Genomic DNA, 55,189 nt, shown 5'->3' with positions numbered 1-55,189 from the left:
GGGTGGCGGCGGTTCGGGCGCAGCAGCGGCAGCCGCGCGGCGTGCGTGACCTGGTAGAGCATCTGGCGGCGCAGCCGTTGCGCCGTACCGGCTTCGAGGTAGGTGCAGAGGTGGAGCACACGCTCCAGCGTGGCGTTGCCGAGCGGGGTGAGCAGCCAGTGGTCGTCGCAAGCCATGTTGCCCACGCACACCAGCGCCGGATGTTGATGCGAGAACCACACCAGCGCTTCGTCGTCTTCCGGCGGCATTTCAACCACGCGTGCCAGGCCTGCGGTGGGCGACTGTTCCAGCGCGAGCAGGCCGAGGTCGCCAATCAGTTGCTCCAGGCCGCGGGGGTCGGGGTCCTGTTCCAGCCGCTGCAGGCGCTTGGCCACGTGCGCCGGCGTGAGTTCGTCCAGGCGGGCATGCAACAACTCACGCGCCTGCCGCTGTCCGGCGGGCTGCTCCAGCGACGGCCCCGAGAGCGGCAGCAGCTGCAACACGTGCGACAGCCAGAAGGGCAGCGGCGCGGCTTCCGAGGTGAGGCTGTCGACCAGCTGGACCACCAGCTTCACGGGGTCGCGTGGCACCACGCAGGTCCAGGCCGACACCAGGGCATGGGCCACGCGGTCGTGGCTGGCGTAGTGCACGCGCAGTGCGTGCGACATGCGCTCGATCACCGTCTCTTCCACCGTGTGATGCTGCGCCTGCGCCATGTGCAGGATCTGCACGAAGGACTCGTGGAACCGTGCCGCCAGCTGGGTGTCCGCGTCGTCGATGGCGATCAGTTGCAACTCGTCCAGTGCCTGCAGCAGGAGCCCCTGCGCCTGACTGGGCGTGATGTCGTGACGCGCCGCGGCGCGGATCTCCGTGCGCAGCAGTGGCTGGGCGGGTGCGGCGCTGCGAAGGGCTTGAATACGTTGGATGGGGGTGGCAGTGGAGCGCATGGGGGGTCGCAGAAGAAATGGAAGGGACGTCCATCGTCTTTCAGCGCATGCGCGGTGTGAATCCGCTCGCCAGCCCAGGGCAGCGCCCTATTTGCCCAACTGAACCAGCGCCGCCTGCAACCCCGACAGACCACCCACGCGCTGGTCGTTGATGAAGATCTGCGGCATCTGCCGCACCGAGGGCCCGCACCTCTCGTAGAACGCGAGGCGCTCGGTCTCGTCATCGATCTTGATCTCTTCAAACCCGAGCGAGCGGGACTTGAGCAGCATCTTGGCCGACTCACATTGTGGGCAGGCGGACTTGGAGTAAACGGTGATTTTGGGTTGCATGGGGAGGAGTTTACGGGTCGAGGGTCCTGTATCGTGCCAGTGCTTCTTGGTCAGACGGGTCGATTGAGTTGAGCGCGACACGATGGCCGATTTGTCTGAGTGGGGCCCAGTCCAGTCTGAGCTAGCATGACGGTCATCGGCCAAAAGCAGAAGTAGAACGAACTCTTATGCATCGCGCCCGCGAACTGAACTCCTGCTACGTTGAGCTAACCACTGTCCCTGCGGACGAGCATATTGACCGGCAAGGCGTTGCCGTGCGCGTCGAGTTCTCGTACGACGAATCTGGCTGTCGGTCGGCCGAATACTGGAGAAGCTCCACCCATGCCATGCAGTGGATGGAGCGTGAGACTGCCTCGTCGATTCGAGTTGGACCAGCTACGCCGTTGAAGCAGGATTTGGCGGCTTCACTGTTGAGCTTGATACGCTCAGCAACGATTGGCATTGCCGTCCACGGGCGCTATGCCTACGTCCATGCCACCACTTTTCGATTGACGATTTCGTCATTGGAGTTCTCGTGCGACCTCTCGTGGTCCGCAGAGCTACCGCCTGAGTGGCGCTCACTGCACGAAGCTGTTCAGATGCTCATGTCGATAGGGCACGAGACTGGAACAAACTGAAAGCGAGACGAACGGCTGCTTCGGAGTGCAGCGTACGGCCGGTATGGGCCCTGAGGCGACGGTGGGCATCCCGTCCCATACCGGTCATTGACACAACTTGCTCGGCTGTCCAATGGGTGGCCGTTGACTGTCGTGGCAATGAAGTACGTCTGTTCGCAAGCTATATTTGCGCCAGGACCTGCGTGCCGGGTTTCAATGAATTTTTATGCTTGGATTCTCAGACAGTGCATCACCTTGAATCTCAGGCTACAGGCCATTCTCAGGAGGAACTCGTGCCCAGAATATCCCGCACCGTCCAGCCTATCCCGCAGGTTCTGCGAGATGCATCACGTTAGACCAAAGGGAACGAGCATGAACCTGCTAGCCGAGAACGAGGGCAAGATTTACGGAGCCATCGCCATCGATGCTCCTGGCGACTTTTCCAGTCCGTTCTCTGGTGCCCTGTTCCCTTGCATGATTTGGGACCACGACGGCCGCCTCACTGACGCTCAGCGCAGCGAAGTCGCGAACCTATTGCTAGATGCGGGCTGCCGATACGCGGTCTGCGGAGGGCACAACTGCGAAGCCTGGCATGACGCGGTCGACCAAGAGTTCGTGCGACGGCGCCCGGATGATCTGGATACAACGTGGGACGCCGCGCATGTGATGACAACGTGGCACGAAGACGAGAATCCCGATGACGTGGCCTTTTTCTTCGTGCTGAACACGAACTTCGACGACCACGCCTTCGAGCACTATCTCGTGGTCCATGTCGGGGACGGCCACACCAAGGAACAAGTCAATGCGGCAGTACGGCGGTACGCATTTAATGAGCAGGCGATCTAACCTGCCGCTGCAGCCGACCGCCTTCGGCGGCGGCTGATCGGCAGGACGCTATTCACTGAAAAACAGTTTCGTCATCTTTAGGAGATAACAAATGGGTGCATGGTCGCATGAGCCGTTTGGCAACGATGATGCTAATGATTGGGCGTATGGGTTGGACGATGCCAACGACCTCTCGCTGATTGAGTCTGCCCTGGATAGAGCTTTGGAAGCAGAACATTACTTGGAAGCTCCAGAGGCTTCGGAGGCGGTCGCAGCAGTTGAAGTCCTGGCAAAGCTGCTCGGGAGGGGAACGCAAACAGATTCCTACACTGAGAAAGTTGATGAGTGGGTCAAGTTAATCTCGGCGAAGCCCGATGCGGCCCTCGTAGCCAAAGCTATGCTCACACTTGAACGAGTTCTTGGCGAGAAAAGTGAGCTGCGGGAGTTGTGGGAAGAGAGCGGAGAAGAGGAGTGGCTGGGCTCCATCCGTTCACTGCAGAGCGCAATCAGTGCATAACCATCGCATCCTGCCGACGTATTCGCCTTCGCTCCGCTGCGGCAAATCCGCGGCTGATACGGGGCGTTAGCTTCACGATGGGCCAGTCAAGAACACTTGATACACCGCTGGGGCAGATCCACTTCTCCGCTCGCGCTGAACCATGCTCGGGCGGCGACTGTGAAATCGAGCTGCGAGTTTTGGAGCCTGAACCACATCTGCCGCCCGGCATGTCCGTGAGTCGCGTGCGAGTCGTGTTACTTCTGGCATCTTCGCCGACGGGTTTCGAGAGACTCGAGTATCGCTGTCGGTTCGTGACAGACATCGAAGGGGGGCCGGAGTCGGGGGAGGACTTGGATGCCCAATCCTTTGAGGGGGAGCACGACCTTGTGGTAGTCGGAACCGAAGACGGCGAGGCCCTGCAAGTTCGAATGCCTTGGCTCGAATGTCAAGGGGACCGGCTGGCGTTCGTGCAGTATCGAAAGGACGGGTTCATTGTGTCGCTGACGCAAATCCCGGCAGGAGTCACGATCGGACTGCACTATGTCGTCGCCGAGAACAGCAACCCCGAACCTGTTGAATCCTCAGCTTGGTTCGCCGTTGACATGCGTCATGAGCAAATTCTGCGAGTCGGAAGCTAACCAGCTGCTACAGGTGACCGGCTTCGCTGGCAGCTGAGCGCTAATGTTGAACGTCCGCTTCGGTAGTACCCCACCGGCCGCTCATGGCCGCATGCCGTCAGTTGACGAAGTCCTCTCCCACCGCGGCCCGCTGCTCACGAGTGGCCCGCTGCCTCTCGCCTCTCCTCACTCCGCCGAAATCTTCCGCTCCTTGATGATCGCGCCAAACCGCTGCGAGTCATCCGCGCCGCGTTTGCCGAACTCGGCCGGCGTGAGCGCCAGCGCTTCGCCACCCAGCGCGGTGATGCGGTCTTTCACCGCCGAGGTGGCCAGGATCTTGTTGATCTCCGTGTTCAGCCTGGTGATCACGGCCGGTGGCGTGCCGGCGGGGGCGTAGAAGCCGAACACCGAGTCGGCGTCAAAGCCTTTCAGGCCGGCTTCGTCCAGCGTGGGCACGTCGGGGAACAGGGGGGAGCGCTTCATGCTGCCCACGGCCAGCAGTTTGGTGCGGCCGGCCTTGGCGTGCGAGAGGCCGATGCCCGGATCGAAGTAGTAGTCGATCTGGTTGCCCATGAGGTCGGTGAGCGCGGGGGCGGCGCCGCGGTAGGGCACGTGCACCGCAAACAGGCCGGCCTGGCTCTTGAACATTTCGCCGGCCAGGTGGGGCGAGCTGCCGTTGCCGGCCGATCCGTACACGAGGCGGCCGGGGTTGGCCTTGACGAGCTTGATGAGTTCCTGCACGTTGTTGGCTTCCAGCGTGGGCTTGCCCATGAGGTACACCAGCACGCGCGCGGCCGACGCCACGGGGACCAGGTCTTTCGCCGGGTCAAAGGGCATGCGGGGGTAGATGTGCGGGTTCACCGACACCATGCCGCCCGAGCCCATGAGCAGCGTGTAGCCGTCGGCCGGCGCCTTGGCCACCGCGTCGCCGGCGATGTTGCCGTTGGCGCCTGCGCGGTTTTCCACCACCACGGGCTGGCCCAGGGCGGCGGCCAGCGGTGTGGACACGAGCCGCGCGATCTGGTCGGCGGCGCCACCTGGCGGGAAACCCACCACGACCTTGAGCGGCTTGTCGGGCCAGGCCTGGGCCAACGCGGCGGGCACGGCGCTCAGGGCCATGAGGCCCAGGGCGGCGGCGCCGGCCAGGTGCCAGCGGCGGGAAAGCTGGGTGGTGGTGCGGGTCATGTCTGTCTCCTTGTAGGTTTTGGCGAATCAACGGTGAATGGAAAACTCGGTGTGGTGTTCAGTGTGGCGCTATGGCCTTCACTTTCAATCGGGGGTTGTGCTGCCATCGGATCGGCTGGGCCTTCACCGGGCGCGCGGGTGCGCCGTGTTGCTGCAAGGCCAGGTCCAAGGCTTTTCCGGCTTCGTCGCTCAGCGCGGCGGTGCGGGCTGCGGCCACGGCGCGGCAGCGTTGTGTGGCGCTGGTGGGGTCGCTCAGCGCGGGCAGGGCGAGGTGTTCGATGATGTGCAGCAGGTTGTCCTTGCCGCGTTCGTTGGTGCTGCCGTAGCCCTTGATGAGCCGGCCGCACAGCGCCACCTCGTGGCCCAGCTGCCAGTGGATGGAGCTGAGCTGCACCACGGCGGCGAGCCAGCGGTCGATGAGGGCCTGCTCGGCCTGGAAGCGGCTGCCCAGGGGACGCAGGCGTTTGGTGGCGGCCAGGCCGCGCAAGGCGAGCATGCCCAGCACCGAGTGCGAGCCGATCTTCAGCGGCAGGGCCCAGGGCGCTTTGCCGGCGGCCACGCGCTGGCGGTCCCAGGTCAGCACGCGCTGTGCCAAGCCGGTGGGCAGCATGGCGGCGAACTCGGGCGCGCCGGGCTTGAAGTGGTCGTACACGCGCAGCAGGTCGTCGTTGCCGGCCTTGGTTTCGCTGCGCACACGGGCCTGGCGGCTGGCGCGGCTCTTGAGGTCGGCCACCAGCACGATGTCGTCGAACGCCATCCACAGTGCCACCCAGCGCGCCATCTCCACGGTGGTGCCCCAGCCGTGCTCACCTTGTGGGTCGGTGCGCTTCTCGGCTTCGAGCACGCGCCGCAGCCGCGACGCGTAGTGCGTGCCGTAGGCGGCGTTCTGGTACTCGCACACCCGGGCATGGCCCAGCGCCATGAGCGGGTGCACTTCGGGTGGGAACTCGCGCGCCAGCGCGGCGGGCAAGCTGGGTGCGGACTGGGCGGGCTCGGGGGCGAGCACCTGTTCCACATACGCGGCCCGGGCGCGCTGTGCCTGCACCGCATCGAACGCGAGCGCGAAGCCGCGCAGGCTGGCCTTGGCGCTGGCGCCACCGGTGCCGATGACGGCCTCAAAGTCCTGCCGGGCAAAGGGCAGCAGGCCGCTGCCGGCGATGGCGCCCAGCATCACCGCGCTCACCACGGTGCCGGCCTGTTTCGTGAGTGCGGCCATGTCGATCACGTGGCGCGCGCGACTGTGGGTGTTCACCAGGTCGATCAGCTCGGCGGCATCGCGCCGGCCATCGCCCATCACCATCTTCTCGCCGGTGGTGAGGGCCCGGGCCGACGAGGTGATGACCAGGGTGTGCGAATCCGAAGCGAGGCCGTTGGTGATCTGGCGGCCGGTCTCCAGCAGCTCTGAAGACACCAGCGCGTCGAGCCGGCCCGGCAGCGGGTTCAGGCCGAACACCGGCTTGCGCCCGCCCAGCTGTGCCATGGGCACGGGGAACACCTCCATGTAGTAGGTGGTGGCCCCCGTGCGCTGCGCCACGCCGGGGATGGAGGTGGCCTGCGCCGCGTAGCCCGCGTGGCGTGCGGCCTCCACCAGCCAGTCGGTGAGGATGCCGCCGCCTTCGCCGCCCAGGGCGCAGAGCAGCAGGGAGATGGGTTGTTGGTTGTTGGACATGGTCAGGCTGGTTGCAACAGACGAACAACACTGCCGCGCAGCGAATGGATCAGGCGCTCGTGCCACTTGGGGTTCTGCACCACCTCGGCGCGGTAGAACGAGGGGCACAGCGTGGCCGCGTGCGCGTTGGCGCCGCACAGGCCGCAGCCCACGCAGCCGTCGATGACGGTGGCGACCGGGTCGACCTTGAGCGGGTCGGGGTTGTCTTTCAGCGTGAGCGTGGGGCAGCCCGAGAGGCGGATGCAGGCGTGGTCGCCGTTGCACACGTCTTCGTCCACGCCGTATTTCACGCGCACCACGCGCTCGCCTTTTTTCAGCAGGTTGGCGATCCAGGGTTTGATGCGGCGCTGGCGCTCGAGCTGGCATTCACCCTCGGCCACGATCACCTTGAGGCCCTGAAACGGCGTGCTGAAAGCCTCGGTGAGCGTGGCGCGCATGGTGTCCACCTCGTAGGTGTTCACGGTGCGCATCCACTTCACACCCAGGCCCTTGAGCGTGGTTTCTATGGTCTGGTTGGTGTGGGCCAGACTCGCCTGCTTGTCGCTCGCCTTGTCCTTGGCGTCGTCATCGGGCGTGGAGATGATGTCCTGCGTGCCGGTGGCCGAGGTGTAGCCGTTCTTGAAGATCAGCAGCACCGCGTCGTCGCCGTTGAAGAGCGCGCTCTGCACGCCGGTGAGCAGGCCGTTGTGCCAGAAGCCGCCGTCGCCCATCACAGAGAGCACGCGCCGCTTCATCACCGGCGACACACCGGCGCGGCTGGCCAGGCTCATGCCGTAGCCGAGGATGGAGTGGCCAAACGAAAACGGCTCGAAGGTGGCGAGCGCGTGACAGCCGATGTCGCCAGCAATGTGCACCGGTCCCGTGTCTTGCTGCGCGAGCTTGAGTGCCGAGAACACCGGGCGCTCCGGGCAACCGATGCACATGCCGGGCGGGCGCGCCGGCAGCGGGGCCGAGAGCTGCTGCACCGACTCGGCGCGGCGCGTCTGGTTGCCCTGCAGCCAGGCGCGGGCAGTCTCCGTGATGGCTTGCGTGGCCGGGTCCTGCAGGTAGCGGCCGACAAACTTGGCCAGGCCGTTGGCCATCACCTCGGCTGTGTACTCGCCCGCGTTGGGCAGCATGTCCTTGCCGTGCAGCGGGGTCTGGATATCCAGCCGGCGCAGCAGCGTGGCGAGTTCCTGTTCGATGTATTCGGGCTGGCCTTCTTCGAGCAGCAGCACCGCGCGTTTGCCCAGGCAGAAGTTCGTGAGCTGATCGGGCACCAGCGGGCAGGTGACGTTGAGCACCAGCATGGGAATGGCGGTCTGCCCGAAGGCGTCGGCCAGACCGAACTGCTGCAGCGCGCGGATCAGCGTGTTGTAGAGGCCGCCCTGCACGATCAGGCCCAGGTCCTGGTGCTCGCCGTCGAAAAACTCGTTGAGCTTGTTCTCCACGATGTAGCGCCGCGCCGCCGGAATGCGCTCGTCGCCCTTGAGTTTTTCGTGGCGGAAGGTCACCGGCGGGTGGGCCAGGCGGTCGTAGTCGAAGCTGGCGGGTTCGTCGATCAGCTTGTGCCGTGACAGCGCGGGCTTGACATTGTCCTTGGCCACGAAGCTGCCGCGCACGTGGCAGGCGCGGATGCGCAGTTCCATCAGAGCCGGCATGTTCGACGCTTCCGAGAGCCGGAAGCCCTGCTCGACCATGTGCACCATGCGCTCCAGATCGGGGCGCGGGTCGAGCAGCACCATGCTCGACTTGAGCGCGTAGGCGTGGGTGCGCTCCTGGATCACGCTGGCGCCTTCGCCGTAGTCCTCGCCCACCACCACCAGCACGCCGCCGGTGACACCGGGCGAGGCAAGGTTGGACAGCGCGTCGGCCGCCACGTTGGTGCCGACGATGGACTTCCAGGTGACCGCGCCGCGCAGCGGGTAGTGGATGGAGGCGCCCAGCATGGCCGCGGCCGAGGCTTCGTTCGAACACGCCTCCACGTGCACGCCGAGTTCGTCCATGTAGGGCTTGGCCTGCACCATCACGTCGAGCAGGTGCGAGACCGGTGCGCCCTGGTAGCCGCCCACATAGGCCACGCCCGATTGCAGCAGGGCCTTGGTGATGGCCAGGATGCCCTCGCCGTGAAAGGTCTGGCCGTCACCGAGCCGCAGGGACTCGATTTCCTGAGTGAATGAAACTTCCAAGTGCTTGTCTCCAGCGGGGTCGTCATCGTGGGGTTGCGACCGATCTGCCGAGTATGGGCAGGGGATCGTCATCGATCAATACAATGAACGGACTAAGCGACATGAACACCATGCATATCAAAGACCTCGACCTCAACCTGCTGCGCCTGTTCAACGAGGTGTACCGCGCCGGCAGCGTGAGCCGGGCCGCTGAACACCTGGGCCTGACCCAGCCGGCGGTGAGCCATGGCCTCACGCGCCTGCGCCTGCTGGTGAAGGACCCGCTGTTCGTGCGTGCGCCTGGTGGCGTGAAGCCCACGCCCAAGGCGGTGGCGCTGGCCGAGGCGGTGCAGGGCGCGCTGGCCACGCTGGCCAGCGCGCTGAGTGAATCCAGCGGCTTCGACCCGACCAGTTCGCGCCGCCTGTTCCGCCTGCACATGAGCGACATCGGCGAGGGCCGATTCCTGCCCGCGCTCATGGCCCACCTGCAGCAGCAGGCGCCTGGCGTGCGCGTGGCCACCCGGCCGGTGCCCCACGGCGGGCTGACCGATGCGCTGGACAGCGGCGTGATCGATTTCGCGTTCGGCTTCCTGCCGCAGGTGAAGGACACCCAGCGCACCGAGCTGCTGCAAGACCGTTACGTGGTGCTCATGCGCAGCGGCCACCCGATGCACGCGGCGCTGGAGCGCCTGCGCGGCGCGGCCTTGCTCAAGGCCTTGCAACAGCTCGATTTCGTGGCGGTGCGCACGCACAGCGACACCTTGCGCATCCTCGCGCAGACCGGTCTGCAGGAGCGCCTGCGCCTGACCACCGAACACTTCATGGTGCTGCCTTCCATCGTGCAGGCGACCGACCTGTGCGTGGTGATGCCGGGCAACATCGCGCAGGGGTTTGTGGAGACGGGGGGCTGCGTGATCGTGCAGCCGCCTTTTGTGGATCGGGGCTTCACCGTGTCGTTGCACTGGAGCCACCGCTTTGAAGGCGACCCTGACAACCGCTGGTTTCGCGAACAGGTGCTGTCGCTGTTCGCGGACCGCTGAGCCAGCCGCCGGGCCGCCCCAAGGCAGGCACAGCCCCCTCGGGGGGCAGCGACCCGCGCAGCGGCGGAGCGTGGGGGCGCATCGGGCCAGCCGCCGGGCCGCCCCAAGGCAGGCTCAGCCCCCTCGGGGGGCACCGACCCGCGCAGCGGCGGAGCGTGGGGGCACTCTAGTTCGGTGCCGCGCTGTCGAGCAGGCCGTCGGCGCTCGGTGGCTTGTAGCCCGCCGGCAAGGACACGCCGCCAGGCGTTGGTGCCGCACCCGTGTGTTCCCCAAGGCGGGAATGCTGCGCGGTGGTGCGGTAGCGCTCGCGCAACGCTTCGGTGCGCTCGTTCAGGGCGACGTGTTCGGCGATGCGCACCGTGTAGCGCTGCAGCACCTGGTGGGCCGACTCGATGAGTTTGGCGTTGAGCGTGCGCTCTCCGTCTTCCAGCAGCTTCATCACCGTGCCCTGCGGGTCGCCCTTGATGCTCAGCGTCATGGCCTGCTCGGTCATTTTCAGGATCTGGCTGTGCGCGCCGCGCACGCGATCGGCAAAGTCCTGGCTGCCCGAAGCGGCGCAGGCCATGAGCTCGCTCATGGCCTTGCTCGTGCAGAAACGCAGGGCCAGCGTGTCCACCGCGCCTTCGGCTTCGTTGAGCGCGATCGAGCGCATCTGCAGCCGGCTCATGAGCGCGAGCAGGTTGCAAGCGGTCTCGAAATCGAAATCGGGGCTCAAGGCGTCGTTGGCCATGCGGCGCACGTCGTCGAGTGCGCGCGAGGTGTGTTGCTGCTGCAGGGCGAGCAGGCTCTCGGCGATGGTCAGCAGGCGGTGCGGTCGCGCGGGCGCGTGGCTGCGGTCGCGCAGGCGGGTGAGCTGGTCCACCGTGCGGGCGAGGCCGCGCTGGTCGTTGTTGTCCAGGCGCGCAAAGGCCAGCAGCAGCAGGGCCTGGGCGTCGAACATCTTGGAGTCCAGCCCCAGGCGCGTGGCGCGGTCGAGCAGCTCCACGCCTTCGCTCTTGTCGCCGGTGTAGTAGGCCAGCATGCCGTGCTTGAGCAGGCGGCTGATTGAGGACGGCGTGAGCTTCGTGGCCATCTGGTAGGTGGTCAGCGCGCTCTGGAAATTGCCCAGCTCGAACTGCGCCCGGCCCATCACGTCGTAGGCATCGGCGTAGGTGTTGTCGTCCTGGATCAGGCTCTCCAGCGTGGTCACAGCCTTGGCGGGCTGGCCGCCTTCGAGCTGCGCGCGCGCCACGCCCAGGCGTGCCCAGGGCAGGGTTTTGGCTGCGATCACGGCTTCGTAGAGTTTCTGCGCGTCGCCGATCTCGCCGTTGCGCAGCAGCAGTTCGGCGCCGATGCGTGCGGCATAGAGCCAGTAGGTGCCGCGAGCCTCGAACCGTTCCAGGCACAGCACCGCAGCTTCGTGGAACTGCTCGGCGTCGATGGCGGTGAAGATGGCTTCCAGCGCCTTCTTGCGTTCGCGCGCCATCATGATGCGGTCGCTCAGGCGGGCGCCGGTGTGGGGTTTGAGCAGGTAGGCGTCGAGTGCGGACTCGGCGGCTTCGGCCACCTTGGCGTACGAGGCCTCGGCGGTGACCATGATGAACACCGTGTAGAAGGGCAGCAGCTGGTTGCGCCGCAAGTCGTCGAGCAGGTCCTGGCCCGACATCGAGTCGCGCTCGAAATGCTGTTCGCAGATCACCACGTCGTAACGGTTCACCTCCAGCTTGCGCCGGGCCTCCACCAGCCGCGAGCATTGCGAGACCGTGCCCACGCCGAGCTCGCGCAGTTGCGACACCAGGATGGAGCGCGACTGCAGGTTGCCCTCGATCACGAGTGCATGGGCGTCTTGCAGGCTGTTCGGGGCGAAGGGCATGGGGGTGGTTCAGGGCGCGCGGCGTGCTCGCCCATCAATGGCTATCCGATTCTGCTCACGCCGATCCCGTCCTGGTCCACCGATCAGCGGGCGTTTTGCCCCCCAGTTCGGTGCGTTTCAGACCTTCCAGATGCGGGGTGGGGTGCTGTCCAGGGCCCAGGCCTGCGTGCGCAGCGTGGCCCAGATCTGCTGGAACAGCGCCATGAGCGGCTCCACCAGCGGCGCCACGGCGCGCACCACGAGCATGCGCGGGTTGGGGCAGGTGGCACCCACCTGAACGCCGTGCTCACCGCCCAGCACGGCGCGTACCGCCTCCAGCAGGTGTTCGCGACGCTCGCGTGTGATCGGTGTGCCGCAGGCCAGCCAGAGCGTGCCCATGCATTTGTGCCCGTCCAGGCCCAACGGGGATTCGAGCAGGCGCGTGTCGGCCGCGTCGATGCGCGAGCGCTCCAGCCACAGGCCCGGTATCTCCAGGTGCTGCGTGAGGCTGCCGCGGTCGAATGGCTGGCCGGCGGTGGGCAGCCCGAGCGCGCACACGTCCCAGCCGATCATCTCGGCACCCTCGGCCAGCGTGGCATGCCAGCTGTTGAGCGCCAGGCAGCCGGGGTAGGCGATCGCTTCCAGCGGCAGCCATTCGAGCCGGGCGCCTTCGTCCAGCGTGAGCGTGACTTGCTGCGTGGTGGCGGGGCCGTCGGAGCGGTAGAAGCGCGTGGCCCCGGGCGTGGCCAGCAGGCCGTGGGAATGGGGCGCCGCGTGGACGTTGACCTCCAGCACGTCACCGCCCACCAGCCCACCGGGCGGGTGAATGATCACGTTGTGGCAGATGGCGTCGCCTTCCGGGTAGAGGCTCTTGAAGATGCGCAGCGGGCCGGTGTGGCGGTGCTGCAGCACGGTGCGCTGGTCGTCGCGGCGGTAGTTCAGGTCGAGTTGGGCGTGCCAGGGCATGCGGGGAGTTTACGGAAGAGCGATGGCACGCCCCTGGCGCTTCAGGCAGGCACGGGTTCGGCCGGGTGCGGCGCGGGGTCGGGCTTCATCCAGCTGCGCAGCTTGCCGGGGTTGAGCAGGCCTTGTGGATCGAAGCGGTGCTTCATGCGCACCACCGCCGGGTCCAGGTTGTTCTGCTTGCCGTCTTCCACGATGTACACATGCGGGTTGTTGATCTGCACGCCGTGGTCGCGGTAGATCTGCATGATCTGGTTCAGCCGCGCTTCGGTGGTGTAGCGGATCAGTTGCAGGCCGCTGCAGTTGAGTGCGCCCTCCCTGGTGCGCAGGAACTCCAGGTGCATCATCACCTCGCCCGCCAGTTCGGCCTCCAGCGCGCGCACCTGCGCCAGGTTGCGGGTGGGGTCGAAACCGCTCTGGATGTAGGTCAGGCCCTTGTCGACCTTCATGGCCGCCAGCGTGGTGTGGTTCCAGGTGTATTCGAGCAAGGTCTTGTTGCTGGCGGCCACTTCTTCGGCGGATCTGCGGTAGCTCACGGTGCCGCCGTGCTGGGCCACCATGGCGCGCAGGCCGGCTTCCGAATGCGGGGCCACCACCACCAGCACGGCATGGCAGCCCTTGGGCAGGTACTCTGCCAGCGCGGTGAGGTGGTCGGGGATGGGCGCGCCCAGGAAACACACTTCCTTCTTCTCCAGGCCGGGCGCGCTGCTGAAGCGGCTGGCGAAGTCCAGCGCGGCGTCAAAGTCGGTGAAGGTGGCAATGCACTCGGTCCAGGGCACGGCGGTGGTCAGCGCCACTTCCAGCTCCAGCACGATGCCGTTGGTGCCGTAGGTGTGGTGCAGCAGCATGGCCTCGGCACCGCTGAGTTCGATCACCTGCGGTTCGGGCTCCACCGTCATGGCGCGCACGGCGAGCACGTTGCCTGGCGCGGCCAGCGGGCCGTGGTTGATGGAACCCGCCCCGCCAAAGCCACCGCCGAACAGGCCGCCCAGCGTGGCGCTGCGGAAGGTGGAGGGCAGCCAGCGCAATTCCTTGCCGTGCGGCTTCGCCTGGGCGTCGAACTCAGACAGCCGGATGCCCGATTGCGCCCGGCCCACGCTGCCACGCACCCAGCCGAAGGCGTTGTAGCCGCTCATGTCCAGGATCAAGCCGCCTTGCAGCGGAACACACTGGCCGTAGTTGCCGGTGCCGCTGCCGCGCACGGTGATGGGAATGGCGTGGCGCGCGCAGGCCGCCACCACCTGGCGCACCTCTTCTTCGGTGCGCGGGCGCACGGCGATGTCGCCGCGCTTGCCCTGCAGCGCTTCCTTGAGCACCGGGCTGAACCAGGCAAAGTCCTGCGACAGGCGGCCCAGCCGCGTGGGTTCGGTGATCCAGTCCAGCGCGGGCAGTTCGCGGATGAGTTGCTGGACGGCTTCGGTGTGCTGGCTCATGGTGGGCTCCTTGGGGTCGCAGGCCAGCCCGGTGTATCCACCGCAGGCCCGGCGCGACGGGGGTTTCTGAATTCAGTCGTGTGAGGTTTCGCTGGCGTGCCAGCCGCCCAGCGCCTTTTTCGACAACCAGGCCATGGCCACGAACAGCGCCACGCCGGTGAGCGAAATCAGCAACAGGGCCGCGAACATGCGCGGGATGTTGAGCTGGAAGCCGGCCTGCAGGATCTGGTAGGCCAGGCCCGCGCCGGTGCCTCCGGTGCCGGCCACGAATTCGGCCACCACGGCGCCGATCAGGGCCAGCCCGCTGGAGATGCGCAGGCCGCCGAAGAAATAGGGCAGGGCGCTGGGAATGCGCAGCCGCATCAGCGTCTGCAGCCGGGTGGCGCGGTTGAGCTGGAAGTAGCTTTGCAGGTCGGGGTCGACGCTGCGCAGGCCCAGCGTGGTGTTGCTGATGATGGGGAACAGCGCCACCAGCGAGGCGCAGATCACCATGGACAGCGTGGGGTCGCGCACCCAGATGATGATCAGCGGCGCCACCGCCACGATGGGCGTGACCTGCAGCAGCACCGCGTAGGGAAACAGCGCGGTTTCAATGGCCTTGCTCTGCACAAACAGGAAGGAGATCAGCACGCCCGCCACGGTGGCGGCCACGAAGGCCAGCAGCGTGATCCTGACCGTCACGGCCAGCGAGGCGCCCAGCGTGGCCCAGTCGGTCACCAGGGTCTGCATCATCAGCAGCGGCGAAGGCACCAGGTAGGGCGGCAGTTCCAGGCCCGTGACCAGGCCTTGCCACAGCACCAGCAGCACCACGCCCACCAGCAGCGGGTAGGCGACCCGCTGCACCCGGGGCTGAAACAGCAGGGGTTTGGCCACGGCCTGCGTGACACGGGGTTTCGGTTTGGCGGCACTCGGTGTCGCTGGCGGGGGCGTCAAGGGTATGGAGGTGGGCGCAGTGGCGGCTGCATGTGCGTGGGCCGGTGAGCCGGTCTTCAGGTCCGAAGGCGCGGCGGCGGTCAAGGTGTTCATGTCTGTGCCTCCTCGGTGGTCTGGCTGGCGCGCAGCAGGCTGTCCTGCAGCTGCTTGGCGTGGCGCGAAAACTGGGGTGAGACGAGGAAGTCGGGCGTGCGCGGGTAGGGCTCGTCGATGTGGAATTCCTCCACCACACGACCGGGGCGCGCCGCCATCATCACCACGCGGGTGGAGAGGAACACCGCTTCGTGGATGGAGTGGGTGACGAAGATGACGGTGAGCTTTTTCTTGCGCCACAGGTCCAGCAGTTCGGCGTCGAGCTTGTGGCGGGTGATCTCGTCCAGTGCGCCGAAGGGTTCGTCCATGAGCAGCAGGTCGGGCTGGGTGACCAGGCCGCGCGCGATGGACACGCGCATCTGCATGCCGCCCGACAGTGCCCTGGGCAGGTCGCCCGCGAACTTCGACAGCCCCACCAGCGCCAGCGCCTCGTCCACCTGGGCATTGGCCTGGGCCTTTGGCATGCCCGCCAGGTCCAGCGGCAGGCGCACATTGGCCTGCACGCTGGCCCAGGGCATGAGCGTGGGCGACTGGAACACGAAAGCCATCTTCTTGCCGCTGGCCTCCAGCTCTGCCACCGGTTTGCGCCACAGGTGCAGTCGGCCGTCGGTGGGTTCCAGCAGGCCGGCCACCATCTTCAGCAGCGTGCTCTTGCCGCAGCCCGATGGACCGAGCAGGGTGACGAATTCGCCCTCTTCAATGCGGAGGTCGACTGGCAGCAGCGCCTGCGTGCCGTTGGGGTAGGTCTTCTCGACCGAGAGCACTTCCACCGCTGGAGCGGGTGCGTGAACGGAGTTCATGGTTGGCCTTTCGATGAAGGCGGCAGACCGCGCGGGGCCTGCCGCTGTGTCAGGGCGGGGTGTGACTGAGCAGGCGCTCAGGGCATGACCTTCGCGTCCTTGATGAAGGCGGTGTTGTAGGCCTCTTCCATCTTCACCTTGGTGGGGTCGATGAGCTTGGTGGCCACCAGGAAGTCGTAGCTGGCCTTGGCGCGTTCGGGCGTGATGATGCCGATGCCGGCCTTGGTGGCATCACCACCGGTGACCATCTGCAGTTCCTTGAGCTTGCTCACGCTGTAGGCGAGCTGCTCGTCGCTCATGTTGGGGTTGTCCTTCTTGATCAGCGCGTTGCCCGGGGCCGGGTCGGCCAGGTAGCTCTTCCAGCCTTCCATCGTGGCCTTGACGAAGTTGCCCACGGCGGTGCCGCGGTCCTTCACGGTCTTTTCCATGCAGGAGATGGTGGTGGCGTAGGCGGGGTAGCCATGGTCGCTGAACATGAGCGTGTTGGCTTTCACGCCGGCCTTGGCAATGGCGAACGGCTCGGACGTGAGGTAGCCCTGCTGGGCCACGGTCTTGTCGGCCACGAAGGGCTGGATGTTGAAGGTGTAGGGACGTGTCTGCGAATCGGTGAAGCCGTACTTGGCCTTCAGCCAGGGCCAGTAGCCACGCTGGGCGGACGATGCGATGAGGATGGTTTTGCCCTTGAGGTCTTCGAACTTGGTCACGTCTTCGTGCGCGATCAGCACCTGCGGGTCTTTCTGGAACACGGCGGCCAGTGTCACCACGGGCACGCCACCCTCGCGCATCTGGATCATCTGCAGGTCGCTCGAACCCATCACGCATTCGGCCTGGCCGGCGGCCATCATCTGCACGATGTTGACCTGCGGGCCGCCCATCTTGATGGCCACGTCCAGGCCGTATTTCTTGTAGATGCCGGTGGCCACCGCCTGGTAGAAGCCGCCGTGTTCGGCCTGGGCGTACCAGTTGGTCATGTAGGTGAATTTTTCCTGTGCCTGGGCGGTGCTGGCGGCACCCATGCCCAGCAGCAAGGCAGACGCGATGGCGATGAGGCGAGAGGCGGATTTCTTCATGGCAGGCTCCGGTGGGGTTGGAACAGAGGGAAGGGCAACGGGGAAGGTTCAGGGCGCGGTCTGCACGTGGCCGGTGTGCTGGGCGCGGCCCCAGGTGGGCTCGGCGCGCGGTGCCCATTCCAGGGTGTGCAGTTCGGTGATGGCGGTGGCCCAGCTGTCGGCGAGCGAATCCAGGATGGCCAGGCCCTGCTCGGCGGTGGCGGGCAGGGGGTCGCCGATGATCCCGCTGGGGCCGAAGTCGCGCGCGCTCCAGGCACAGGCGGGCCGGCCGTCGGGCGAGAGCAGGGCCGAGGGGAAGGCGGGCGGGTAGTTCACCACCGCGCGGTCCATGCGCACGGTCTCGGGCGCCAGCGCCAGCATGAGCGCGGTCTCGGCGTGGCCGGCGTGCATGGACAGCTTCTTTTCCTTGTCGGAGAGGTACTGTCCCGCCACGTGCGGCACGCGCCAGGTGAAGCTGGGCACCACGATGAAGTCGCCGTGGCGCAGCCGCAGTTCGCGCGCGGACATCTCCATCACCTGCGGCTGACCGCCGTGGCCGTTGACGATGAGCAGCTTGCGAAAGCCGGCGCGGTAGACCGACTCGCCCACTTCGTTCATGGTGGCCAGCAGGGTCTCGCCGCTGAGCGTGACGGTGCCGGGAAAGTGCAGGTGCTCTTCGGACTTGCCGTAGGTGATGGGCGCCATGGCGTAGGCCGGCACGGATTCGGGCAGGCGCGCCAGCGCATGGCCGATCACGCCGGCGGCGATCACGGTGTCCACCGCGCAGGGCAGGTGCGGCCCGTGTTGTTCGGTGGCGCCGGTGGGCAGCACGATCACGGTGTTGGCCTTGTCGGGCAGGTCGGCGATTTCGGTCCAGCTCAGGTAGGGCAGGAAGCGAAGGGGTGGGTTGTAGCCATGCAGCATGTGGGTGTTCTCTCTCGAAGGGTTGGGATCAACGCAAAGGCAACCAGGCGGTGGCTTCGACCTCGATCAGGATGTCGGCCGTGGGCAGCATGGCGCTGACCTCCACCACGGTGGAGGCTGGCGGTTCGCCCGGAAAAAACAGCTTGCGCACCTGGCTGTAGCGCGGAAAGTGGTCCAGGTGCCTGAAGTACTGCACCAGCTTGAACACGTCGCTCATCTGGCCGCCCGCGGCTTCGATGGTTCGCCGGATGCTGTCGAGCACGTACCAGCTCTGCGCCAGGATGGGGCCGTCCTTGATGTCGCTGCTGAATTCGCCGGTGCGCCCGATCAGCGTGGCGGCCTCCATGGGGATGTCGTCGTAGCCGCGCACGATGCGCCCGGCCGCGGGGTCCACCGCGATCACGCCGGAGAGGAACACGAAGTCCCCTGCGCGGCGCCATGCGGCGTAGCGGGCCAGCGGCTGGGCGATGCCGGTGGCGGGTGTGGATGCAGAGGTCATGGCAGACATGGGGCTTCCTGGGTGAGGCTCTCCGGTTTCCACTGGGCAGGCACCAGGCCGCTGGTGACACGCCCGCCGCGCAGCACCACGCGCGGCTGGCTGCGCGAGGGAAATCCCCAGGCGTCCGCCGCGGTGAACACCAGCAGATCGGCGGTGTCGCCACGCTGCAGCGGCAACGTCGCTGGACCGCGGCGCAACCAGTCGCTGCGGCACAGCGATTCGGACCAGCGGTCGAACGGTGCGTCGAGCTGGGCGGCCGTGACGCCGGCGGCCAGGGCCTCCAGCGGGTCGAAGCTGCCCACGGGGCAGAACGGGTCCTGCACGTTGTCGCTGGCCACCAGCACCGGAATGCCACGCTCGCGCGCTTCCTTCACCAGCGTGATGCCGCGCTGGCGTGGTGTGCGGCCGGTGGTGGCGTCTTGCAGCAGCAGGTTGGTGATGGGCAGGGTGACCAGGGTGATGGGCGCTTGCGCCACCGCATCGAGCGTGGCCAGCGCGTTGGCTTCGTCCTGCGCGGCCAGCGCACAGGTGTGGCCGCAGACCACATGGCCATCGAATCGCAGGTCCTGCAACAGGGCGGCCGTGGTGGCCAGGCCGCAGGCGGCGGGGTTGAGCTCTTCGTCCACGTGCAGGTCCACGTTCAGCACGTGCCGCTGTGCGGCTTCGAACAGGTGGCGCAGGGCCTGTGGGTCCCAGTTGGTGGAATGCACGAAGCCGCCCAGCAGCGCGCCGGGCCCGCTGCGCGCCACGGTGGCGGCCAGTGCCAGCGCGGTGTCGCGATCGGCGTACAGGTGCAGCGGGATCAGGCTCACGCGCTCCAGCGTGAGGCGGTCTGCCCAGTCGTGCGCCAGTTCGCGCAACACCGACCAGGCCAGCGGTTGGCCTTCTGGCTCCCACCAGTCGCAGTGGGTGCGCAGGTGGGTCACGCCGGCGTCGAAAGCCCATTGCAGGGCGCGGCCGGCGCGCTCGTGCACGTCGGCTTCGGTCCAGCCGCGGCGGTCCACCATCATGGCTTCGATGGCGCCCAGCAGACCCGGTTGCACCGTGTCCATGCGCGGCAGGGTGAAGGCCTTGTCCAGGTGGGTGTGTGCGTCCACCAGGCCGGGCAGCACCAGCGCGCCGTTCAGGTCCCAGCCGTTGGTGGTGTTTTTGCTCGTCGGCAGGTGGGGCTGAACGCTCTGCACGCGGCCTTCGGCGAGGTGCAGGTCGGCCAGCGCGGGCTGCGAGCCAGTGGCGGGCCATGCGTGCGGCAGCAGCCAGCGCGGCAGCCTGGCGCGTCTCAGAAGGATGGGTGCGAGGGCCATGTCCATGGCTCAGGCGAAGCGCGCCATCGCGCGGCCCACGCGCTGGCGGAACGCGTCCAGCCGGGGGGTGGTGGCCACGTTCATGTGGTAGCAGGCGTGGTAGTCCACGCGGGCCCGCCCGCCGGTGAGCAGTCGCATGTAGCGGGTGACCGACTTGCGCGGAGGGTCGCCCATGAGCAGCGCGGTCCAGCGGGCACGGCCGTAGGTCACCACCGCCGAAATGCGCCTGATGTGGGTGAGCGATGGCTTGACGTTGTTCGGGTCGCTGATGTCGAAGGCCACACCGGGCATGAGCACGCGGTCGAAGAAGCCCTTGAGCATGGCGGGCATGCCGAAGCACCAGGTGGGGAAGCAGAACACCACCGCTTCGGCCCTCAGCAGCCGGTCCACATAGCGCTGCACCGGCACGCGGTTGCCGGGCACTTCGTGGTAGCCCAGGCGTTCCTCGCGCGAGAGCACGGGGTCGAAACCCTCGGCATACAGATCGCAGTCGTCCACCTCGTGGCCCGCGCTGCGCAGACCGGCCAGCACTTCGGTGTGCAGGGCGGCGTTGTAGCTGGTTTCCACCGGGTGGCAATAGATGACGAGCACGCGCATGGGTGGTTCCTGGCTCAGAGGTCGAGGGTCAGGCGTTCGCTGCGGCTGCGTGCACAGCACACGGTGAGGTGGGTGCGGCGTTCGTCTTCGCTCAGGCAGCTGTCGTGGTGCTCGGGATCGCCGTCGAGCCAGCGCGTCACACAGGTGCCGCACACGCCCTGTTCGCACACGGTGTCCACCGCCACGCCCGCCAGGTGCAGCACATCGGCCATGTTCTCGCCCGATGCCACGACCAGTTCGCGCTGGCTGCGCGCCAGCACGAGGGTGAAGGCTTCGAGGGCGGTGGTCTCGTTGAGGGGCATGGCGGACTGGAATTTGGCGAATGTTTGAACGATTGGTCAAACTTTCGCAAGTGCCGTGCCAGCCTCGCGGATGGGCCTGGGGCCATCGCGGACGCCTGAAGCGCCCGCACGTGCACCACGGGCGGGCCGCGGTCGCGATTCGGGGGGCGTGGGTGCGTCAGTCTGGTGCGAGACCGCAGCCGAGCAGCACAAATGTGGTGAGCTCGCGGGCGATGGGTTCGCGGTCCAGCGGTTCGTCCGGGCCCAGACCCAGCATCACCTGCACCTGCACGCTGTAGTCGGCGAAGTGCTGGGTCATGCCCCAGATCTGCATGAGCAGCAGGCGCGCGTCCAGTGGACGCAGCCGCCCCTCGGTGATCCAGCGATTGATCATGTTCACCTTCTGCTCGGTGGACTTCACCGCCACCGGCCAGTAGCGACCCAGGTTGCGCCCGCCGCCCAGCACCTCGCTGGTGAAGATGCGCGAGAGGCCTGGGTTGTCCAGCGCGTAGTCCAGCTTCTTGCGCACGTAGTGGCTCAGCACGTATTTCGGATCGTCGCTCTCGATGGCGAATTCGAATGCGCTCGACCAGCCGTTGAGCACCGAATACAGCAGGTCTTCGTACAGCTCCTCCTTGCTGTTGATGTAGTAGTGCAGGTGGGGCTTCGTCAGCCCGGCGCGCTCGGCAATGGCCTTGGTCGAGGCGCCCTTGAACCCGTGGCGGCTGAATTCGGTGATGGCGGCCTCGCGGATGGCGGCCAGCATGCGCTCACGCCCCAGCTTGCCTCGTCCAGCGCGGTTGTCGGGGATGGCGTCGTCTTCGGGTGCGGTCATATGGGGTGAGGTGCCGGAAGAGGCAGAAGTTCGGCGGGGAGGTCGAGGCTGGCAGGATAACGCGATGTATTCCGGTGCCGGGCGCCTGCACTGCTCCACCGACACCAACAATGCCCGCCATGCCCAGCGTCCCCCGCAGAACTGCGGAACCCGCATCGGGGGCGATCGCCGTCACGTCCGGTCGCACGTGACGGGTCACCCCGGTTTCCAGAAACCCGTGTGTATGTCGCTGGCCTCGTCGATCAACACCGGCCCGATGCATTCGATCGGGTGCGGTGACGCGTTGAACACGTCGCGGCACGAGAGTTCGGCGTCGCGCTGCTCGGCGCGTTCGCCGCGGAACACGCGCAGGCGCACCGCGTCGATGCCGAACACCACGCGCCCGATGTTGCTCCAGAAGATGGCGCCGGCGCACATCACGCAGGGCTCGGCCGACGAGTAAAGCGTGGCACGAGCGAGCGTCTCGCGGTCCACCACCGGGCTCACCTGACGCACCGCATTGGTCTCGGCGTGGCCGGTGCAGTCGCCGGTCTCGTTGGTGTTGCACCAGGCCTCGGCCAGCACGCGGCCGTCGTCGGCCACCACCACCGCGCCGAACGGCCGGTTGCCACGGTCGCGCGCCACACGCGACCAGGCGATGGCCTGGCGCAGGTACAGGCCGTCGCGTTCGTTGATCGGTGTTTCCGCGTCCATCATGCTTTCACCACCCGCTGACTGGGGGCAGGCAGCATGGCGCGGTTGAACAGGCCTTCCACACCCGGTCGCACCTTCAGGCCATACACGCTGACCACTTCATCCACCTGCTGCTCCAGCGTGCGCTTGAGCACGTCGCCCAGGCCGTGGCTCCGGGTGTCGGGCGCGGCGATGTACTGCTGCGTGATGCGCCAGCGCTCCAGCTCCACCGCTTCGCTCAGGATGGGTTCACGCACCTTGGTGGCCGCAATGGCGGCGGCCGGGTCGGCCATGCTCTCCAGAATGGCGCGGTTGGTCGCGCGCAGGAAACCGGCCACGGCGGCCGGGTTCTGCGTGGTCATGGCGTTGCTCGCGAGGATCGCGTTGCCATAGAGGTTCACGCCGGCCTGCTGGTATTGCAGGATGGAGAGCTCGTCGAGCTTCATGCGCGCGAACAGCGACACGGCGGAATCGTGGAAGTAGGTGGCACCGTCCACGTCGCCACGCACCACCACGTTGTCGCGCGAGGCGAAGTCGGTGGTGGCCCACTGGAAGTAGTCGTCCTTCACGCGCAGCTTGCGCGCCACCATGGGCCAGGCGCGGCGCGTGGACTCGACGGCCGCGGCGGCGATCTTCTTGCCTTCGAGGCTGCGGAAATCGGTGGTGATGCCGCGGTCCTTGCGGCCGATGATCGCGAACGGTGCGCGGTTGTAGTACTGGTACACCGCCTGCACCAATGGCGTTCCGCTCTGGCTGGCCTGGAACTCGATCAGCGAGCTGATGTCGCCCAGGCCCATCTGGTACACGCCGCTGGCGATGCGCGTGATGGACGCCACCGAGCCCGCCCCCACATCGATGCTCACGTCCAGGCCTTCGTCCTTGTAATAGCCGCGCTGCTGTGCGAGGAAGAAGGGCGAGGTCTGGCCGGTGATGCGGAAATCGAGCGTGAACTTGATGGGGGTGAGTTTGGGTGCCGACTGGCTCCAGACGGCAGGCGCGCCCAGCGAGGCGAGGGCGGCAGAGGATGCGATGAAGAGGCGGCGTTGCATGGTGGGCTCCAGAAAAATGGACTTGTTCCAACCCGCTGCGCCGTTGGGGCACAGGGGACGTACAAGAGCAATTTCCGGGTGGGTGACAGGGCACCCACTGAACGCTTCTACTCTGCAAGGCGGTCTCATGCACGAGCCATGCCAACAGGGATTCTTCAAAACGGTGCGTCGCCATGGCCTGTGTTTTGCTAGCATCCCCACCCAGAGTAGAAGCGTTCAGCCCCGCGCCATGCGGAGCAGGAAATTGCTCTTGAGATTCCTCAAGCCATTTCTTTCAGGAGCGCTTCCATGCTGGTCACCCAACAGCCCGTCTTCCGCCGTTACTGGCACGCCGTCATGCCGCTGAGCCTGCTGGCCGACGGCCCCAAGCCCTTCACCCTGCTGGGTGAAAACATCGTTCTCTTTCTCGACGAACACGGCGAGCCCGCCGCGTTGAAAGACCGCTGCTGTCACCGCACCGCCAGGCTGAGCAAGGGTTGGTGCAAGGACGGCAACATCCAGTGTGGGTATCACGGCTGGGTGTACAACCGCAACGGTCGCGTGATCATGATTCCGCAGTACCCGGCCGATCGCGAAATCCCCAAGGACTACGGCACCACGGCCTACCACTGCACGGCGCGCTACGGCTATGCGTGGGTGGCGCTGGAAGACCCGGTGGCCGACATGCCGTTGATACCGGAGTTCGAAGCGGATGGCTGGCGCACCATCTTCCAATTCTACGAAACGTGGAACACGAGCCCGGTGCGCGCGCTGGAAAATTCGTTCGACAACTCGCACTTCAGCTTCGTGCACCGCGCCACCTTTGGTGTGGCCGCCTCACCGGCGCCGAGCAAATACGAGCTGGTGGAGAACGATGCCGGCTTTTATGCCGAGACGGTGATCGACGCAGCGAACCCGGAGCGGTTCCAGCGCATCAGCGGCGTGAAGGACGCGATCACGCAGCGTCACATGCGCAACGCGTACTACCAGCCGTTCTCGCGCCGGCTGGACATCGAGTACCCGAGCGGCATTCGCCACATCATCATCAACGCCTTCACGCCCATCGACGACGGACGCATGCAGTTGTGCCAATGGCTGTTCCGCAACGACACGGAGGCCGACTGCCCGGCGAAGATGCTGATCGATTTCGACGACGAGATCACGCGGGAAGACAAGGACATCCTCGAATCCACCGACCCGGATGCGGTGGTGGATCTGCGTCGTCGTGGTGTGGAGTATTCGATGGACTCGGATCGGCCCGGGATTCTGATTCGTCGTCGGTTGATGGCTCTCTTGTCTGCTGCTGGTGAGGCGGAGGTTCATCGCTGAGGTTCTTGTGCCTGCACCTCGCGGGCTCGCGGGCGCGGTGTGCGCTGCTCCGCGGCTGTCCCCCGGCGGCTGGAGCCGCCTCCTCCTTTATGCCGCTGCGCAGCACACACCGCGCCCGCGAGCCGAAGTGACGTTGGCTCAACCACAGACCGAGTGCCAACGAGGTCATCGGCGGCCATGGGGCACGGCGCAGCGGCATAAAGGAGGAGCCCGGGGCGCAGCCCCGGGCGGGGGACAGCCGCGGAGCCGTGCCCCGTGGTCGCCGATGACCGGACCAGCCGGAGAGCAACCTAACGAGAAGCCCAAAAGCCGAGATGCGGCTCCAACATCTCAGCCTCCAAAGAAGCCACAGGCCCAATGACCTCAACAGACTTCTGCCCCCGAGCCAACACCTCACGACAAGGCAAGGACAAGGTGGGGTTCTCTTCATGGCTGCCGGTGAGCGCAAGCAAGGCCTCTTCACTCGCCCCGTACACCACCCGCCCGATGTTGGCCCAGTAAATCGTGCCGGTGCACATGGCACACGGCTCGAAGGTGGTCACCAGCGTGCAGCGCGCCAGGTACTCCCCCGGCCAGTTGTCCGCCGCCGCGCGTGCCAACGTGGACTCTGCGTGATTCACCGTGTCGATGTTGCCCTGCTCGGCCAACACCGTCTCGTCATCAGGCGCCACCAGCAAGGCACCAAACGGATGGCGGCCCATGCTCGCCGCGCGTCGCGCCACCTCGTTGGCGCGGCGAAGGTGCCTGGCGATCTGGTCCGGACTCATGTGTTTTGCGAACCGCGGTGCGCCCAACCCGTGGTGTGCTTCTCGATGAAGCTGAACAGCTCGTACATCGCCATGGCCATGGCGCCCACCACCAGCAGACCGCTGAAGGCCAGGCCCATCTGCATCGACGAACCGGCCGAGATCAGCAAGTAACCGATGCCTTCGTTGGACGCCGTCATCTCCGACACCGTGGTGCCCACAAAAGCCAGCGTGATCGCGACCTTGAGCGAGCCGAAGAAATAGGGCATGGAGCGCGGCAGGCCCACCTTCGTCAACACGTCCCAGCGCTTGGCGCCCAGCACGCGCAACACGTCCTCCAGCTCGGGCTCCAGCGTGGCCAGGCCGGTGGCGATGTTCACCATGATGGGGAAGAAGCTGATGAGGAAGGCCGTGAGGATGGCCGGGCCCACACCGATGCCGAACCACACCACCAGGATGGGCACGAAGGCCGCCTTGGGCAGGGCGTTGAAGGCCGTCATGAGCGGGTAGACCGCCGCATAGGCCAGGCGCGAGCTGCCGATGAGGAAACCCAGCAGGACACCGACCACGATGGCGATGCCGAAGCCCGCCATGGTCACCCAGTAGGTGCGCCAGGCGTGGCCGAGGATGGTGGTCTTGTGTTCCAGCGTCTGTTCCCAGATGCGCGAGGGGCTCGGGAAGATGAATTCGGAGACGCCGAACCCGCTGGTGATGACTTCCCAGATCACGATGATGGCCAACAGCAGCAAAAACGGCGACCAGCGCTCCATCTGTTTTTTGTTCAGGTTCATGGCGTGGTTCCGTTCACTGGTTGACAGGGGTGCGCATGGCCCCGATGTGGCCCCGGAGTTCGAGCACGATGTCTGAAAATTCTTTGGTGTACGTGACCTCCAGGTCGCGCGTGCGCGGGATCGGGATCTCGCGCTGCACCACGAAGCGGCCCGGGCTCTTGCTCATGCAGTACACCGTGTCGGCCAGAAACACCGACTCGCGCAGGTCGTGCGTGACCAGGATGACGTTGAAGCGCTGCGCCTCCCACAAGTCGCGCAGCGTGCACCAGAGTTCTTCGCGGGTGAAGGCGTCGAGCGCGCCGAAGGGCTCGTCAAGCAGCAGCATCTTGGGTTCGTGGATCAGCGCGCGGCAGATGCTGGCGCGCTGCTGCATGCCGCCCGAAAGCTCCCACGGAAACTTCTTCTCCATGCCGCCCAGGCCCACGCTGGCCAGCAGGCGGCCGGCGCGTTCCACGTATTCCTTGCGCCGGTCCTTGAACTGGCTGCGGTAGGGCTCGACGATCTCCAGCGGCAGCAGCACGTTGTCCAGCGTGGTGCGCCAGGGCAGCAGCGAAGGCGCCTGAAACGCCATGCCCGAGATCTTCAGCGGGCCGGTGACGGGCTGGCCGTCGATGCGGATCTTGCCCATGCTGGGCATCTTCAGCCCGGTGGTGAGCTTCATGAAGGTGGACTTGCCGCAGCCCGAAGGGCCGACGATGGCGATGAACTCACCCTGCTTGACCTTGAGGTTGATGTCTTCGACGGCAAAGATGTTCTTCGCCAGCAAGTCGTCGTTGTAGGCCAGCCAGACCTGGTCGAAATCGACGAAGGGCGCGGTGCTGGAGGTGTCTTGCATGGGTCTTCCTGAAAAAAAGGCCAGCCGCCGCAGGGTGGCTGGCCTGGGCCAGAGGGGCTGGTCTTCGGCCTTATTTCTTCGCGGGCGGCAGCACGTTGAGCTCGGCGGCGGTGGGCAGCATGGAGCCGTTCCAGATCTTGGCGGGATCGACGCGGGTCTTGGTGCCATAGGCATCGGAGACTTGCGAAGCCATCAGCGCCAGACGACCGGGCACGACCTGGCCAAAACCTTCCTTGCGTGCGTCGGGGCTGGCCACCACCGCGTCGATGGCGAGCTGCAGGCGGCGCGTCTCCAGCGGCACGTTGATGATGCCGTCGCGCGCCTTCACGGTCTCGATCGAGGCCGCGGGGTTGGCCATCACGTCTTTGGCACCCTTGGCAAAGGCGGAGAGAAACGCCTTCACGGCGGCCGGGTTTTCGGCGATGAGCTTGGGCGAGGCGATGATCGCGTTGCCATAGAGTTTCACGCCGTTGTCGGCGTAGTTCATGACGACCACGTCCTCGGCTTTCACGCCACGTGCTTCGAGGTTGAGCAGCGAGGTGAACGAGAAGCCGGTGATGGCGTCGATGTCGCCGCGCACCAGCATGGTTTCGCGCAGCGGTGGATCCATCGAGGTCCAGGCCACGTTGCCGATGTTGTTGGCCTTCTGGAAGATCGGGAAGCCCTTGCGACCGGCGTCGAACACCGGCGCGCCGAGTTTCTTGCCGTTGAGGTCGGCGGGCTTGGTGATGCCGCTCTTCTTGAGCGCGAGCACGGCGGCCGGCGTGTTGTTGTAGACCATCATCACGGCGACCGGCTTGTTCGGGGCGTCCGGGTTGTTGGCGTGGAACTCCATGAGGGCGGCCATGTCGGCAAAGCCGATGTCGTAGGTGCCCGAGGCCACGCGGGTGACGGTGCCGCCCGAGCCGTTGCCGGAGTCGATCGTCACGTCCAGGCCGGCGGCTTTGAAGTAACCCTTGGCAGCGGGCTGCAGGAACAGCGCGGCCGGGCCTTCGAAGCGCCAGTCGAGCTGGAACTTGATGGGGGTCTGGGCCTGGGCGGTGCCCATGGCGGCCAGGGTCGCCAGGGCGGCGGCGGTCTGGATGAAGTGGCGTTTGTTCATGGGTTCTCCTGTGGGGTGAGGGGTTGCAAGGGTCCGGGGATGGAGCGCCCAGGCATGTTTCTTCATCAGCAATAAGGGTGCCAGCGGTGCATACCCTTGGAAACAGGTGTTTGGACGCGGTTTGAACACAGAATGTGTATACAGATTCTGATTTCCGGGGTCGGGCACGTCTACATGGGTAACCCTGAATGGTGCGCACCAGATTGGGGTGCACCATGTATGGGAATTTTGCCTGGTTCCGGTCATCGGCGACCACGGGGCACGGCTCCGCGAATGTCCCCCGGGGCCTTCGGCCCCTCCTCCTTTATTTCGCTGCGCCGTGCCCCATGGCCGCCGATGACCTCGTTGGCACTCGGTCTGTGAGTGAGCCAATGTCACCTCGGCTCGCGGGCGCGGTGTGCGCTGCGCAGCGGCATAAAGGAGGAGGCGGCTCCAGCCGCCGGGGGACAGCCGCGGAGCAGCGCACGCCGCGTCCGCGAGCCCGCGCGGTGCAGGCACGAAAAAAAAGTGACGCGTGGCGCCCCCTTGCAGTGCACACCGCAAGCGTTCAGGCTCTGGCCACACCCTGCGCACTGGCCGCCGCAAGCGCAGTCATGTTGAGCACACGGCGCACCGTGGCCGCTGGCGTGAGGATGTGCACCGTGCCGGCCGATCCCATGAGGATGGGGCCCACCGTGACGCCACCGCTGGCGGTGGTCTTCATCACGTTGTAGAGGATGTTGGCCGCATCGAGGTTGGGGCAGATCAGCAGGTTGGCCGATCCCTTGAGGGTGGTCTCGGCCAGGTAGGCGCTGCGGATTTCGGGCTGCAGCGCGGCGTCGCCGTGCAACTCGCCGTCGCACTCGATCTCGGGGTGCGCGGCCACGAACAGGTCGCGGGCCTGCGCCATCTTGCGGGCCGATGCACGCTTGCTGGAGCCATAACTCGAATGCGAGAGGAAGGCGATCTTGGGCGGCAGACCGAAGCGCTGCACTTCCTGCGCGGCCATCCAGGCGATCTCCGCCAGCTCTTCGGCCGACGGCAGCTCGTTCACATAGGTGTCGGCGATGAACAGCGGGCCACGGTCGGTCATGAGCGCGTTGACCGAGGCATAGAGCCCCGCGCCGTCGCGGCGCCCGAGCACGTGGTCGATGCGCTCCAGGTGCGTCATGTAGCCGCCCACCAGACCGCAGATGAGCGCGTCGGCGTCACCGAGCGAGAGCATGAGCGAGCCGATGATGGTGTTGGAACGCCGCACCGCCGCTTTGGCGACCTCGGGCGTGGCGCCTGCGCGGCCCATGAGCTGGTGGTAGTGCTCCCAGTACTGGCGAAAGCGCGGGTCGTCCTCGGGGTTCACGTTCTGCACGTCCTGCCCGAGCTTCATGCGCAGGCCGGCTTTGGCAATGCGCGCTTCGATCACGGCCGGGCGCCCGATGAGGATGGGCAATGCCAGCTGGTCGTCGATCGCCATCTGCGCTGCGCGCAGCGCGCGCTCGTCCTCGCCATCGGCGTAGGCCACGCGTGCCTTGTTCGGCAAGCTCTTGGCCGCGTTGAAGATCGGCTGCATCAGGATGCCGGTCTGGTAGACGAAGCGGCTGAGTTCCTGCCGATAGGCGTCCATGTCCTTGATGGGCCGCGTTGCCACACCGGAGTCGGCCGCGGCCTGCGCCACGGCGGGTGCAATGCGCAGGATCAGCCGCGAGTCGAACGGCTTGGGGATGATGTAGTCGGGGCCGAAGGAGAGGTCTTGCCCGGCATAGGCGTTGGCCACTTCCTCGCTGGTCTCGCTCTTGACCAGATCGGCGATCTGGCGCACGCAGGCCAGCTTCATTTCTTCCGTGATCTTGGTGGCACCGCAGTCGAGTGCGCCACGGAAGATGTAGGGGAAACACAGGACGTTGTTGACCTGGTTCGGGTAGTCGCTGCGGCCGGTGGCGATGATGCAGTCGGGCCGCACGGCCTTGGCCAGCTCGGGCCGGATCTCGGGTTCGGGGTTGGCCAGCGCGAGGATGATGGGCTTGCTGCCCATGCTCTTGACCATCTCGGCGGTGAGCACGCCCGGCGCCGAGCAGCCCAGGAACACGTCGGCACCGTTGACCGCATCGGCCAGCGTGCGCAGTTGCGTCTTCTGCGCGTAGCGCGCCTTCGATTCGTCGTAGCCACCGGGACGACCCTCGTACACGACGCCCTTGGAGTCGCAGACGAAGATGTTCTCGCGCGACACACCCAGGCCGACCATCACATCCAGGCAGGCGATGGCGGCGGCGCCCGCGCCGCTCACGGCGAGCTTGACCGCGCCGATGTCCTTGCCCACCAGCTCCAGTCCATTGAGCAGGGCGGCGGCCGAGATGATGGCGGTGCCGTGCTGGTCGTCGTGGAACACCGGAATGCCCATGCGCTCGCGCAGCTTCTTCTCGATGTAGAAGCACTCGGGTGCCTTGATGTCTTCGAGGTTGATGCCGCCCAGCGTGGGCTCGAGCGCGGCAATGATCTCGACCAGCTTGTCCGGGTCCTTTTCATCCAGCTCGATGTCGAACACGTCGATGCCGGCGAACTTCTTGAACAGGCAGCCCTTGCCTTCCATCACCGGCTTGCTGGCCAGCGGGCCGATGTCGCCCAGGCCCAGCACGGCCGTGCCGTTGGTGATCACGCCAACCAGGTTGCCGCGGCTGGTGTATTCGGCCGCCAGCCTGGGGTCGGCCTCGATGGCCAGGCAGGGGTAGGCCACGCCGGGGGAGTAGGCCAGCGAGAGATCGCGCTGGTTGGACAGGGGCTTGATGGGGTTGACGGCGATCTTGCCCCGACGCGGCAGGCGGTGGTATTCAAACGCGGCTTCGCGCAGGGCTTCTTCGGCGGGTGTCATGGCTGTCTCTCCTGTGGCCGTTGTTGTGGATTCATTGTGCCCCCGGCCAGGGCTCGTGCAATTCGGGTTTCAGCTGGGTTGCAGGAGCTCGAACAGCGTGCGCGCGATCACCTTGGTGGCGCGGCGCAGGTCTTCCAGCAGCAGATTTTCGTCAGCGCGCTTGGCGTTCGATTCGCGCACCGTGCGCGGGCCAGCGCCGTAGATCACACCGGGGATGCCGTGTTCGCCGTAAATGCGAACGTCGGTGTAGAGCGGCGTGCCCACGGCGGGTATGGCTTCACCGAACACCGCCTGGCCGTGCTTCTGGATCGCCTGGACCAGCGGCTGGTTGCCGGGCAGGGGTTTGAGTGCGCGCGCCAGCAGGATGCGCTTCACATCGACGCGGATCGCGCGGCCACCGCGTGGCGGGTTGTAGTTGGCCGCCGCCTGCTCGATGGTGTGGCGCAGCGCGGCTTCCACCTCGGCCGGATCTTCCTCGGGGATCATGCGGCGGTCGATCTTGAGCACGACCTTGCCGGGGATCACATTGGTGTTGGTGCCGCCGCTGATCTGGCCCACGTTGAGATACGGGTGTGTGATGCCCTCGACGCTGGACGTGACTTTCAGGTAGTCGGCATTGAGCGCGTAGAGCGCGTTGAGGATGTGCGTCGCACCTTGCAGCGCGTCGGTGCCGCTGTCGGGAATGGCGGCGTGCGCCATGTCGCCGTGCACCGTCACCTCCAGTTGCAGGCAGCCGTTGTGCGCCACCACCACCTGGTAGCTGAAGCCGGCGGCGATCATCAGGTCGGGCTTGGTCAGGCCCTTCTTCAGCAACCAGTCGGGGCCGACCTCGCCGCCGTATTCCTCGTCGTAGGTCACGTGCAGTTCCACGCCACCGGCCAGCCTGGCGCCCAGCGATTCGAGCGCGCGGATGGCGAAGGTGAAGCTCGCGATGTCGCACTTGCTGACCGCCGTTGCACGGCCGTAGATCTTGCCGTCCTGGATCTCGCCACCGTAGGGGTCGTGCGTCCAGCCTTCGCCGGGCGGCACCACGTCGCCATGCGCGTTGAGCGCGATGGTCTTGCCCGGTCCATAGGGGCGGCGCACGATCAGGTTGGTGATGCTCTGCAGGCCGGCGGCCTGCACCTCGGCGGCGGGCACGGCGTGCTTCTCGGCCTGCAGGCCCATGGCGGCGAGCAGCTCGGCCGTGCGCTCGGCGTGCGGCGCGTTGTTGCCCGGCGGGGTGTCGGTGGGCACGCGCACGAGTTCCTGCAGGAAGCGCACCTCCTCGTCGAAGTGGGCGTCGATCCAGGCATCCAGTTGTTGGTCGGTGGTCATGTGGCTTCAGTGCTTGTGTTCGGTGGCGAGTTGTTCGAGCAGGTGCGAGAAGGCGTTCACGCACAGCTCCATGTCGTCGCTGGTGGTGGACTCCAGCGGGTTGTGGCTGATGCCGCTGTTGAGGCCGCGCACGAAGAGCATGGCCTGCGGCATCACTTCGTGCAGCTTCATCGCGTCGTGGCCGGCGCCGCTGGGCATGCGGTGCAACGGCACGCCGAGTGCGGCCACGGCGCGTTCCCAGCGGGCCTGCCAGGCGGGCGCGCTGGGCGCGGCGGCGGCGCGCATGGTTTCTTCGGTTTTGAGGCCGATGCCACGGCGCTCGCAGATGGCGCGCAGCTGCCCGAGGATGTCGCGTTCCAGTGCGTCGCGCTGTGCATTGCTGGGCGCGCGCAGGTCGAGCGAAAACACGCATCGGCCCGGCACCACGTTGATCGAGCCGCCCGGCACCTGCAGCATGCCGATGGTGGCGACCGAGTCACCATCGGCCGCGGCGCGCTGCTCGGCATGGAGCGCGAGTTCGGCCACGGCGCTGGCGGCATCGCGCCGGCGGTTCATGGGCGTGGTGCCGGCGTGGCTGGCCATGCCGATGGCTTCGCACAGGTAACGCACGCTGGCGTTGATGGAGGTGACCACGCCCAGCGGCAGGTCCATCTCGTTGAGCACCGGGCCCTGCTCGATGTGCACCTCGACGAAGCCGAGGTAGTTCGACGGGTCGCGCCTGAGCGCACCGATGGCCTCCAGCGTGGCGGGCAGGCCGGCGTGCTGCATGGCCGCGCGCATGGTCACGCCATCGGCATCCTGCTGGTCGAGCCAGGCCGGGTTGAAGTGGCCGGTGAGTGCGCCCGAGCCGAGGAAAGTGGCCTTGTAGCGCTGGCCTTCCTCTTCGGCAAAGCCCACCACCTCGATGGCGAAGGGCAGGCGTCTGCCAGCCGCGTGCAACCGTTTCACGCAGGCCATGGGCACGAAGATGCCGAGGCGCCCGTCGTACTTGCCACCGTTGCGCACGGTGTCGAAATGGCTGCCGGTCAGAAGTGTCTTCACTCCCTCTCCCTCTGGGAGAGGGTTGGGGTGGGGGCCCGCGTGGTAGTGCCCCACCACATTCCCCACTGCGTCAATGTTCACCTCGTCAAACCCGCACTCGCGCATGCGCACCACCAGGTCGGCGGCACAGGCGCGGTGTGCGTCGGTCAGGTAGGTCACGGTGAGTTGGCCCTGTTCCGCGAACCCGGGATCGCTGTGGCGCGCGAGGTCTTCGTGCCAGTCCCAAACCTCGTTGCCGAGCACGGGCTCGAAGCCGAACTTGTCGTTCAACCGGATCTCGGCGATGCGGTGGATGTTGCGCAGGCACTCGGCGCGTTCGAAGTCCACCGGGTTGCCCAGGCGGCGTTCAAAGGTGGCGATGATTTCGCGCTTGGCCAGGCCCATGCCACGTGGACCGCGCACGGCCAGGATGAACGGGAAGCCGAACCTGGTGTTGTATTGCGCGTTGAGCTGCTGGATGTGCGCGAACTCTTCGGGCGTGCAGTTCGTGAGCCCGGCCCTGGTCTGCTCGTGGGTCGATTCGGCGGTGAGCGACTGGCTCACCATGGCCTTGCCCGCGAGTTCGGGGTGGGCGCGGATCAACGCCAGCTGCGCGTTCACGCTCGCGTGGGCCAGCACCGTCACCATGGCGTGCTTGAGCGCGGCCAGCGAGGCAAACGGGCGTTGCGTCAGCGCCTGCTCGGCGATCCAGGGCGAGTGTTCGTAAAGACCGTCGAGCAGGCGCAGCGCCTCGGCAGGGTCGGCACTGTTGAGTTGTTGCAGGGTGAGGCTCATGGGTCAGACGGGTGCCGGGTGGTGTTGCTGCCAGTGGCGGGCGATGTCGATGCGCCGCGCCACCCACACGTGGTCGTGCTGCGCGATGTGGTCCAGGAAACGCTGCAGCGCGGTGATGCGCCCGGGCTTGCCGAGCAGGCGGCAGTGCATGCCGATGCTCATCATCCTGGGGCGGTCCAGGCCGGCCGGGTCGCCTTCGGCATACAGCACGTCGAAGCTGTCCTTGAGGTACTGGAAAAACGGATCGGCATGCGAGAAGCCCTGCGGCAGCGCAAAGCGCATGTCGTTGCAGTCCAGCGTGTAGGGCACGACGAGCTGGTGCGCATCGCTGCCATCGGTCTTGCGCACCTTCATCCAGAACGGCAGGTCGTCGCCGTAGTAGTCGCTGTCGTATTCGAAGCCACCGAAGTCGGCCACCAGGCGGCGCGTGTTGGGGCTGTCGCGCCCGGTGTACCAGCCCAATGGCCGGCTGCCGGTGAGCTTTTCGATGAGCTGCATGGCTTGCGCCATGTGGGCGCGCTCGGTCGCTTCGTCCACGTTCTGGTAGTGGATCCACTTGAGTCCATGGCAGGCGATGTCGTGTCCCAGTTCCTTGAAGGCGGCGGTCACGTCCGGGCTGCGTTGCAGGGCTGTGGCCACGCCGAACACGGTGAGCGGCAGGCCGCGGCGCTCGAACTCGCGCAGGATGCGCCAGACGCCGGCGCGCGAGCCGTACTCGTAGATGCCTTCCATGCTGATGTGGCGCGCGGGAAAGGCCGCGGGGTTGAACATTTCCGAGAGGAACTGCTCGGACGCGTCGTCGCCATGCAGCACGCTGTTCTCGCCACCTTCCTCGTAGTTCAGCACGAACTGCACGGCGATGCGCGCGCCGTTTGGCCAGCGCGCGTGCGGCACATCGCGGCCATAGCCGGCCAGGTCGCGCGGGTATTGACGCGTGGAGTCGTAAATGGTCATGGGCTCAGCAACTGAAGGGGAGTCAATTGGGAACGCCGCGGAACCGGCTTTGCCGGGCCGCAGGTGTTGCCCCCTTGAGGGGGTCACGGCCCGCAGGGGCGGGGCGGGGGTAGGCCATCACTGTCATGACAAGGCCATCGAGATGTCGTTGGTGGGCACCTTGCGGTCGAAAGTCAGGTTCTCCTCGACGTGCAGCAGGTGCTCGTTCATCAGGCGCACGGCCAGTGCCTCGTCGCGTGCGGCCAGCGCCTTCACGATGTCGGCGTGTTCGTCGTTCGAATGCTCGGCGGCCTGGTTGCTCTGGTACATGAGGGTGATCAGCGCGCAGCGCGAGATGAGTTCGCGCAGCAGTTCGGCCAACACCCGGTTGCCCATGAGCTCGGCCATGCGCACGTGGAAGTCGCCCAGCAGCTCGGTGCGCCCGGCCACGTCCTCGTTGTTCACCGCGAGCTTTTCCTGCGCCACGTGTTCACGCAGCGCCTTGATCTTGGCGTTGGTCACGGTCTTCACGAAGGCGCGCGTCATCTCCGCCTCCAGCATGCGCCGCACCGCAAACACCTGCTGCGCTTCCTCCACCGACGGCGCGGCCACAAAGGCGCCGCGCGCGGGCTCCAGGCGGATCAGCCGGTTCTGCGACAGCTGGAACAAGGCCTGGCGCACCAGGGTTCGGGAGACGCCGAAATGGTCGGCGAGCTTCTGCTCGGCCAGTTTGGTGCCCGGGTGCAGTCGGTGCTCGACGATGGCCTTGGTGAGCGACTCGACGATGTGCAGGGTGCTGGAGGTTTCCATGGAATCATCATATCCAGAAAAACAAAAAGTGTATACACTTTCAGTCGACTGCACATATTCAAAGGACGACCATGGGCTTGAGTACACACGTTCTGGACACCATGCACGGCTGCCCCGCCGCCGGCATGCAGGTGGAACTGCACACCACGCAAGGCGACCAGTCCACGCTGGTCAAACGTTTCGTGTTGAACCAGGATGGGCGCAACCCCGATGGCCCGCTGTACGACAACGCGAGCCTGAAGGTGGGTACCTACAGGCTGGTGTTCGACGTGAAGGGGTACTTTGCCGCCCGGGGCGTGGCTTTGCCGGAGCCGAACTTTCTCAACCGGGTTTCGCTGGACTTCGGCGTGGCGCACACCGACCAGCATTACCACGTGCCGTTGCTGGTGAGCCCCTGGAGCTATTCCACGTACAGGGGGAGTTGACGCTGCACCCCCCGCGCCGCCTGCGGCGTCACCCCCCAAGGGGGGCGATGCAAGTGGCCTGGCGGAGCCAGTTCCACCGCATCCTGGGCGTGGGAGACAGTTCGCGCCGGAGAAAGTGCCTGAACCCAGAACGCGGCGGAACTGGCTCTGCCAGGCCGCACCGCGTTGCCCCCTTGGGGGGGTGACGCCGCAGGCGGCGCGGGGGGGGAGCTACTTGCTGCGCTGCCCTTCGGTCAGCGTGTCGAGCTGGAAGTTGCCGCTCTTGTCCCAGAGCCAGATGTCGGTGTACGTCACGCCACCCATGCGCACCGGTGCCGGAAAGGGCGCGGCGGCGCGCACGGTGCGCTCGATTTCGCGCATGACGTCGGGCACGTGGCTCGGTGCGCGCATCCAGTTCACGGTGCGCACATTGCCACGGCCATCCACTTCGACCTGCAGCACGCCCACCGCGTGCATGAGCGGCGGCAGCTGGCCTTTGTAGATGCGGTGGCCGTTGCGTTGGTAGATGTGCCGGGCACCGTCCTTGCGGTAGTCGAGCGGTGACACAGCGTTGGACACGATGTCGGGTGCAGGCAGTTCGGAGACGGGTGGTGGCGCGGGAGCGGGCGCCGGTGGGGGCGGCGGTGGGGGAGGTGGTGGTGGAGGCGGAGATGCGCACGAGGCGAGCAGTGTTGCAGTCAGCACGCCGATCCAGGCCCACGAGCCGCGGCTGGCGCGGTTGGATGTAACAGGCGCATCGGGCCGTGAAGCCTGTTGCGGTGCGGGTTCAATGTCTCTCATGTGGGCTGGCCTGTTTGAACTGATCGGAACCCGGTGTGGCCACGTGTGCGCATACAAACGGGTGGATGGAATGTATTGTGGCTGGACTGCAAGGTTTCGCACAGTACGGTTGATACTGACGCGCCTGGTTTGACCTTACTTTTCCATACACATTCTTTGACTTCGACGCCACACATGCCCAGCGAACTTGAAACCTTTCTGCTGACTCTGGCGCATGTTCCCGCGGTGCTCGTCACCGTTGAGCAAACGCGGGGCTCCGTTCCTCGCGAAGCGGGTGCGTGGATGGCGGTCTTTGCCGACGCGACACGCGGCGAAGTGGGCACGATCGGCGGTGGGCATCTGGAGTGGAAAGCCATACACCAGGCGCGCGAAGCGCTGGCTCGCCGGACTGAGCAAGCCGACGAAACCCCTCGGGGCTGGCAAGAGCGCGTCACGCTCGGGCCCAGTCTGGGCCAGTGCTGCGGCGGTTCTCTGGTGCTGCGCTTCGAGCCGGTGGATGCATCGCACGTCGATGAACTGCGCGTCCGGCTGCGGCCCGCGCACACGCCGCTGGCGCTGTTCGGCGGCGGCCATGTGGGACGAGCCATCGTGCAGGCGCTGGAGCCGTTGCCGTTCGACGTGACGTGGATCGACAGTCGCGACGGCGTGTTTCCTTTGAGCCTGCCGGCGCAGGTGAGCACCGAACATTCCGACCCGGTGCACGCTGCCGTGCGCGACCTCCCGGCGGGTGCCTGCGTGCTGATCATGAGCTTCTCGCATGCCGAAGACCTGGACGTGGTGGCGGCGTGCCTGCAGCGCCAGCGGGAGCGCAACGATCTGGCCTTCATCGGTTTGATCGGCAGCCGCACCAAGTGGGCGACCTTTGGCCATCGCCTCATGGAGCGCGGCTTTTCCGCGGAAGACCTGGGCCGCGTCACCTGCCCGATCGGCTTGCCGGGCATTGACGGCAAGGTGCCTGCGGTGATCGCGGCGTCGGTCGTGGCTCAGTTGTTGCTTGCCGTGGATGCCCATGCCCGCAGTTCAAAAACACCTTGATTGTCTTCAGAATGTGTATACACTTTGATGGCTTGGTCGCAGCGGAGCAGGTGAGCGCCAGCCCACCCAATCGCGGCCCTCAGTCGACTCACAGCGCCCGCGGTGGTGAGTCGCAACCCTTGATGTTGCCTTGAGGTGCCATGGAAACCTACCTGCTCGATTGGGCCAATCTGCTGTTGCGCTGGCTGCACGTGATCGTGGCCATTGCCTGGATCGGCTCTTCCTTCTATTTCGTGTTCCTCGACAGCAGCCTCACGCCGCCTGAAGACGAGCAACTGAAGAAGGACGGCGTGAGCGGCGAGCTCTGGGCCTTGCACGGCGGCGGCTTCTACCACCCGGTGAAGTTCGCGGTCTCGCCGCCCCAACTGCCCGGGCACCTGCACTGGTTCTACTGGGAGAGTTATTCCACCTGGCTTTCGGGCTTTGCGCTGTTCCTCATTTCGTACCTGTGGAGCCCGAGCGTCTACCTGATCGATCCCAAGGTGTTCGTCTGGAGCCCGGCCGCCGCGATCGCCGGTGCGCTGGCTTTCCTGGTGGTGTTCTGGCTGCTGTACGACGCGATCTGCCGCACGCTGGGGCAGAAGGAGAGCGGCGACGCCAAGGTCGGTGCGCTGGTGCTGGTGCTGGTGTGCGTGGCGGCCTGGCTGGCCACCCAGCTGTTTGCCGGGCGCGCGGCCTTCCTGTTGGTGGGCGCGATGATCGCCACCGCCATGAGCGCCAATGTGTTCTTCTGGATCATCCCGGGGCAGCGCACCGTGGTGGCCGACCTCAAGGCGGGGCGTCCGGTGGACCCCATCCACGGCCAGCGTGGCAAGCAGCGCAGCGTGCACAACACCTACTTCACGCTGCCGGTGCTGTTCGCCATGCTGAGCAACCACTACAGCTTCACCTACACCCATCCGCAGAACTGGCTGATCCTGATCGGCATGATGTTCGCGGGCGCGGCGATCCGGCAGTTCTTCGTCATGCGCCACGGCTTCAAGCTGGGCCGCAATGCGCATCCATGGCCTTACGCCGCCGTCGGTGTCGTGGTGTTGGTGGCGCTGATCGTCTGGCTCAAACCCGCACCGGTGCAGGCCGTGGCGGTGCCCGACACCGTGAGCTACGCGCAGCTCAAACCGGTGATCGAACAACGTTGCGCCATGTGCCACGGCGAGGCGCTGCAGTCCAAGAACGTGCGGCTTGATTCACCTGAGACGTTGAAGCAGCACGCGCAAGCGGTCTACCAGCAGGTGGTGGTGACGCGCCTCATGCCCATGAACAACGCCACGGGCATCACCGATGAAGAGCGCGCGCTGGTGGCGCAATGGTTCAAGGGCGGCGCCAAGGTCGAGTGATGTGTCAGGGCATTGTTGGCGCAGCGGCGCCGACACAGGTGCCCAGGATCCACGCGGCGTTGCCCGCATCCGTCCCGCGCCAGGCAACGATCTGATCTGGCCGAATCAGCACCAGCGGGGCTTCGTACAAGGCCAGCAGATCCGGCGTGGCGTGACGGGTCACCCGCAGGTCCAGCGCCCGCTCCAGGGCGGCGCGTTCGAAAGCTCCGGTGTCGGGCGCGTGCGGCCCCAATACCAGCAGCGTCCACTCGAAGTTGAACGTGTCGTAGAGCGATCGACCGTCTTTCAGCCAGACGTGCGGGGGGCGTCCACCGGGGCAGGCCGTCGGCACGTACTCGTTGGGTTTGTCTTCTGGCGGTCTTGATCCGTCGGCCAGGATGATGGGTGATCCGTCGTAGCGGCCACCGAAGGTCACGCCCGGAATGTTGAACTCCAGCCGCACGTGCGCGTTGAGGTGCGCCGAGGCGGCCTGGCGGGCGACCTCACCGCCCGCCGTGTCCTGTTCCAGTTCTGCCGTGGCCTGGAACAGGCCCACCGAGTCGGCAAAGTGCCTGGCATAGGCCGTGTTGCGCTGGGCCAGCGGCTTGCGCTCCACTTCGTAGGTGTCGAGCAACGACTCGGGTGCGCGCCCTTGCAGGACATGGGCCAGCTTCCAGCCCAGGTTCACGGCGTCCTCCACCGCGGTGTTGTAGCCCAGGCCGCCGGTGGGTGTGAACAGGTGCGCCGCGTCACCGCCGAGGAAGACCCTGCCTTGCTGGAATTTCTCCGCGACCAGCGCATGTCCGGCTGTCCAGGTCAGCATGGACAAAACCTCCACGGGCAACTCGCGCCCCATGGCCTCCGAGAAGATGCGTCTGGCGTCGTCTTCGGTCCAGGCGTCTGCGTCCTCGCCGTCGTGGACGGCGGCGTGGAAGGCGAACTCGCTCTGGCCATCGACGGACGCCATGAAGGCGCGCCGTTGCGAGTTCACCGACACGTACATCCATCCCTTGTCATGAGGAAACGCATCGTGGAACGTGGGTACCCGGCAGTACAGCGCGAACATCTTGCCTCCCATGAACTCGCGCCTGAAGCCGGTGGCGCCGCCATACCTGATGCCCAGATGTTGACGCACCGTGCTGCGGGCACCGTCCACGCCGACGAGGTATCGCGCTGTCACGGTGCGGGACTGCGTGCCATCGACCGAAGTGATGTTCGCCTCGACACAGTCAACCCTGTCGGTGAACTGGCGGAGCTGCCAGCCGTGCTGGATGTCGATGCTCGGCCATCGTTTGGCGTGGCGCAGCAGGATGGCTTCGACGAACTTCTGCGACACGCGATGGGGCAACTCCGCAGCGCTCCACGAGCCGCCCAGGCTCTTGATGGTTGCCGCCGCCTGCCCGGCCGTGGGCAGGCGCAGACGTGCCAGTTCGTGCTGGCTGAACCGGGTGAAGTAGGCGATGTCGGTCGGGTGGTCGGCAGGCAAACCCTGTTCGCGGATCTCGGTAGCAAAGCCATGCCGGCGGAAGTGTTCCATGGTGCGTGCCTGCGTCGCATTGGCCTGCGGGTTGAACGCGGTTCCGGGCTTGGGCTCCACCAACAGGGTTCGCACGCCGCGCCGACCGAGCTCGTTGGCCAGCATGAGACCGCACGGCCCGCCGCCTGCGATCAGCACGTCGACCTGGATGTCACGACCCCGCCCGCCCGCCGGGCTCATTGATAATTCTCCAGCCATGTCGGTTATTTGCTTAGGTTGCCTAAATACTTTGAGTGTACCGAAAACGAAATCTCCGTCCAGGCCTCGCCGTGCGCCAGACGCCTGGCGCATGCACAACGCGGGTCGCGTACTGGGCAACGCGCTGACGCGCTTCGAGGCCCGCGTGCTGGAGCTGATGGCCCAGGCGGGGCACGGACAGACACGCCTGCCACATATCAACCTCACCCGACATCTCGACCTGGAGGGCACGCGCATCACGGTGCTGGCGCAGCGCGCGAACATGACGAACGCGGCGATGACGGAATTGATCGACCAGTGCGAAGGCTTGGGCCTGGTGGTTCGTCTGTCCGATCCGGCGGATCGGCGGGTGCGCATCGTGAACTTCACCGATGCGGGCCGCCTGTGGCTGGCGGCGTTCTCAAAGGCACTGAAGAAGGCTGAACGGGAACTGTTTGAAGAGATCGGTGAGGACTTGGCGGCCACGCTGCTCAACGCGCTGGCAAGGTATGCGGGCGTGGTGGAATCCATCGGGGCGCAAGACAGCGCCAACTGATCTGCGGTACCCTCGACGGAGACCTCATCAACCCATCGAACACACCATGAAAACGCAAGCCGCCGTGGCCTGGAAAGCAGGCCAGCCTCTCACCATTGAAACCGTGGATCTGGAAGGCCCCAAGTTCGGCGAAGTGCTGGTGGAGATCAAGGCCACCGGCATCTGCCACACCGACTACTACACGCTATCGGGCGCCGATCCCGAAGGCATCTTCCCCGCCATCCTGGGCCACGAAGGCGCGGGCATCGTGGTGGACGTGGGCCCGGGCGTGACCTCACTCAAGAAGGGCGACCATGTCATTCCGCTCTACACGCCCGAATGCCGCCAGTGCAAGTTCTGCCTGAGCCGCAAGACCAATTTGTGCCAGCTGATCCGCGGCACGCAAGGCAAGGGTTTGATGCCCGACGCCACCAGCCGCTTCAGCCTGGACGGCAAGCCCATCTTTCACTACATGGGCACCAGCACCTTCAGCAACTACACCGTGGCGCCCGAGATCTCGCTGGCCAGGATCCGCGAAGACGCACCGTTCGACAAGGTCTGCTACATCGGCTGCGGCGTGACCACCGGCATCGGCGCGGTGATCTTCTCGGCCAAGGTGGAGGCGGGCGCCAACGTGGTCGTGTTCGGCCTGGGCGGCATTGGCCTGAACGTGATCCAGGGTGCAAAGATGGTGGGTGCCGACAAGATCATCGGGGTCGACCTCAACCCCGCGCGCGAAGCCATGGCCCGCAAGTTCGGCATGACGCACTTCATCAACCCCAAGGACGTGCCCAACGTGGTGGACGCCATCGTCCAGCTCACCGACGGCGGCGCCGACTACAGCTTCGAGTGCATCGGCAACACCAAGGTGATGCGCGACGCGCTGGAGTGCACGCACAAGGGCTGGGGCCGCAGCATCATCATTGGTGTGGCGGAGGCGGGCGCAGAGATCAGCACGCGCCCGTTCCAGCTGGTCACTGGCCGCAAGTGGGAAGGCTCGGCGTTCGGTGGCGCGCGTGGCCGCACCGACGTGCCCAAGATCGTCGACTGGTACATGGAAGGCAAGATCAACATCGACGACCTGATCACGCACAAGCTGCGCCTTGACCAGATCAACGAAGGCTTCGACCTGATGAAGCGTGGCGAATCCATCCGCGCCGTGGTGGAGTTCTGATGAGCCTGGAGACGCTCAGCGAGCACCGCTGCTTTGGTGGCGTGCAGGGCTTTTACCGGCATGCATCCACCGAGATCGGCTTGCCGATGAAGTTCGGCGTTTTCGTGCCGCCACAGGCTGCTCAAGGCCCGGTGCCGGTGCTGTTCTTCCTGGCGGGCCTGACCTGCGCCGAGGAAACGTTTCCCATCAAGGCCGGCGCGCAGCGCATGGCGGCCGAGCTTGGCCTGATGATCGTCACGCCCGACACCAGCCCGCGCGACACAGGCATCGACGGTGCCAGCGCCGCCTGGGATTTCGGCCACGGCGCCGGCTTCTACCTGGACGCGACCGAGGCGCCCTGGGCGAAGCACTTCCGCATGGAGAGCTGGATCACGCAGGAGCTGCGTGCCTTGGTGCTGGCGAACTTCGCAGCGCAACCCGATCGTGTTGGCATCTTCGGCCACTCCATGGGTGGCCACGGCGCGCTCACGCTGGCTTTGCGCCACCCGGGGCTGTACCAGAGCGTCTCGGCCTTCGCGCCGATCGCCGCGCCCAGCCAGTGCCCCTGGGGCGACAAGGCGTTCACCGGGTACCTGGGCCCGAACCGCTCGACCTGGGCCGCGCACGACGCCACCGAGCTGGTGAAGGCCGGCCACAAGGCGCCGCCGCTGCTGATCGACCAGGGCCTGGGCGACACCTTTCTCGCCGTGCAGCTGCATCCGCACCTGCTGCAGGCCGCGTGCGTGGGCGCTGACCAGCCGCTCGTGTTGCGCAGCCACCCGGGCTATGACCACGGCTACTACTTCATTGCCAGCTTCATTGAAGATCACCTGCGCCACCACGCGCAGGCTCTGGCGGGTCACTGACACCATGAGCGCTCGCCAATTCGACCTCATCGCCTTCGACTGGGACGGCACCTTGTTCGATTCCACCGCGCTCATCGCCCGCTGCATCCAGCTGGCCGTGACCGACGTGGGGGGCACACCGCCCACCACCCAGGCCGCCAGTTACGTGATCGGCATGGGGTTGATGCAGGCACTGGCCCACGCCGCGCCCGACGTACCCCCCGAGAAATATCCGCAGCTCGGCGAGCGCTACCGCCACCACTACACGGAGCGCCAGCATGACCTCAGCCTGTTCGAGGGCGTGCTGCCGCTGCTCGCCGAGCTCAAGCACCGCCAGCACTGGCTGACAGTGGCAACGGGCAAAAGCCGTCGCGGTCTCGACGAGGTGTTGCGCACGGTGGAACTCGCTGGCGTGTTCGACGGCTCGCGCACGGCCGACGAAACCGCCGGCAAGCCCCACCCATTGATGCTCAACGAACTGATGCGCGAGTTCAGTGTGACGCCCGAGCGCACGCTCATGATCGGTGACACCACGCACGATCTGCAGATGGCGCTGAACGCGGGCTGTGCGAGCGTGGGTGTGAGCTACGGCGCGCACGAGCCCGACGCCTTCCACGAACTCAAGCCCTTGCATGTGGCGCATTCGGTGCGCGAACTGCACGACTGGCTCACCGAACACGCCTGAGGCCACCATGACGCCACTGCCCGACGACCCGCTCCACCCGCTGTGCAACAGCCGTGATCTGGTCGACGGGGGGAGGGCGGTTTCGTTCGATGTGAACTACGCGGGCCAGACCTGTCGAGCATTTGCGGTGCGCTACCAGGGCCAGCCGCACGCCTATCTGAACCGCTGCGCGCACGTGGCGATGGAACTCGACTGGCAACCCGACCGCTTTTTCGACGACACGGGTCGTTGGTTGATGTGCGCCACGCACGGAGCGACGTATGAGCCCGCGACCGGTGAATGCCGGGGCGGGCCGTGCCGCGGCGGGCTGTTCAAGATCGAACTGCTGGAGCTCGATGGGGTGATCCACTGGCGGTCACAATACCACCTCAAACCCGTTGAATTCTGAGAACACACGCACCATGAACGACGACAATCTGGGCTCGGCCAATTCCGCTGGCAACGACCGCAACAACGGCGGGGCCTGGGAGCGCGCCACGCTGGAAAAACTGGTGTTCGCCACCATCCGCGAGCAGCAGGCGGCGCGCCGCTGGAAGATGTTCACCCGCTTCATGTGGCTGGCCCTCCTGGGCGCCATCGTCTGGCTGATCTACTCCAGCGAAGGCGTCGTATCGACCACCAGCACACCGCACACCGCGGTGGTGGAAATCAAGGGGGAAATCGCCTCGGGCGCGGAAGCCAGCGCGGAGAACGTGGTCGCTGCGCTGCGCTCTGCTTTTGACGACGAAGGTGCCCAGGCGGTGGTGCTGCTGATCAATTCACCCGGCGGCAGCCCGGTACAGGCCGGCATCATCAACGACGAGATCACGCGCCTGAAGGGCCTGCACGAGAAAAAGGTCTATGCGGTGGTTGAAGAAACCTGCGCATCGGCGGCGTACTACATCGCGGCGGCGGCCGACGACATCTATGTGGACAAGGCCAGTCTGGTCGGCAGCATCGGTGTGCTGATGGACGGCTTTGGTTTCACCGGATTGATGGAGAAACTGGGCATCGAGCGCCGCCTCATGACGGCGGGTGCCAACAAGGGCCTGCTCGATCCGTTCAGTCCACAGGACGAATCGCAGCGCCTGTTCATGCAGAACCTGCTGGGTGAAATCCATGCGCAGTTCATCGAGGTGGTGAAGAAGGGCCGTGGCGAGCGCCTCAAGGAAACGCCCGACACCTTCAGCGGCCTGGTCTGGAACGGCCAGCAAGCCGTCGCGCTGGGCCTGGCCGATGGTCTGGGCAACCTCGACTATGTGGCGCGCGAGATCGTCAAGGCCGAGGAGCTGGTGGACTACACCCGCCGCGAAAACGTAGGGCTGCGGCTCGCCAAACGCTTCGGTGCGAGCGTGGGTGAAGGCATCTTCTTGGCGGCCCGCGCCGCCGGCGTGCAATTGAGGTAACCCCCCGCGCCGCCTTCGGCGTCACCCCCCGCAGGGGGCGCACCTGGCGGCCCGGCAGAGCCGGTTCCGCGGGTGCCCTGAAAAAATCACCGCGGCTAGCTTCTGTAGCCGCTGGGGTTGGCGCTCTGCCAGCGCCAGGCATCGGCACACATGTCGTCCAGCGTGTGCAAGGCCTGCCAGCCGAGCAGCCGCAGCGCCAGCGCCGGGTCGGCCCAGCACTGCGCCACATCGCCCGCGCGGCGCGGCGCCACGCGGTAGGGCACCGGGTTGCCGCTGGCGGCCTCAAACGCCTTCACCACGTCGAGCACGCTGTGGCCGCGGCCTGTGCCCAGGTTCACCGTGAAGCTCTCTCCACGACCCAGCAACGCCTTGATGGCGGCCACATGGCCGGCGGCCAGGTCTTGCACGTGGATGTAGTCGCGCACGCCGGTGCCATCGGGCGTGGGGTAGTCGTTGCCGTAGACATTGAGGTGTTCGCGCTGGCCCACGGCCACCTGCGCCACGTAGGGCATGAGGTTGTTGGGAATGCCGGCGGGGTCTTCGCCGATGAGTCCGCTGGGGTGTGCACCAACCGGATTGAAGTAGCGCAGCACGCCCACCCGCCAGGCCGGGTTGGCCGTGCCCAGCGCCGAGAGCATGTCCTCGATCACCAGCTTGCTGTGCCCATAGGGGTTGGTATGGCTGCGCGGAAAATCTTCGGTGATGGGCACGGTGGCGGGGTCGCCGTAGACCGTGGCGCTGCTGGAAAACACCAGCGTTGGCGCCTTGCCGGGGTCGTCGGCGTGTGCGGTTTCCATGGCGCGCAGCAGGCTCACCGCGCCACCAATGTTGTTGTGGAAATACTTGAGTGGCAGCGCCACGCTCTCGCCCACCGCCTTGTCGCCAGCAAAATGCACCACGCCCGCCGGCTGGTGGCGGCGCAGCACATCTTCCACCCAGGGCGTGTCCAGCACATCGCCGCGTTCGAGCACCATCCTCCTGCCGGTGATCGTGGCCAGGCGCTCCATCACCACCGGATGGCTGTTGGCGAAGTTGTCCAGGATGACCGGGTCGAATCCGGCCGCGACCAAGGCCACGGCGGTGTGGCTGCCGATGTAACCGGCACCACCGGTGAGCAGGATCTTCATGTCAGGTTCTCAGGGTTTGGCGGCGTCGGGCTGGCGACCGTACTTGTCTTCCAGGCGAACGATGTCGTCTTCACCCAGGTAACTGCCGGACTGCACCTCGATCATCTCCAGCGACAGCTTGCCGGGGTTGTGCAGACGATGCACCTCGCCAATGGGGATGTAGGTGGACTGGTTCTCGGACAGGAGATAGACCTCCTGTCCACGCGTGACCTCGGCCGTGCCCTTGACGACGATCCAGTGTTCGGCTCGGTGGTGGTGCTTTTGCAGGCTCAGGGAGGCGCCGGGTTTGACACCGATGCGCTTGACCTGGAACCGCTCGCCCATGTCGACGCTGTCGTACCAGCCCCAGGGGCGCGCCACGCGGCGGTGCAGGGCGGCCTGCGGCACCTGCAACCGCGAGAGATGCGCGACCACGTCCTTGACCTGTTCCGCGTGGTCCCGCTGCGCGACCAGCAAGGCATCGGGCGTATCGATGATCAACAGGTCTCGCGTGCCCAGGGCCACCACGGTGCGGCCCGGTGCGTGGATGAAGGTGTTGCTCGCGTGCAGGGTGTGGCCTTGTCCGGTGATGCGGTTGCCGTCGTCGTCGGCCGGGCTGAGGTCGGCCACCGCGTTCCAGCTGCCGACATCGCTCCACTGGCCCTGGAAAGGCACCACGGCCACATCGGCGTGGTGCTCCATGACGGCGTAGTCGATGCTCTGCGAGCGGCAGGCCAGGAACGGCACGGCGTCCGGCCGCACGAAATGGATGTGACCCACGGTGTCCTGCTTCGGACTGGCCATGGCCAGGCGGCACGATTGAAGGATGTCGTCGGCGTACTGGCCGAGCGCCGTCAGCAGTGTGCTGGCGCGGGCCAGGAAGATGCCGGCGTTCCACAACACGTTGCCCTGCAGCAGCAAGGCCTGCGCCGCCGCAGGGGCTGGCTTTTCGATGAAGCGCGCCACGCGGCGGCTGCCGTCGGCTCGGGCATCGCCTTGCTCGATGTAACCATAGGCCGTGCTCGGGAAACTGGGCACCACACCAAAGGTGACGATGGCCCCGGCCTCCGCCGCCGGAACACCCTGACGGATCGTGCGTGCAAAAGCATCGACATCCGGAATGTGGTGGTCGGACGGGCAGAACAGCAGCAGCGGGTCGGCATCGGGCGGGCTCGCGGCGAGCAGGGCGGCCAGTGCCATGGCCGCCGCCGTGTTGCGCGCGGCGGGCTCCAGCAGCACCTGACCCGCCGATCCCTGCGATTCCATCGCATCGGCCACCAGGAAGCGGTGGTCTTCCGAGGCCACACACACGGGCGGATTGCCACACCAGGCCAGGCGCGCGAGCGTGAGCTGCAGCAGACTCTGGTCATCCACCAGGGGCACGAATTGTTTGGGAAAACTCTGGCGGCTCAGCGGCCACAGGCGGGTGCCGGAGCCTCCGCAAAGAATGACGGGGGTGATGCTCATGCGCTGCAGTGTTGGGTTGGGCGGTGAGGACGATGAGGTCGCCTCGATGCTGGGGGCAGTGTAGCCTTTCAACGTATTTTTACATCTCACCCTGGCCGTGGAAGGCTATCCTTCCTGCCTGACACCACAACGCAAAGTGAGAGCATGAAAATTCGCAAAGCCGTTTTCCCCGTCGGTGGCCTGGGCACCCGATTCCTTCCCGCCACCAAAGCCATTCCAAAAGAAATGCTGCCGGTGGTGGACAAGCCCTTGATCCAGTACGCGGTGGAGGAGGCATATGCCGCCGGCATCCGCGAAATGATTTTCGTGACCGGCCGACACAAACGGGCCATTGAAGACCACTTCGACACCGCCTATGAACTGGAGATGGAACTCGAAGCGGCTGGCAAGTCGGCTCTGCTCGAACTGGTGCACTCCATCAAACCCGACGACATGGATTGCGTGTATGTGCGCCAACCCCGCGCGCTCGGTCTGGGTCACGCGGTGCTGTGCGCCGAGCGACTGGTAGGCGACGAACCGTTTGCCGTGCTGCTGGCCGATGACTTGATGATGGGTTCCCGCCAAAGCGAGGGTGGGCCGACCGTGTTGCAGCAGATGGTGCAGGCGTATGAGTCCAGCCCTGGTACCGTGCTGGCCGTGCAGGACGTGCCGCGAGCGGACACCCGCCGCTATGGTGTGGTCGATGTGCATGGCGCGAGCTCGGTATTGGCAGAGGTGTTTGCCATGGTCGAGAAGCCCGCGCCCGACGTGGCGCCGTCCACCCTGGCCGTGGCTGGCCGCTACGTTCTCACGCCCGCAGTGTTCGAGAGCATTCGGCGTCAGCCGCGCGGCGCGGGTGGCGAGATTCAGCTCACCGACGGCATTGCCGCCTTGATTGGCGTCGAGAAGGTGCAGGCGTTCCGGTACGACGGCACGCGTTACGACTGCGGCAGCAAAGAGGGTTTTCTGGAGGCGACAATCGATCTGGCGCTGGCCAATGCCGATCTCGGCGCGTCAGTGCGCGCCCACCTCAAACGCGTGATGGGCTGAAAGCTGCGGGGGATCACCTCAGCGACCGAACAGAAACACCGCTGGCGTGTCCAGTGGAAGTTGGCCGACCATGCCCTGGTTGCGTTTCCACTCACTCACCAACGCGCTGCTGCTCAATTGCTGCGGCAGCGACAACGCGCAGCACACGGCCAGCCGGGTGTGCGGATGCAGCGTCTGCAGGAGCGCTTGCAACAGCGTGGTGTTGCGGTAGGGCGTTTCGATCAGTATCTGCGTCTGCCCAGTCTTCAGGGCCAGGGCTTCCAGTTCGCGCAGGCGCTTGCCCCGCTCCGTGGCTTCTTGTGGCACATAGCCGACAAACGCGAAATTCTGCCCGTTCAGGCCGCTGGCCGACAGTGCCAGCATCAACGATACCGGGCCCGTGAGCGGCACCACCCTCAATCCCATCGCGTGCGCAGCGCGCACCACCGCACTGCCCGGGTCGGCGATGGCCGGCATGCCGGCTTCACTCACCAGGCCGATGTCGTGGCCTTGCAGGGCTGGTGCCAGCAGCTCGCGCGCCTGGGCGTCACTCTCGACCTGCGGGTTGTGGTCGCCCTTCTTGTGCGCAGCACGGGGCAGTTCGGTGATGTGTTGACCCTGCACCGGCGCCGCGATGCCCCCTGCCGTCTCCACCCGCTTCAGGAAAGCGCGCGTGCTCTTGGCGTTCTCCGTGATCCAGTGGGTCAGGCCGCTGGCCACCGACATCGTTTCCCGGGGCAGCCAGGTGTCTGCCGGTGCCGCGTCCACTGCCATGCCGAAATCCAGGGGCGTGGGCACCAGGTACAACACGCCCGTTCGGGGTTGCCCGCCACTCACGGCACATGCACGCCAGCGGCGCGGATCATGCGACAGGTGCGGATCAAGGGCAGGCCCACAAGTGCTGTGGGGTCGTCGTTGTCGATGCGCTCCAGCAGTGCAATGCCCAGGCCTTCGCTCTTGGCGCTGCCGGCGCAGTCGTAAGGTTGCTCAGCTCGCAGGTAGCGCTCGATCTCGGCGTCACTGAGTTTTCGGAACACCACGCGTACCGAGGCGATGTCGCATTGCTCGAACCCCGTCGCCGCGCAGACCACGGCCAGCGCGGTCTGAAACACCACCGTTTCGCCGCGCAGCCGTTTGAGTTGCGCCACCGCCCGCTCGTGCGTGCCAGGTTTGCCCAGCGGTTCGCCGCGCAGATCCGCCACCTGATCACTGCCGATCACCACCGCCTGCGGATGGCGCTGCGCCACTTCGCGCGCTTTGGCCAACGCCAGCCGCACCGCCAGGTCGGCGGGGTTTTCGCCCGAGTGAGGGGTTTCGTCGACGTTCGGCGCCACAGCCTCAAAGGGCAATTTCAAACGCGACAGCAGTTCGTGCCGGTAGCGGGACGTGGAGCCCAGGATGAGAGGGCGCGAGGCCGGAGGTGTTGCGCTTGGGCGGTCGGAGGTCATCCCGCTATTCTCCTTGCATTCTCTTAAACTGATCCACATGAAACCCTCCCCCAAGACAGCCTGGAGCCCCGATCGGCTGGATGTGCGCGCATTTGCCCAGGCCGGCGCCAGTCTGAAAGCCCAAGATCCCATGACGCGTTTCGAGCGCCTCCAAGCCGAAGCCCACCAGGAAGACGGTGCGCCGGCGCTGGGCTGCGTGAGCTGGCAGGCCCAGGGCGAAATGCGCCCCGGGGCTTCAGGCGGTGCCCCGGCAGTCTGGCTGCACCTGGAGGCCAGCGCCCGGGTGCCCCTGACTTGCCAGCGCTGCCTGGGTCCGGTCGAAACGCCCCTGTTGGTGGACCGCTGGTTCCGCTTTGTCGCCGACGAGGCCACCGCGGCCGCGGAAGACGACGATTGCGAGGAAGACCTGTTGGCGCTGGAGCCACGTCCCAAGCTCTACGATGTGCTGGAAGATGAGTTGCTGATGGAATTGCCGCTGGTGCCGCTGCACGAAACCTGTCCGGTGCCTGTGGTCATGAGCACATCCGACCCCATGACGGGGCCGGAGGACAGTGAGCCTGAGCGCAAGAACCCGTTCGCCGGTCTGGCCAAGCTCAAGAAGTAGGCTCTTTGGACAGCCCCGACAAGGGGAGGTGGCTGCAGGCGCAGGCTTCGGGCTATAATGCTTGGCTTTGCGCTGGCATCCAAAGGCACACCGATGTGCATGGTTCAGGCGCACCCGTTTGACCCTACCGATTTCAGGAGCCCACCATGGCTGTTCAGCAAAACAAAAAGTCCCCCTCCAAGCGCGGCATGCACCGTTCGCACAACGCCCTGAACGTGCCGGGCATTGCTGTGGAACCCACCACCGGCGAAATCCACCTGCGTCATCACATCAGCCCCAACGGTTTCTACCGTGGCCGCCAGGTGTTGAAGAACAAATCCGAAGCCTGACGTGACGGTTCGCCGTTGGCCCTGCTGCGTCATGCGCTCGGGGCCGAGCGGGCTCGACAGGCACAGGCCCGCATGATCCATGCGGGCTTTTTTCATGGACGGGGCACCTGCGTGCCCTCCTCAGGAAGTTGAGATGATCACCATTGCCGTGGATTGCATGGGTGGAGACGTCGGCCCGGGCGTGACGATGCCCGCCTGCCAGGCCTTTCTCGCCAGCCACCCGCAGGCCCAACTGTTGTTGGTGGGCAAACCCGAGGTGTTCCGGGCGTGGCCTCAGTTGCTCAACAACGTCCGCTGCATGGTGGTGTCTGCCACAGAGGTTGTCGGAATGGACGACCCGCTGGAGATTGCGCTTCGCCGCAAAAAAGACTCATCCATGCGGATTGCCATCAATCAGGTCAAGGACGGCCATGCGCAGGCGGTCGTCTCGGCCGGCAACACCGGTGCCTTGATGGCGATTGCCCGTTATGTGCTCAAAACCATGGATGGTATTGACCGGCCTGCGATTGCCACGCAAATGCCCAATGCCCGTGGTGGTGCCACAACCGTTCTGGACCTGGGCGCCAATGTCGATTGTTCAGCCGAACACCTTCTTCAATTCGCCGTGATGGGCTCGGCGCTGGTGGCGGCCGCCACCGGTCGCCCGGAGCCCAGTGTCGGGTTGCTGAACGTGGGTGAGGAGGTCATCAAAGGCAGCGAAGTGATCAAAAAAGCGGGTGTCTTGCTGCGAAATGCGGCCAACACCGGCGATCTCAACTTTTTTGGCAATGTTGAGGGTGATGACATTTTCAAGGGAACGACCGACATCGTTGTTTGCGACGGTTTTGTGGGCAATGTTGCGCTGAAGGCCAGCGAAGGCTTGGCCTCCATGATCAGCGGCTTCATACGCGAAGAGTTTTCGAGCAGCATTTTTCGGAAAATGGCGGCGATTGTGGCCTATCCGGTTCTAAAGTCGTTTAAAAACCGCGTGGACCACCGCAGATACAACGGCGCTGCTCTGCTCGGCCTGCAAGGTCTGGTGTTCAAGAGCCACGGCTCCGCCGATGCTTTTGCGTTCGAGCATGCCTTGAGGCGGGCTTATGATGCGGCCCACAACCAGCTGCTGGACAACGTGCGTGATCGCATCGCACATGCCCGGCAGCTGATCTCGCCAGAGTCGCTGCCCAGCGAGCTCAAGAGCATCCCGACACTTTGATCCGCCCGATCCGCTTCGCATGACCCGCTTTGCCCGCATCACCGGCACCGGCAGTTGCCTGCCGCCAAACCGCCTGACCAACGCCGACATGGTTGACATGTTGGCGACGCGCGGCGTGGAAACCAGCGACGACTGGATCGTCGAGCGCACCGGCATCCGCGCGCGGCATTTCGCCGCTGACGGCGTGTTTGCCAGCGATCTGGCCGCCGTGGCCTGCCGCGATGCCATGGCCGCCGCGGGCGTGCTGCCGGCAGACATTGATCTCATCATCGTGGCCACGTCGACGCCTGACATGGTCTTTCCCTCCACCGCAGCGCTTTTGCAGCACAAACTGGGCATGGCGGGTTGTCCGGTGTTCGATGTGCAGGCGGTCTGCAGCGGGTTCATCTACGCGCTCACCGTGGCCGACGCCCTGATCCAGTCGGGTACGGCCCACAAGGCGCTCGTGGTCGGCTCCGAAGTGTTCAGCCGCATCCTGGATTTCAACGACCGCACGACCTGTGTGTTGTTCGGTGACGGTGCGGGCGCCGTGGTGCTCGAAGCGTCTGATGCGCCCGGTATTCTCGCCACCGACATCCATGCCGATGGCAAGCACTCGGGCCTCCTGTGTGTACCCGGGCATGTGTCGGGTGGCGCAATTCTGGGTGACCCTTTGCTCAAGATGGACGGCCAGGCGGTGTTCAAACTGGCCGTTGGCGTGCTCGAAGACACCGCGCGAGCCGTGCTCGCCAAGGCGGGCCGAACAGCCGAAGATGTCGACTGGCTCATTCCCCACCAGGCGAATATCCGCATCATGCAAAGCACGGCACGCAAGCTCAAGCTGCCCATGGACAAGGTGGTGGTGACCGTCGATCAGCACGGCAATACGTCAGCCGCCTCGATTCCGCTGGCGCTGGACCATGCCGTGCGCAAGGGGCAGGTCAAGCGGGGTGACACCTTGATGCTTGAAGGGGTGGGCGGCGGCTTCACCTGGGGCGCTGTGCTGCTGGACTTCTGAGCGCGACGGCCCTGAGCCAAGGCTCCCCCCGCACAAGACCATTTGAAGATCACATGAAGAATTTCGCGTTTGTATTTCCTGGCCAAGGCTCCCAATCCGTGGGCATGCTCGATGCCTGGGGCGACCATCCCGAGGTGCTGGGCATACTCGTTGAAGCATCGGATGCGCTGGGCGAAAACGTGGGTCGGCTGATTCACGAAGGCCCCAAGGAATTGTTGTCCCTGACCACCAATACCCAGCCCGTGATGCTGGTTGCGGGCGTGGCCGCATGGCGCGTTTGGCGCGCCGAGGGTGGTGCGTTGCCATCCGTGCTGGCTGGACACTCACTGGGTGAATACGCCGCGTTGGTCGCGTCTGGCGTGTTGACGCTGGCCCAAGCCGCGCCGCTGGTGCGATTTCGCGCGACCGCCATGCAGGAAGCAGTGCCTGTCGGCACCGGGGCCATGGCCGCCATCCTGGGCATGGATGCGCAACGTGTCATTGCGGGCTGTGCTGAGGCGCAAGCCACGTTTGGCGCGGGCAGCGTCGAAGTGGTTGAGGCGGTGAACTTCAACGATCCCGCCCAGACCGTGATTGCCGGCAGCAAGGCAGCGGTGGACAAGGCCTGCGAGGTGCTCAAGGCAAATGGTGCCAAGCGCGCGCTGCCGTTGCCGGTGTCGGCGCCTTTCCATTCCAGCCTCATGAAGCCGGCGGCAGAGCGGTTGCGGGAGATGTTGGCGAACACCGCCTTTGCACCATCGCAGATTCCGGTGATCAACAACATCGACGTGGCCGAGGAAGCCGACGCCGACCTCATCCGCGACGCGTTGTACCGCCAGGCCTTCGGCCCGGTGCGCTGGGTCGAATGTGTGCAGGCCATCAAGGCGCGTGGCATTGACACGATCATCGAAAGCGGCCCGGGCAAGGTGCTGGCCGGCATGGTCAAACGCATCGACCCCGAACTCACAGGCGTGGCCCTGTACGACCCGGCCACGCTGGCCGATGTCAAAACCTTGTTGGCCTGAGGCCCGGAGCACACCATGTCTGAAGTGAAGTTTGCAGGTCAGGTGGCGCTCGTCACCGGGGCCTCGCGCGGCATTGGTGCCGCCATTGCTCACGAGCTCGCTGCACGCGGCCTGATCGTGATCGGTACCGCCACCAGCGACGACGGTGCCGCCAAGATCACCACCAGTCTGTCCGGTGTTCCCGGGGTTGCTGCGGGGTGCCGTGGCGCGAAGCTGGACGTGAACGATGCGGCTTTGGCTGAGCTGCTGATCGATGAGATCGTCAAGACCCACGGCGGTCTGCAGGTGCTGGTGAACAACGCCGGCATCACCCGTGACATGCTGGCCATGCGTCTGAAGGACGACGACTGGGATGCCGTGCTGGACACCAACCTCAAGGCCGTTTTTCGCATGAGCCGGGCTGTGATTCGCCCGATGATGAAGCAGCGCTACGGTCGCATCATCAGCATCACCAGCGTGGTCGGTGCCTCGGGCAACGCGGGCCAGGCCAACTATGCCGCCGCCAAGGCCGGCGTGGCGGGCATGACACGTGCGCTGGCGCGTGAACTGGGCAGCCGCAACA

55 protein-coding genes (2 of these 55 running past the window's edge) are annotated in these 55,189 nt (G+C 65.9%); 21 read left to right on the top strand and 34 right to left on the bottom strand.

Annotated features, from left to right (window positions below; translation table 11 throughout):
• A protein-coding gene (locus tag V6M63_RS04360) for a hypothetical protein (RefSeq protein WP_332739816.1) crosses the window boundary here: on the bottom strand, positions 1–926 show its 5' portion. It extends 793 nt beyond the left edge of the window; only the first 926 of its 1,719 coding nucleotides appear in the window; the start codon lies at positions 924–926; its stop codon lies off the left edge, out of view.
• 87 nt (positions 927–1,013) lie between these two features.
• Complete coding sequence (locus V6M63_RS04355; protein ID WP_056271703.1) at positions 1,014–1,256, bottom strand: glutaredoxin domain-containing protein; 243 nt, start codon at positions 1,254–1,256, stop codon at positions 1,014–1,016.
• 968 nt (positions 1,257–2,224) lie between these two features.
• Between V6M63_RS04355 and V6M63_RS04350 the strand changes: the two genes are divergently transcribed.
• The 3 genes from V6M63_RS04350 (at position 2,225) to V6M63_RS04340 (ending at position 3,814) form a co-directional block, all read left to right on the top strand.
• A complete protein-coding gene (locus V6M63_RS04350; RefSeq protein WP_332739812.1) occupies positions 2,225–2,698 on the top strand; it encodes a DUF7684 family protein in 474 nt (157 codons plus the stop codon).
• A 91-nt stretch (positions 2,699–2,789) separates the two neighbouring features.
• On the top strand, positions 2,790–3,194 hold the full coding sequence (locus tag V6M63_RS04345) for a DUF4259 domain-containing protein (RefSeq protein WP_332739810.1): 405 nt from the start codon (positions 2,790–2,792) through the stop codon (positions 3,192–3,194).
• A 293-nt stretch (positions 3,195–3,487) separates the two neighbouring features.
• Positions 3,488–3,814: a hypothetical protein gene (locus V6M63_RS04340; RefSeq protein ID WP_332739808.1), complete on the top strand. Its 327-nt coding sequence runs from the start codon at positions 3,488–3,490 to the stop codon at positions 3,812–3,814.
• 165 nt (positions 3,815–3,979) lie between these two features.
• Here V6M63_RS04340 and V6M63_RS04335 read toward each other — a convergent pair whose 3' ends face one another.
• From V6M63_RS04335 to V6M63_RS04325, 3 genes are read right to left on the bottom strand one after another with little or no spacing between them, the layout of a single operon-like run.
• Positions 3,980–4,978 (bottom strand): Bug family tripartite tricarboxylate transporter substrate binding protein, encoded by a 999-nt coding sequence (locus tag V6M63_RS04335; protein ID WP_332739806.1) that lies wholly within the window; start codon positions 4,976–4,978, stop codon positions 3,980–3,982.
• A gap of 58 nt (positions 4,979–5,036) precedes the next feature.
• A complete protein-coding gene (locus V6M63_RS04330; protein WP_332739804.1) occupies positions 5,037–6,647 on the bottom strand; it encodes an indolepyruvate oxidoreductase subunit beta family protein in 1,611 nt (536 codons plus the stop codon).
• 2 nt (positions 6,648–6,649) lie between these two features.
• Complete coding sequence (locus tag V6M63_RS04325) at positions 6,650–8,815, bottom strand: indolepyruvate ferredoxin oxidoreductase subunit alpha (RefSeq protein ID WP_332739802.1); 2,166 nt, start codon at positions 8,813–8,815, stop codon at positions 6,650–6,652.
• A gap of 110 nt (positions 8,816–8,925) precedes the next feature.
• Here V6M63_RS04325 and V6M63_RS04320 point away from each other — a divergent pair, with 110 nt between their 5' ends.
• Complete coding sequence (locus tag V6M63_RS04320; RefSeq protein WP_332740141.1) at positions 8,926–9,834, top strand: LysR family transcriptional regulator; 909 nt, start codon at positions 8,926–8,928, stop codon at positions 9,832–9,834.
• A gap of 166 nt (positions 9,835–10,000) precedes the next feature.
• Here the strand turns inward: V6M63_RS04320 and V6M63_RS04315 are convergent, their stop codons facing one another.
• The 14 genes from V6M63_RS04315 to V6M63_RS04250 form a co-directional block, all read right to left on the bottom strand.
• Complete coding sequence (locus V6M63_RS04315; RefSeq protein ID WP_332739800.1) at positions 10,001–11,686, bottom strand: tetratricopeptide repeat protein; 1,686 nt, start codon at positions 11,684–11,686, stop codon at positions 10,001–10,003.
• Between the two features lie 117 nt (positions 11,687–11,803).
• Entirely contained in the window at positions 11,804–12,631 is an 828-nt protein-coding gene (locus V6M63_RS04310) for an urease accessory protein UreD (protein ID WP_332739798.1), read from the bottom strand.
• A gap of 41 nt (positions 12,632–12,672) precedes the next feature.
• A complete protein-coding gene (locus tag V6M63_RS04305) occupies positions 12,673–14,061 on the bottom strand; it encodes an FAD-binding oxidoreductase (protein WP_332739796.1) in 1,389 nt (462 codons plus the stop codon).
• A gap of 72 nt (positions 14,062–14,133) precedes the next feature.
• On the bottom strand, positions 14,134–15,087 hold the full coding sequence (locus tag V6M63_RS04300; RefSeq protein ID WP_332739794.1) for an ABC transporter permease: 954 nt from the start codon (positions 15,085–15,087) through the stop codon (positions 14,134–14,136).
• Positions 15,084–15,887: an ABC transporter ATP-binding protein gene (locus tag V6M63_RS04295; RefSeq protein WP_332739792.1), complete on the bottom strand. Its 804-nt coding sequence runs from the start codon at positions 15,885–15,887 to the stop codon at positions 15,084–15,086. Before V6M63_RS04295 ends, V6M63_RS04300 begins: the two co-directional genes overlap by 4 nt.
• Before the next feature lie 77 nt (positions 15,888–15,964).
• Positions 15,965–16,957: an ABC transporter substrate-binding protein gene (locus V6M63_RS04290; RefSeq protein ID WP_332739790.1), complete on the bottom strand. Its 993-nt coding sequence runs from the start codon at positions 16,955–16,957 to the stop codon at positions 15,965–15,967.
• Positions 16,958–17,005: 48 nt separating this feature from the next.
• Entirely contained in the window at positions 17,006–17,860 is an 855-nt protein-coding gene (locus V6M63_RS04285) for a creatininase family protein (protein WP_332739788.1), read from the bottom strand.
• 28 nt (positions 17,861–17,888) lie between these two features.
• Positions 17,889–18,359 carry a RidA family protein gene (locus tag V6M63_RS04280; RefSeq protein WP_332740139.1) on the bottom strand — a complete coding sequence of 157 codons (471 nt, stop codon included), beginning with the start codon at positions 18,357–18,359 and terminating at the stop codon, positions 17,889–17,891.
• A complete protein-coding gene (locus V6M63_RS04275; RefSeq protein WP_332739786.1) occupies positions 18,356–19,663 on the bottom strand; it encodes an amidohydrolase family protein in 1,308 nt (435 codons plus the stop codon). The genes V6M63_RS04280 and V6M63_RS04275 overlap by 4 nt, the downstream gene beginning before the upstream one ends.
• Positions 19,664–19,672: 9 nt before the next feature.
• Entirely contained in the window at positions 19,673–20,260 is a 588-nt protein-coding gene (locus V6M63_RS04270; protein WP_332739784.1) for an NAD(P)H-dependent oxidoreductase, read from the bottom strand.
• A gap of 14 nt (positions 20,261–20,274) precedes the next feature.
• On the bottom strand, positions 20,275–20,562 hold the full coding sequence (locus tag V6M63_RS04265) for a 2Fe-2S iron-sulfur cluster-binding protein (RefSeq protein WP_332739782.1): 288 nt from the start codon (positions 20,560–20,562) through the stop codon (positions 20,275–20,277).
• 157 nt (positions 20,563–20,719) lie between these two features.
• A complete protein-coding gene (locus tag V6M63_RS04260; protein ID WP_332739780.1) occupies positions 20,720–21,376 on the bottom strand; it encodes a TetR family transcriptional regulator C-terminal domain-containing protein in 657 nt (218 codons plus the stop codon).
• Between the two features lie 195 nt (positions 21,377–21,571).
• On the bottom strand, positions 21,572–22,072 hold the full coding sequence (locus tag V6M63_RS04255; protein ID WP_332739779.1) for a nucleoside deaminase: 501 nt from the start codon (positions 22,070–22,072) through the stop codon (positions 21,572–21,574).
• Positions 22,069–23,097 carry an ABC transporter substrate-binding protein gene (locus V6M63_RS04250; protein ID WP_332739777.1) on the bottom strand — a complete coding sequence of 343 codons (1,029 nt, stop codon included), beginning with the start codon at positions 23,095–23,097 and terminating at the stop codon, positions 22,069–22,071. The genes V6M63_RS04255 and V6M63_RS04250 overlap by 4 nt, the downstream gene beginning before the upstream one ends.
• A gap of 288 nt (positions 23,098–23,385) precedes the next feature.
• Here V6M63_RS04250 and V6M63_RS04245 point away from each other — a divergent pair, with 288 nt between their 5' ends.
• Entirely contained in the window at positions 23,386–24,405 is a 1,020-nt protein-coding gene (locus V6M63_RS04245; RefSeq protein WP_332739775.1) for an aromatic ring-hydroxylating dioxygenase subunit alpha, read from the top strand.
• A gap of 290 nt (positions 24,406–24,695) precedes the next feature.
• On the opposite strand, the gene V6M63_RS04240 is transcribed toward V6M63_RS04245, so the two are convergent.
• The 9 genes from V6M63_RS04240 to V6M63_RS04200 form a co-directional block, all read right to left on the bottom strand.
• Entirely contained in the window at positions 24,696–25,172 is a 477-nt protein-coding gene (locus V6M63_RS04240) for a nucleoside deaminase (RefSeq protein WP_332739773.1), read from the bottom strand.
• Positions 25,169–25,942 carry an ABC transporter permease gene (locus V6M63_RS04235; protein ID WP_332739771.1) on the bottom strand — a complete coding sequence of 258 codons (774 nt, stop codon included), beginning with the start codon at positions 25,940–25,942 and terminating at the stop codon, positions 25,169–25,171. The genes V6M63_RS04240 and V6M63_RS04235 overlap by 4 nt, the downstream gene beginning before the upstream one ends.
• A gap of 13 nt (positions 25,943–25,955) precedes the next feature.
• Positions 25,956–26,777: an ABC transporter ATP-binding protein gene (locus tag V6M63_RS04230; RefSeq protein ID WP_332739770.1), complete on the bottom strand. Its 822-nt coding sequence runs from the start codon at positions 26,775–26,777 to the stop codon at positions 25,956–25,958.
• Between the two features lie 70 nt (positions 26,778–26,847).
• The gene (locus tag V6M63_RS04225) at positions 26,848–27,879 is read right to left on the bottom strand and encodes an ABC transporter substrate-binding protein (protein ID WP_332739768.1); all 1,032 of its coding nucleotides are present in this window, start codon (positions 27,877–27,879) and stop codon (positions 26,848–26,850) included.
• A 547-nt stretch (positions 27,880–28,426) separates the two neighbouring features.
• Positions 28,427–30,721, bottom strand: coding sequence for an NADP-dependent malic enzyme (locus V6M63_RS04220; RefSeq protein ID WP_332739766.1), 2,295 nt, complete (start codon positions 30,719–30,721; stop codon positions 28,427–28,429).
• Positions 30,722–30,790: 69 nt separating this feature from the next.
• Positions 30,791–32,038 (bottom strand): M20 family metallopeptidase, encoded by a 1,248-nt coding sequence (locus tag V6M63_RS04215; RefSeq protein WP_332739764.1) that lies wholly within the window; start codon positions 32,036–32,038, stop codon positions 30,791–30,793.
• Between the two features lie 6 nt (positions 32,039–32,044).
• The gene (uraD, locus tag V6M63_RS04210) at positions 32,045–33,853 is read right to left on the bottom strand and encodes a 2-oxo-4-hydroxy-4-carboxy-5-ureidoimidazoline decarboxylase (protein WP_332739762.1); all 1,809 of its coding nucleotides are present in this window, start codon (positions 33,851–33,853) and stop codon (positions 32,045–32,047) included.
• Between the two features lie 3 nt (positions 33,854–33,856).
• A complete protein-coding gene (gene puuE / locus V6M63_RS04205) occupies positions 33,857–34,807 on the bottom strand; it encodes an allantoinase PuuE (protein WP_332739760.1) in 951 nt (316 codons plus the stop codon).
• Between the two features lie 123 nt (positions 34,808–34,930).
• Positions 34,931–35,596, bottom strand: coding sequence for a GntR family transcriptional regulator (locus tag V6M63_RS04200; protein WP_332739758.1), 666 nt, complete (start codon positions 35,594–35,596; stop codon positions 34,931–34,933).
• Positions 35,597–35,667: 71 nt separating this feature from the next.
• Between V6M63_RS04200 and uraH the strand changes: the two genes are divergently transcribed.
• On the top strand, positions 35,668–36,021 hold the full coding sequence (uraH, locus tag V6M63_RS04195; protein WP_332739756.1) for a hydroxyisourate hydrolase: 354 nt from the start codon (positions 35,668–35,670) through the stop codon (positions 36,019–36,021).
• 210 nt (positions 36,022–36,231) lie between these two features.
• On the opposite strand, the gene V6M63_RS04190 is transcribed toward uraH, so the two are convergent.
• Complete coding sequence (locus V6M63_RS04190) at positions 36,232–36,801, bottom strand: hypothetical protein (RefSeq protein WP_332739754.1); 570 nt, start codon at positions 36,799–36,801, stop codon at positions 36,232–36,234.
• 174 nt (positions 36,802–36,975) lie between these two features.
• Here V6M63_RS04190 and xdhC point away from each other — a divergent pair, with 174 nt between their 5' ends.
• Both xdhC and V6M63_RS04180 read left to right on the top strand, forming a co-directional pair.
• Positions 36,976–37,836 carry a xanthine dehydrogenase accessory protein XdhC gene (gene xdhC / locus V6M63_RS04185; RefSeq protein ID WP_332739752.1) on the top strand — a complete coding sequence of 287 codons (861 nt, stop codon included), beginning with the start codon at positions 36,976–36,978 and terminating at the stop codon, positions 37,834–37,836.
• 140 nt (positions 37,837–37,976) lie between these two features.
• Positions 37,977–39,173 (top strand): urate hydroxylase PuuD, encoded by a 1,197-nt coding sequence (locus V6M63_RS04180; protein ID WP_332739750.1) that lies wholly within the window; start codon positions 37,977–37,979, stop codon positions 39,171–39,173.
• 4 nt (positions 39,174–39,177) lie between these two features.
• On the opposite strand, the gene V6M63_RS04175 is transcribed toward V6M63_RS04180, so the two are convergent.
• Positions 39,178–40,869: an FAD-dependent oxidoreductase gene (locus tag V6M63_RS04175; protein WP_332739748.1), complete on the bottom strand. Its 1,692-nt coding sequence runs from the start codon at positions 40,867–40,869 to the stop codon at positions 39,178–39,180.
• A gap of 109 nt (positions 40,870–40,978) precedes the next feature.
• On the opposite strand from V6M63_RS04175, the gene V6M63_RS04170 reads away from it, so the two are divergent.
• The 6 genes from V6M63_RS04170 to V6M63_RS04145 are packed head-to-tail and all read left to right on the top strand — an operon-like array spanning position 40,979 to position 45,469.
• Positions 40,979–41,422, top strand: coding sequence for a MarR family winged helix-turn-helix transcriptional regulator (locus tag V6M63_RS04170; protein ID WP_332739746.1), 444 nt, complete (start codon positions 40,979–40,981; stop codon positions 41,420–41,422).
• A gap of 46 nt (positions 41,423–41,468) precedes the next feature.
• Positions 41,469–42,575: an S-(hydroxymethyl)glutathione dehydrogenase/class III alcohol dehydrogenase gene (locus tag V6M63_RS04165; protein WP_332739744.1), complete on the top strand. Its 1,107-nt coding sequence runs from the start codon at positions 41,469–41,471 to the stop codon at positions 42,573–42,575.
• Positions 42,575–43,420: an S-formylglutathione hydrolase gene (gene fghA / locus V6M63_RS04160; protein WP_332739742.1), complete on the top strand. Its 846-nt coding sequence runs from the start codon at positions 42,575–42,577 to the stop codon at positions 43,418–43,420. The genes V6M63_RS04165 and fghA overlap by 1 nt, the downstream gene beginning before the upstream one ends.
• Before the next feature lie 4 nt (positions 43,421–43,424).
• Positions 43,425–44,084 carry an HAD family hydrolase gene (locus V6M63_RS04155; RefSeq protein WP_332739740.1) on the top strand — a complete coding sequence of 220 codons (660 nt, stop codon included), beginning with the start codon at positions 43,425–43,427 and terminating at the stop codon, positions 44,082–44,084.
• A 7-nt stretch (positions 44,085–44,091) separates the two neighbouring features.
• Positions 44,092–44,472, top strand: a complete 381-nt coding sequence (locus V6M63_RS04150) for a Rieske (2Fe-2S) protein (protein ID WP_332739738.1) — start codon at positions 44,092–44,094, stop codon at positions 44,470–44,472.
• Between the two features lie 13 nt (positions 44,473–44,485).
• Positions 44,486–45,469, top strand: a complete 984-nt coding sequence (locus V6M63_RS04145; RefSeq protein ID WP_332739736.1) for a S49 family peptidase — start codon at positions 44,486–44,488, stop codon at positions 45,467–45,469.
• 95 nt (positions 45,470–45,564) lie between these two features.
• Here the strand turns inward: V6M63_RS04145 and galE are convergent, their stop codons facing one another.
• Together galE and V6M63_RS04135 are read right to left on the bottom strand one after the other, a co-directional pair.
• Complete coding sequence (gene galE / locus V6M63_RS04140) at positions 45,565–46,596, bottom strand: UDP-glucose 4-epimerase GalE (RefSeq protein ID WP_332739734.1); 1,032 nt, start codon at positions 46,594–46,596, stop codon at positions 45,565–45,567.
• A 9-nt stretch (positions 46,597–46,605) separates the two neighbouring features.
• The gene (locus V6M63_RS04135) at positions 46,606–48,042 is read right to left on the bottom strand and encodes a mannose-1-phosphate guanylyltransferase/mannose-6-phosphate isomerase (RefSeq protein WP_332739732.1); all 1,437 of its coding nucleotides are present in this window, start codon (positions 48,040–48,042) and stop codon (positions 46,606–46,608) included.
• Between the two features lie 144 nt (positions 48,043–48,186).
• On the opposite strand from V6M63_RS04135, the gene galU reads away from it, so the two are divergent.
• Entirely contained in the window at positions 48,187–49,071 is an 885-nt protein-coding gene (galU, locus tag V6M63_RS04130) for a UTP--glucose-1-phosphate uridylyltransferase GalU (RefSeq protein ID WP_332739730.1), read from the top strand.
• A gap of 18 nt (positions 49,072–49,089) precedes the next feature.
• Here the strand turns inward: galU and V6M63_RS04125 are convergent, their stop codons facing one another.
• Together V6M63_RS04125 and V6M63_RS04120 are read right to left on the bottom strand one after the other, a co-directional pair.
• Positions 49,090–49,824 carry an SAM-dependent methyltransferase gene (locus tag V6M63_RS04125; protein WP_332740137.1) on the bottom strand — a complete coding sequence of 245 codons (735 nt, stop codon included), beginning with the start codon at positions 49,822–49,824 and terminating at the stop codon, positions 49,090–49,092.
• A 59-nt stretch (positions 49,825–49,883) separates the two neighbouring features.
• Entirely contained in the window at positions 49,884–50,498 is a 615-nt protein-coding gene (locus V6M63_RS04120) for a Maf family protein (protein WP_332739729.1), read from the bottom strand.
• 37 nt (positions 50,499–50,535) lie between these two features.
• Here V6M63_RS04120 and V6M63_RS04115 point away from each other — a divergent pair, with 37 nt between their 5' ends.
• From V6M63_RS04115 to fabG, 6 genes are all read left to right on the top strand, one after another.
• Complete coding sequence (locus V6M63_RS04115) at positions 50,536–51,102, top strand: YceD family protein (RefSeq protein ID WP_332739727.1); 567 nt, start codon at positions 50,536–50,538, stop codon at positions 51,100–51,102.
• A gap of 146 nt (positions 51,103–51,248) precedes the next feature.
• The gene (gene rpmF / locus V6M63_RS04110; RefSeq protein WP_019575026.1) at positions 51,249–51,431 is read left to right on the top strand and encodes a 50S ribosomal protein L32; all 183 of its coding nucleotides are present in this window, start codon (positions 51,249–51,251) and stop codon (positions 51,429–51,431) included.
• Between the two features lie 133 nt (positions 51,432–51,564).
• Positions 51,565–52,626: a phosphate acyltransferase PlsX gene (gene plsX / locus V6M63_RS04105; protein WP_332739717.1), complete on the top strand. Its 1,062-nt coding sequence runs from the start codon at positions 51,565–51,567 to the stop codon at positions 52,624–52,626.
• A gap of 19 nt (positions 52,627–52,645) precedes the next feature.
• Positions 52,646–53,623, top strand: coding sequence for a beta-ketoacyl-ACP synthase III (locus tag V6M63_RS04100; protein WP_332739715.1), 978 nt, complete (start codon positions 52,646–52,648; stop codon positions 53,621–53,623).
• 53 nt (positions 53,624–53,676) lie between these two features.
• Positions 53,677–54,627 (top strand): ACP S-malonyltransferase, encoded by a 951-nt coding sequence (fabD, locus tag V6M63_RS04095; protein ID WP_332739713.1) that lies wholly within the window; start codon positions 53,677–53,679, stop codon positions 54,625–54,627.
• Between the two features lie 15 nt (positions 54,628–54,642).
• Positions 54,643–55,189, top strand: partial view of a 3-oxoacyl-ACP reductase FabG gene (gene fabG, locus V6M63_RS04090; RefSeq protein WP_332739711.1) — the 5' portion only. It continues 215 nt past the right edge of the window; 547 of the gene's 762 nt are visible here — the first part of the coding sequence; its start codon is at positions 54,643–54,645; the stop codon falls past the right edge of the window.

Source organism: Hydrogenophaga sp., from assembly GCF_036675665.1.
Lineage (GTDB): Bacteria > Pseudomonadota > Gammaproteobacteria > Burkholderiales > Burkholderiaceae_C > Hydrogenophaga.
Note: the sequence above shows the minus strand (reverse complement) of the source record. Positions and strands in the feature narration are given on the sequence as shown.

Excerpts from the sequence above, each read along its gene's own strand:
- V6M63_RS04355 (WP_056271703.1), bottom strand. The coding sequence starts at position 1,256 with ATGCAACCCAAAATCACCGTTTACTCCAAGTCCGCCTGCCCACAATGT.
- V6M63_RS04350 (WP_332739812.1), top strand. The coding sequence starts at position 2,225 with ATGAACCTGCTAGCCGAGAACGAGGGCAAGATTTACGGAGCCATCGCC.
- V6M63_RS04345 (WP_332739810.1), top strand. The coding sequence starts at position 2,790 with ATGGGTGCATGGTCGCATGAGCCGTTTGGCAACGATGATGCTAATGAT.
- V6M63_RS04335 (WP_332739806.1), bottom strand. The coding sequence starts at position 4,978 with ATGACCCGCACCACCACCCAGCTTTCCCGCCGCTGGCACCTGGCCGGC.
- V6M63_RS04330 (WP_332739804.1), bottom strand. The coding sequence starts at position 6,647 with ATGTCCAACAACCAACAACCCATCTCCCTGCTGCTCTGCGCCCTGGGC.
- V6M63_RS04320 (WP_332740141.1), top strand. The coding sequence starts at position 8,926 with ATGCATATCAAAGACCTCGACCTCAACCTGCTGCGCCTGTTCAACGAG.
- V6M63_RS04315 (WP_332739800.1), bottom strand. The coding sequence starts at position 11,686 with ATGCCCTTCGCCCCGAACAGCCTGCAAGACGCCCATGCACTCGTGATC.
- V6M63_RS04310 (WP_332739798.1), bottom strand. The coding sequence starts at position 12,631 with ATGCCCTGGCACGCCCAACTCGACCTGAACTACCGCCGCGACGACCAG.
- V6M63_RS04305 (WP_332739796.1), bottom strand. The coding sequence starts at position 14,061 with ATGAGCCAGCACACCGAAGCCGTCCAGCAACTCATCCGCGAACTGCCC.
- V6M63_RS04300 (WP_332739794.1), bottom strand. The coding sequence starts at position 15,087 with ATGAACACCTTGACCGCCGCCGCGCCTTCGGACCTGAAGACCGGCTCA.
- V6M63_RS04295 (WP_332739792.1), bottom strand. The coding sequence starts at position 15,887 with ATGAACTCCGTTCACGCACCCGCTCCAGCGGTGGAAGTGCTCTCGGTC.
- V6M63_RS04290 (WP_332739790.1), bottom strand. The coding sequence starts at position 16,957 with ATGAAGAAATCCGCCTCTCGCCTCATCGCCATCGCGTCTGCCTTGCTG.
- V6M63_RS04285 (WP_332739788.1), bottom strand. The coding sequence starts at position 17,860 with ATGCTGCATGGCTACAACCCACCCCTTCGCTTCCTGCCCTACCTGAGC.
- V6M63_RS04280 (WP_332740139.1), bottom strand. The coding sequence starts at position 18,359 with ATGACCTCTGCATCCACACCCGCCACCGGCATCGCCCAGCCGCTGGCC.
- V6M63_RS04275 (WP_332739786.1), bottom strand. The coding sequence starts at position 19,663 with ATGGCCCTCGCACCCATCCTTCTGAGACGCGCCAGGCTGCCGCGCTGG.
- V6M63_RS04270 (WP_332739784.1), bottom strand. The coding sequence starts at position 20,260 with ATGCGCGTGCTCGTCATCTATTGCCACCCGGTGGAAACCAGCTACAAC.
- V6M63_RS04265 (WP_332739782.1), bottom strand. The coding sequence starts at position 20,562 with ATGCCCCTCAACGAGACCACCGCCCTCGAAGCCTTCACCCTCGTGCTG.
- V6M63_RS04260 (WP_332739780.1), bottom strand. The coding sequence starts at position 21,376 with ATGACCGCACCCGAAGACGACGCCATCCCCGACAACCGCGCTGGACGA.
- V6M63_RS04255 (WP_332739779.1), bottom strand. The coding sequence starts at position 22,072 with ATGATGGACGCGGAAACACCGATCAACGAACGCGACGGCCTGTACCTG.
- V6M63_RS04250 (WP_332739777.1), bottom strand. The coding sequence starts at position 23,097 with ATGCAACGCCGCCTCTTCATCGCATCCTCTGCCGCCCTCGCCTCGCTG.
- V6M63_RS04245 (WP_332739775.1), top strand. The coding sequence starts at position 23,386 with ATGCTGGTCACCCAACAGCCCGTCTTCCGCCGTTACTGGCACGCCGTC.
- V6M63_RS04240 (WP_332739773.1), bottom strand. The coding sequence starts at position 25,172 with ATGAGTCCGGACCAGATCGCCAGGCACCTTCGCCGCGCCAACGAGGTG.
- V6M63_RS04235 (WP_332739771.1), bottom strand. The coding sequence starts at position 25,942 with ATGAACCTGAACAAAAAACAGATGGAGCGCTGGTCGCCGTTTTTGCTG.
- V6M63_RS04230 (WP_332739770.1), bottom strand. The coding sequence starts at position 26,777 with ATGCAAGACACCTCCAGCACCGCGCCCTTCGTCGATTTCGACCAGGTC.
- V6M63_RS04225 (WP_332739768.1), bottom strand. The coding sequence starts at position 27,879 with ATGAACAAACGCCACTTCATCCAGACCGCCGCCGCCCTGGCGACCCTG.
- V6M63_RS04220 (WP_332739766.1), bottom strand. The coding sequence starts at position 30,721 with ATGACACCCGCCGAAGAAGCCCTGCGCGAAGCCGCGTTTGAATACCAC.
- V6M63_RS04215 (WP_332739764.1), bottom strand. The coding sequence starts at position 32,038 with ATGACCACCGACCAACAACTGGATGCCTGGATCGACGCCCACTTCGAC.
- uraD (WP_332739762.1), bottom strand. The coding sequence starts at position 33,853 with ATGAGCCTCACCCTGCAACAACTCAACAGTGCCGACCCTGCCGAGGCG.
- puuE (WP_332739760.1), bottom strand. The coding sequence starts at position 34,807 with ATGACCATTTACGACTCCACGCGTCAATACCCGCGCGACCTGGCCGGC.
- V6M63_RS04200 (WP_332739758.1), bottom strand. The coding sequence starts at position 35,596 with ATGGAAACCTCCAGCACCCTGCACATCGTCGAGTCGCTCACCAAGGCC.
- uraH (WP_332739756.1), top strand. The coding sequence starts at position 35,668 with ATGGGCTTGAGTACACACGTTCTGGACACCATGCACGGCTGCCCCGCC.
- V6M63_RS04190 (WP_332739754.1), bottom strand. The coding sequence starts at position 36,801 with ATGAGAGACATTGAACCCGCACCGCAACAGGCTTCACGGCCCGATGCG.
- xdhC (WP_332739752.1), top strand. The coding sequence starts at position 36,976 with ATGCCCAGCGAACTTGAAACCTTTCTGCTGACTCTGGCGCATGTTCCC.
- V6M63_RS04180 (WP_332739750.1), top strand. The coding sequence starts at position 37,977 with ATGGAAACCTACCTGCTCGATTGGGCCAATCTGCTGTTGCGCTGGCTG.
- V6M63_RS04175 (WP_332739748.1), bottom strand. The coding sequence starts at position 40,869 with ATGAGCCCGGCGGGCGGGCGGGGTCGTGACATCCAGGTCGACGTGCTG.
- V6M63_RS04170 (WP_332739746.1), top strand. The coding sequence starts at position 40,979 with ATGCACAACGCGGGTCGCGTACTGGGCAACGCGCTGACGCGCTTCGAG.
- V6M63_RS04165 (WP_332739744.1), top strand. The coding sequence starts at position 41,469 with ATGAAAACGCAAGCCGCCGTGGCCTGGAAAGCAGGCCAGCCTCTCACC.
- fghA (WP_332739742.1), top strand. The coding sequence starts at position 42,575 with ATGAGCCTGGAGACGCTCAGCGAGCACCGCTGCTTTGGTGGCGTGCAG.
- V6M63_RS04155 (WP_332739740.1), top strand. The coding sequence starts at position 43,425 with ATGAGCGCTCGCCAATTCGACCTCATCGCCTTCGACTGGGACGGCACC.
- V6M63_RS04150 (WP_332739738.1), top strand. The coding sequence starts at position 44,092 with ATGACGCCACTGCCCGACGACCCGCTCCACCCGCTGTGCAACAGCCGT.
- V6M63_RS04145 (WP_332739736.1), top strand. The coding sequence starts at position 44,486 with ATGAACGACGACAATCTGGGCTCGGCCAATTCCGCTGGCAACGACCGC.
- galE (WP_332739734.1), bottom strand. The coding sequence starts at position 46,596 with ATGAAGATCCTGCTCACCGGTGGTGCCGGTTACATCGGCAGCCACACC.
- V6M63_RS04135 (WP_332739732.1), bottom strand. The coding sequence starts at position 48,042 with ATGAGCATCACCCCCGTCATTCTTTGCGGAGGCTCCGGCACCCGCCTG.
- galU (WP_332739730.1), top strand. The coding sequence starts at position 48,187 with ATGAAAATTCGCAAAGCCGTTTTCCCCGTCGGTGGCCTGGGCACCCGA.
- V6M63_RS04125 (WP_332740137.1), bottom strand. The coding sequence starts at position 49,824 with ATGGCAGTGGACGCGGCACCGGCAGACACCTGGCTGCCCCGGGAAACG.
- V6M63_RS04120 (WP_332739729.1), bottom strand. The coding sequence starts at position 50,498 with ATGACCTCCGACCGCCCAAGCGCAACACCTCCGGCCTCGCGCCCTCTC.
- V6M63_RS04115 (WP_332739727.1), top strand. The coding sequence starts at position 50,536 with ATGAAACCCTCCCCCAAGACAGCCTGGAGCCCCGATCGGCTGGATGTG.
- rpmF (WP_019575026.1), top strand. The coding sequence starts at position 51,249 with ATGGCTGTTCAGCAAAACAAAAAGTCCCCCTCCAAGCGCGGCATGCAC.
- plsX (WP_332739717.1), top strand. The coding sequence starts at position 51,565 with ATGATCACCATTGCCGTGGATTGCATGGGTGGAGACGTCGGCCCGGGC.
- V6M63_RS04100 (WP_332739715.1), top strand. The coding sequence starts at position 52,646 with ATGACCCGCTTTGCCCGCATCACCGGCACCGGCAGTTGCCTGCCGCCA.
- fabD (WP_332739713.1), top strand. The coding sequence starts at position 53,677 with ATGAAGAATTTCGCGTTTGTATTTCCTGGCCAAGGCTCCCAATCCGTG.